This is a genomic window from Glycomyces luteolus, from assembly GCF_027622875.1.
Taxonomy (GTDB): domain Bacteria; phylum Actinomycetota; class Actinomycetes; order Mycobacteriales; family Micromonosporaceae; genus Glycomyces; species Glycomyces luteolus.
Genome location: NZ_JAPZVP010000006.1, coordinates 1 through 56496 on the forward strand (window position 1 = coordinate 1; position 56496 = coordinate 56496).

Annotated in this window: 55 protein-coding genes and 2 pseudogenes; 30 read left to right on the top strand and 27 right to left on the bottom strand. The window is 65.8% G+C overall.

All coding sequences use genetic code 11. The features are described from left to right. Positions 1-127: 127 nt before the first annotated feature. Positions 128-1333, top strand: a complete 1206-nt coding sequence (locus tag O1R50_RS08815) for an ISAs1 family transposase (protein ID WP_270109596.1) — start codon at positions 128-130, stop codon at positions 1331-1333. Between the two features lie 50 nt (positions 1334-1383). On the opposite strand, the gene O1R50_RS08820 is transcribed toward O1R50_RS08815, so the two are convergent. Further along, positions 1384-1926, bottom strand: a complete 543-nt coding sequence (locus tag O1R50_RS08820) for a GNAT family N-acetyltransferase (protein WP_270109597.1) — start codon at positions 1924-1926, stop codon at positions 1384-1386. 58 nt (positions 1927-1984) lie between these two features. On the opposite strand from O1R50_RS08820, the gene O1R50_RS08825 reads away from it, so the two are divergent. The 4 genes from O1R50_RS08825 to O1R50_RS08840 all read left to right on the top strand — a co-directional run bounded on the left by O1R50_RS08825 (position 1985) and on the right by O1R50_RS08840 (position 10349). Beyond that, entirely contained in the window at positions 1985-5191 is a 3207-nt protein-coding gene (locus tag O1R50_RS08825; RefSeq protein WP_270109599.1) for an NACHT domain-containing protein, read from the top strand. Between the two features lie 527 nt (positions 5192-5718). Then, positions 5719-6204 carry a hypothetical protein gene (locus O1R50_RS08830; RefSeq protein WP_270109600.1) on the top strand — a complete coding sequence of 162 codons (486 nt, stop codon included), beginning with the start codon at positions 5719-5721 and terminating at the stop codon, positions 6202-6204. 623 nt (positions 6205-6827) lie between these two features. After that, positions 6828-9080 (top strand): hypothetical protein, encoded by a 2253-nt coding sequence (locus tag O1R50_RS08835; RefSeq protein ID WP_270109602.1) that lies wholly within the window; start codon positions 6828-6830, stop codon positions 9078-9080. 63 nt (positions 9081-9143) lie between these two features. Then, a complete protein-coding gene (locus O1R50_RS08840) occupies positions 9144-10349 on the top strand; it encodes an ISAs1 family transposase (protein WP_270109596.1) in 1206 nt (401 codons plus the stop codon). A gap of 50 nt (positions 10350-10399) precedes the next feature. On the opposite strand, the gene O1R50_RS08845 is transcribed toward O1R50_RS08840, so the two are convergent. Further along, entirely contained in the window at positions 10400-10942 is a 543-nt protein-coding gene (locus tag O1R50_RS08845; protein ID WP_270109597.1) for a GNAT family N-acetyltransferase, read from the bottom strand. Between the two features lie 273 nt (positions 10943-11215). Next, a complete protein-coding gene (locus tag O1R50_RS08850; protein ID WP_270109603.1) occupies positions 11216-14572 on the bottom strand; it encodes a hypothetical protein in 3357 nt (1118 codons plus the stop codon). A 953-nt stretch (positions 14573-15525) separates the two neighbouring features. Here O1R50_RS08850 and O1R50_RS08855 point away from each other — a divergent pair. Then, a complete protein-coding gene (locus O1R50_RS08855; protein WP_270109605.1) occupies positions 15526-15882 on the top strand; it encodes a histone-like nucleoid-structuring protein Lsr2 in 357 nt (118 codons plus the stop codon). A 97-nt stretch (positions 15883-15979) separates the two neighbouring features. Here O1R50_RS08855 and O1R50_RS26305 read toward each other — a convergent pair. Then, positions 15980-16459: pseudogene (locus O1R50_RS26305) on the bottom strand (DUF4268 domain-containing protein); the annotation flags it as partial. On the opposite strand from O1R50_RS26305, the gene O1R50_RS08860 reads away from it, so the two are divergent. Beyond that, positions 16421-16810, top strand: a complete 390-nt coding sequence (locus O1R50_RS08860; RefSeq protein WP_270109606.1) for a hypothetical protein — start codon at positions 16421-16423, stop codon at positions 16808-16810. The pseudogene O1R50_RS26305 and the gene O1R50_RS08860 sit on opposite strands and share 39 nt — an antisense overlap. Positions 16811-16986: 176 nt before the next feature. Here O1R50_RS08860 and O1R50_RS08865 read toward each other — a convergent pair whose 3' ends face one another. From O1R50_RS08865 to O1R50_RS08925, 13 genes are all read right to left on the bottom strand, one after another. Beyond that, positions 16987-17847: a TRM11 family SAM-dependent methyltransferase gene (locus tag O1R50_RS08865; RefSeq protein ID WP_270109607.1), complete on the bottom strand. Its 861-nt coding sequence runs from the start codon at positions 17845-17847 to the stop codon at positions 16987-16989. Beyond that, positions 17840-18496, bottom strand: coding sequence for a hypothetical protein (locus O1R50_RS08870; RefSeq protein WP_270109608.1), 657 nt, complete (start codon positions 18494-18496; stop codon positions 17840-17842). Before O1R50_RS08870 ends, O1R50_RS08865 begins: the two co-directional genes overlap by 8 nt. Positions 18497-18692: 196 nt before the next feature. Next, entirely contained in the window at positions 18693-19574 is an 882-nt protein-coding gene (locus tag O1R50_RS08875; protein WP_270109609.1) for a hypothetical protein, read from the bottom strand. A gap of 66 nt (positions 19575-19640) precedes the next feature. Next, the gene (locus tag O1R50_RS08880) at positions 19641-20744 is read right to left on the bottom strand and encodes a hypothetical protein (protein WP_270109610.1); all 1104 of its coding nucleotides are present in this window, start codon (positions 20742-20744) and stop codon (positions 19641-19643) included. After that, positions 20737-21621 (bottom strand): thiopeptide-type bacteriocin biosynthesis protein, encoded by an 885-nt coding sequence (locus tag O1R50_RS08885; protein ID WP_270109611.1) that lies wholly within the window; start codon positions 21619-21621, stop codon positions 20737-20739. The genes O1R50_RS08880 and O1R50_RS08885 overlap by 8 nt, the downstream gene beginning before the upstream one ends. Then, a complete protein-coding gene (locus tag O1R50_RS08890) occupies positions 21621-22847 on the bottom strand; it encodes a lanthionine synthetase C family protein (RefSeq protein ID WP_270109612.1) in 1227 nt (408 codons plus the stop codon). Before O1R50_RS08890 ends, O1R50_RS08885 begins: the two co-directional genes overlap by 1 nt. Further along, positions 22844-25906: a lantibiotic dehydratase gene (locus tag O1R50_RS08895; RefSeq protein WP_270109613.1), complete on the bottom strand. Its 3063-nt coding sequence runs from the start codon at positions 25904-25906 to the stop codon at positions 22844-22846. Before O1R50_RS08895 ends, O1R50_RS08890 begins: the two co-directional genes overlap by 4 nt. Before the next feature lie 78 nt (positions 25907-25984). After that, complete coding sequence (locus O1R50_RS08900) at positions 25985-26137, bottom strand: FxLD family lanthipeptide (RefSeq protein ID WP_270109614.1); 153 nt, start codon at positions 26135-26137, stop codon at positions 25985-25987. 96 nt (positions 26138-26233) lie between these two features. Next, positions 26234-26386 carry an FxLD family lanthipeptide gene (locus O1R50_RS08905; RefSeq protein ID WP_270109615.1) on the bottom strand — a complete coding sequence of 51 codons (153 nt, stop codon included), beginning with the start codon at positions 26384-26386 and terminating at the stop codon, positions 26234-26236. 33 nt (positions 26387-26419) lie between these two features. Continuing rightward, a complete protein-coding gene (gene fxlM, locus O1R50_RS08910) occupies positions 26420-27691 on the bottom strand; it encodes a methyltransferase, FxLD system (RefSeq protein ID WP_270109617.1) in 1272 nt (423 codons plus the stop codon). Positions 27692-27701: 10 nt separating this feature from the next. Continuing rightward, positions 27702-28262, bottom strand: coding sequence for a hypothetical protein (locus O1R50_RS08915; protein ID WP_270109618.1), 561 nt, complete (start codon positions 28260-28262; stop codon positions 27702-27704). Then, positions 28259-28645 (bottom strand): hypothetical protein, encoded by a 387-nt coding sequence (locus O1R50_RS08920; RefSeq protein ID WP_270109619.1) that lies wholly within the window; start codon positions 28643-28645, stop codon positions 28259-28261. Before O1R50_RS08920 ends, O1R50_RS08915 begins: the two co-directional genes overlap by 4 nt. Then, positions 28642-29010 (bottom strand): hypothetical protein, encoded by a 369-nt coding sequence (locus O1R50_RS08925; protein ID WP_270109620.1) that lies wholly within the window; start codon positions 29008-29010, stop codon positions 28642-28644. Before O1R50_RS08925 ends, O1R50_RS08920 begins: the two co-directional genes overlap by 4 nt. A 191-nt stretch (positions 29011-29201) precedes the next feature. Between O1R50_RS08925 and O1R50_RS26310 the strand changes: the two are divergent. Continuing rightward, positions 29202-29675: pseudogene (locus O1R50_RS26310) on the top strand (class IV adenylate cyclase); the annotation flags it as partial. A 72-nt stretch (positions 29676-29747) separates the two neighbouring features. Here O1R50_RS26310 and O1R50_RS08930 read toward each other — a convergent pair. Genes O1R50_RS08930 through O1R50_RS08945 form a run of 4 tightly spaced genes read right to left on the bottom strand, consistent with a single transcriptional unit; the run spans position 29748 to position 32234 of the window. Continuing rightward, a complete protein-coding gene (locus O1R50_RS08930) occupies positions 29748-29873 on the bottom strand; it encodes a hypothetical protein (RefSeq protein ID WP_270109622.1) in 126 nt (41 codons plus the stop codon). A gap of 2 nt (positions 29874-29875) precedes the next feature. Next, the gene (locus O1R50_RS08935) at positions 29876-30535 is read right to left on the bottom strand and encodes an endonuclease/exonuclease/phosphatase family protein (RefSeq protein ID WP_270109623.1); all 660 of its coding nucleotides are present in this window, start codon (positions 30533-30535) and stop codon (positions 29876-29878) included. After that, on the bottom strand, positions 30523-31134 hold the full coding sequence (gene tmk, locus O1R50_RS08940; protein WP_270109624.1) for a dTMP kinase: 612 nt from the start codon (positions 31132-31134) through the stop codon (positions 30523-30525). Before tmk ends, O1R50_RS08935 begins: the two co-directional genes overlap by 13 nt. Continuing rightward, positions 31131-32234: a radical SAM protein gene (locus O1R50_RS08945; RefSeq protein ID WP_270109625.1), complete on the bottom strand. Its 1104-nt coding sequence runs from the start codon at positions 32232-32234 to the stop codon at positions 31131-31133. The genes tmk and O1R50_RS08945 overlap by 4 nt, the downstream gene beginning before the upstream one ends. A 201-nt stretch (positions 32235-32435) precedes the next feature. On the opposite strand from O1R50_RS08945, the gene O1R50_RS08950 reads away from it, so the two are divergent. Both O1R50_RS08950 and O1R50_RS08955 read left to right on the top strand, forming a co-directional pair. Continuing rightward, entirely contained in the window at positions 32436-33812 is a 1377-nt protein-coding gene (locus tag O1R50_RS08950) for a helix-turn-helix domain-containing protein (RefSeq protein ID WP_270109627.1), read from the top strand. A 72-nt stretch (positions 33813-33884) separates the two neighbouring features. Further along, positions 33885-34331, top strand: a complete 447-nt coding sequence (locus O1R50_RS08955; RefSeq protein ID WP_270109628.1) for an NADAR family protein — start codon at positions 33885-33887, stop codon at positions 34329-34331. Between the two features lie 29 nt (positions 34332-34360). Here the strand turns inward: O1R50_RS08955 and O1R50_RS08960 are convergent, their stop codons facing one another. Beyond that, on the bottom strand, positions 34361-35488 hold the full coding sequence (locus O1R50_RS08960) for a pentapeptide repeat-containing protein (protein WP_270109629.1): 1128 nt from the start codon (positions 35486-35488) through the stop codon (positions 34361-34363). Between the two features lie 418 nt (positions 35489-35906). On the opposite strand from O1R50_RS08960, the gene O1R50_RS08965 reads away from it, so the two are divergent. Then, entirely contained in the window at positions 35907-36239 is a 333-nt protein-coding gene (locus O1R50_RS08965; protein ID WP_270109632.1) for a hypothetical protein, read from the top strand. A gap of 200 nt (positions 36240-36439) precedes the next feature. On the opposite strand, the gene O1R50_RS08970 is transcribed toward O1R50_RS08965, so the two are convergent. Both O1R50_RS08970 and O1R50_RS08975 read right to left on the bottom strand, forming a co-directional pair. Further along, positions 36440-37810 carry an AbiJ-related protein gene (locus tag O1R50_RS08970; RefSeq protein WP_270109633.1) on the bottom strand — a complete coding sequence of 457 codons (1371 nt, stop codon included), beginning with the start codon at positions 37808-37810 and terminating at the stop codon, positions 36440-36442. A gap of 115 nt (positions 37811-37925) precedes the next feature. Then, positions 37926-38627, bottom strand: coding sequence for a hypothetical protein (locus tag O1R50_RS08975; protein WP_270109634.1), 702 nt, complete (start codon positions 38625-38627; stop codon positions 37926-37928). Between the two features lie 431 nt (positions 38628-39058). Between O1R50_RS08975 and O1R50_RS08980 the strand changes: the two genes are divergently transcribed. The 5 genes from O1R50_RS08980 to O1R50_RS09000 all read left to right on the top strand — a co-directional run bounded on the left by O1R50_RS08980 (position 39059) and on the right by O1R50_RS09000 (position 42231). Next, positions 39059-39526: a hypothetical protein gene (locus O1R50_RS08980; protein ID WP_270109635.1), complete on the top strand. Its 468-nt coding sequence runs from the start codon at positions 39059-39061 to the stop codon at positions 39524-39526. Between the two features lie 26 nt (positions 39527-39552). After that, the gene (locus tag O1R50_RS08985) at positions 39553-40131 is read left to right on the top strand and encodes a 2'-5' RNA ligase family protein (protein WP_270109636.1); all 579 of its coding nucleotides are present in this window, start codon (positions 39553-39555) and stop codon (positions 40129-40131) included. 108 nt (positions 40132-40239) lie between these two features. Next, positions 40240-40425: a hypothetical protein gene (locus O1R50_RS08990; protein WP_270109637.1), complete on the top strand. Its 186-nt coding sequence runs from the start codon at positions 40240-40242 to the stop codon at positions 40423-40425. Between the two features lie 430 nt (positions 40426-40855). Next, entirely contained in the window at positions 40856-41146 is a 291-nt protein-coding gene (locus O1R50_RS08995) for a hypothetical protein (protein WP_270109638.1), read from the top strand. Positions 41147-41424: 278 nt separating this feature from the next. Next, entirely contained in the window at positions 41425-42231 is an 807-nt protein-coding gene (locus O1R50_RS09000; protein WP_270109639.1) for a Tox-REase-5 domain-containing protein, read from the top strand. An 8-nt stretch (positions 42232-42239) separates the two neighbouring features. On the opposite strand, the gene O1R50_RS09005 is transcribed toward O1R50_RS09000, so the two are convergent. Next, positions 42240-42440: a hypothetical protein gene (locus O1R50_RS09005; protein WP_270109640.1), complete on the bottom strand. Its 201-nt coding sequence runs from the start codon at positions 42438-42440 to the stop codon at positions 42240-42242. 39 nt (positions 42441-42479) lie between these two features. Between O1R50_RS09005 and O1R50_RS09010 the strand changes: the two genes are divergently transcribed. Continuing rightward, complete coding sequence (locus tag O1R50_RS09010) at positions 42480-42962, top strand: hypothetical protein (protein WP_270109641.1); 483 nt, start codon at positions 42480-42482, stop codon at positions 42960-42962. A gap of 94 nt (positions 42963-43056) precedes the next feature. On the opposite strand, the gene O1R50_RS09015 is transcribed toward O1R50_RS09010, so the two are convergent. Beyond that, a complete protein-coding gene (locus O1R50_RS09015; protein WP_270109642.1) occupies positions 43057-44052 on the bottom strand; it encodes an IclR family transcriptional regulator domain-containing protein in 996 nt (331 codons plus the stop codon). Between the two features lie 167 nt (positions 44053-44219). Between O1R50_RS09015 and O1R50_RS09020 the strand changes: the two genes are divergently transcribed. Genes O1R50_RS09020 through O1R50_RS09080 form a run of 13 tightly spaced genes read left to right on the top strand, consistent with a single transcriptional unit; the run spans position 44220 to position 55054 of the window. Beyond that, positions 44220-44822 carry a hypothetical protein gene (locus tag O1R50_RS09020; RefSeq protein WP_270109643.1) on the top strand — a complete coding sequence of 201 codons (603 nt, stop codon included), beginning with the start codon at positions 44220-44222 and terminating at the stop codon, positions 44820-44822. Continuing rightward, positions 44804-45688: a hypothetical protein gene (locus tag O1R50_RS09025; protein WP_270109644.1), complete on the top strand. Its 885-nt coding sequence runs from the start codon at positions 44804-44806 to the stop codon at positions 45686-45688. The genes O1R50_RS09020 and O1R50_RS09025 overlap by 19 nt, the downstream gene beginning before the upstream one ends. A gap of 20 nt (positions 45689-45708) precedes the next feature. Next, a complete protein-coding gene (locus O1R50_RS09030; protein WP_270109645.1) occupies positions 45709-46344 on the top strand; it encodes an SAF domain-containing protein in 636 nt (211 codons plus the stop codon). A gap of 3 nt (positions 46345-46347) precedes the next feature. After that, positions 46348-47124, top strand: a complete 777-nt coding sequence (locus O1R50_RS09035; protein WP_270109647.1) for a hypothetical protein — start codon at positions 46348-46350, stop codon at positions 47122-47124. After that, on the top strand, positions 47121-48428 hold the full coding sequence (locus O1R50_RS09040) for a CpaF family protein (protein ID WP_270109648.1): 1308 nt from the start codon (positions 47121-47123) through the stop codon (positions 48426-48428). Before O1R50_RS09035 ends, O1R50_RS09040 begins: the two co-directional genes overlap by 4 nt. A gap of 2 nt (positions 48429-48430) precedes the next feature. Further along, positions 48431-49291 carry a type II secretion system F family protein gene (locus O1R50_RS09045; protein ID WP_270109649.1) on the top strand — a complete coding sequence of 287 codons (861 nt, stop codon included), beginning with the start codon at positions 48431-48433 and terminating at the stop codon, positions 49289-49291. Continuing rightward, positions 49288-50136 (top strand): type II secretion system F family protein, encoded by an 849-nt coding sequence (locus O1R50_RS09050; RefSeq protein ID WP_270109650.1) that lies wholly within the window; start codon positions 49288-49290, stop codon positions 50134-50136. The genes O1R50_RS09045 and O1R50_RS09050 overlap by 4 nt, the downstream gene beginning before the upstream one ends. Before the next feature lie 40 nt (positions 50137-50176). Then, positions 50177-50368, top strand: a complete 192-nt coding sequence (locus O1R50_RS09055; protein WP_270109651.1) for a hypothetical protein — start codon at positions 50177-50179, stop codon at positions 50366-50368. A 10-nt stretch (positions 50369-50378) separates the two neighbouring features. Then, entirely contained in the window at positions 50379-50807 is a 429-nt protein-coding gene (locus tag O1R50_RS09060) for a TadE/TadG family type IV pilus assembly protein (protein WP_270109653.1), read from the top strand. Positions 50808-50809: 2 nt separating this feature from the next. Then, on the top strand, positions 50810-51244 hold the full coding sequence (locus tag O1R50_RS09065) for a TadE family protein (protein WP_270109654.1): 435 nt from the start codon (positions 50810-50812) through the stop codon (positions 51242-51244). Continuing rightward, positions 51244-51732, top strand: a complete 489-nt coding sequence (locus O1R50_RS09070; protein WP_270109655.1) for a pilus assembly protein TadG-related protein — start codon at positions 51244-51246, stop codon at positions 51730-51732. Before O1R50_RS09065 ends, O1R50_RS09070 begins: the two co-directional genes overlap by 1 nt. Then, entirely contained in the window at positions 51729-54407 is a 2679-nt protein-coding gene (locus O1R50_RS09075) for a LysM peptidoglycan-binding domain-containing protein (RefSeq protein ID WP_270109656.1), read from the top strand. Before O1R50_RS09070 ends, O1R50_RS09075 begins: the two co-directional genes overlap by 4 nt. Then, on the top strand, positions 54404-55054 hold the full coding sequence (locus O1R50_RS09080; protein ID WP_270109657.1) for an A24 family peptidase: 651 nt from the start codon (positions 54404-54406) through the stop codon (positions 55052-55054). The genes O1R50_RS09075 and O1R50_RS09080 overlap by 4 nt, the downstream gene beginning before the upstream one ends. A gap of 63 nt (positions 55055-55117) precedes the next feature. Here O1R50_RS09080 and O1R50_RS09085 read toward each other — a convergent pair whose 3' ends face one another. Beyond that, positions 55118-56176, bottom strand: coding sequence for a hypothetical protein (locus O1R50_RS09085; protein ID WP_270109658.1), 1059 nt, complete (start codon positions 56174-56176; stop codon positions 55118-55120). Between the last annotated feature and the right edge of the window lie 320 nt (positions 56177-56496).

Here is a 56496-nt window from a genome sequence, read left to right on the forward strand (position 1 = left end):
CAGGGCGCGGGCGAAGGCCGGTGATGTCGGGTTCGCGGTGGTGAGACGGGTTGGGGTGCAATGACAGTGCAGACACGGTCCGGGCGATCATACGGGTGCTGAATCCTGTTGAACGCCAAGGAGAACCGTGCCTGCTCCGATATCCTCTCCCATCGCAGATAGCTTCGCGAAGCTGGGACCGATCGATCTTGAATCGGTCCCTGACCTGTGTCGGTACTTGTCATGGGTGCCGGACTCGCGCGGTCGGTGCGGACGCTGGTACTCCCTGTCCAGCCTGCTGGCCCTCTGCGCCGCGGCCGTGGTGGCCGGGGCGGTCACGGTTGAAGCGATCGCCGAGTGGGCTGCGGATGCTCCCTCGGAGGTGCTGGCGGGGCTGGGGGTGCGACGTCATCCGTTGGGCCGCAGGCGCTCGCCTTCGCGTCGGTGCCTGGTGAGGGTGCTATCCGGGGTCGATGCCGACGCGCTGGATCGGGCGATCTGCGCTTGGCTGGCCGCCCGGCGCGCCGCTGCGTCCTGCGAGGTCGATGCCAATGCCGCTCTGCAGGCGGTCGCGGTCGACGGGAAGACCTTGCGCGGCTCGAAGAACGCCGGTGGGAAGCGGGTCCACCTGCTCTCGGCGGTCGATCATGCCGCGGCGGTCACGCTCGCGCAGCGGAACGTCGGGGTCAAGACCAACGAGACCGGCGAGTTCACGAACCTGCTGGCCTGGATGAATCTCGAGGACGCCGTGGTCACCTTCGATGCGCTGCACACGGTCAAGGCCCAGGCGGCCTGGCTGCTCGATCAGAAGCGAGCGCACTATGTCGCGATCGTAAAAGCCAACCAGAAGACGCTGTACCGCCAGCTCAAGAGCCTGCCTTGGGGCGAAGTCGGGCGCGGCGGGCATGAGGCGGGGACCGGACACGGCCGATCTGAGTCGCGGTCGGTCAAGGTCTGCGGGATCGACCCGGCCGCGGGCGGGCTGCCGTTCCCCGGCGCGGTGAGCGCGATCAGACTGCATCGACGCCGCCAGGTCAAGGGTCGCAAGCAGTCCCGCGAGATCCTCTACGCCGTCACCACCCTCGACGCCCACCAAGCAAGCCCGGGCGATATCGCCGCCCTGGTCCGCGGGCATTGGACCATCGAGAACCGCCACCACCTGGTCAGAGATACGACGTTCGCCGAAGACGCCTCCCGGCTCAGGACCGGAAACGCGCCCCGCGCGATGGCAGGGTTCCGCAACCTCGCCATCGGCGCACTCCGCCTCGCCGGCGTCGACAACCTCGCCAAAGCGACCCGACACAACGCGCGAAACCATTACAGGCCACTGCCATTCATCGGCATCACGGCATAACCGACCAGACCGACAGTCGCCCATGCCGTGCTGGATCGTCGGGGACCGGATCAGGCGTCCTGGCCACCCGGGACGTCGAGCACGTAGAGCTGGTGCGGGTAGGTGACGCCAAGGTAGATCTCGTTCCGAGTCTTGCCACCCCAGACGAAACCGAGCCGCTTGACGAGAGACCCAGACTTGACGTTCTCAGGGTAGATACAAGCGGTTACGCGGCTGATGCCCAGGTCGCCGTGCAGGTAGCCGAGCATGGCGTTCACCGCTTCGGCCATGTAGCCCGATCCTTGGGCGGACGGGAGCAGGTCATAGCCAATTTCGGCCGAGCCCGCTGCTTGGTCCCAGCAGTGGAAGCCGCAGGTCCCGATAGGCGCTCCGTCGTCCTTCCTCACCAGCACCCAGCGGTGGCAGTCGCCAGCGTTTCGGGTGGTGTAGTCGGTGACGATCTCGTCGGCCCCGGCCAGATCGATGACAGGCTCCGCGTCGAACAGGTAGCGATTGACCTCGATGTTGGAGAACAACCGGAAGATAAAGTCGCGGTCATCGGCAGAAATGCCGTGCAGCAGCAGACGCTGCGTCTTCAGGTCGTCGAACTCCACCGAACGAGCCTACAGCGAGAGACGAGGCCGAGGCACGAAGGGTACGCACCTGGTGCCGATGGCGATGACGCTCGCGGCCACCGCAAACCCCTGCCATTCATCAGCATCCAGAAATAACCAACAAGTCAGACCTTCGCCCATGCCCTGCGTTCTGAAGCGGGCGCGGGTGCTGCATCTGCCGCACACCTCCGGGAGGGGAACCGCTACCGACCTCCTGGCAGCGCTCATGGACCGCGTTGTCGCCAACGATCAAGGCCTGCAGGCGGTACGAGTGCTCGCCGACTTCTTTCACCGCCAGGCCGGGGAGGCCTTGGGCAGCGGGATCCACGACTGGATTGCCGAGCTGCACCGGACCGGTCTTGTGGTGATCGCGAAACACGGCGGCCCCGCTAGCATGCACGCTGCCGCGAGAATGAACGCCGTCAGCGCCTATCGCGACCATCTGCGAGCCGACGCCGGCAGGATTGACCTGTCCTTGCTCGCAGAAGACCTGTCACCCATCATTGAAGATAACCTCGTCGACGGCCTGCGGATCAGCGGCGAGTACGAACGACTACCTCAACACCTCCTGCCATGCCTGCGGCGCTGGCGACGGATGCTCCTCGTCGGCCAACCAGGTTCCGGAAAATCGGTCGCACTAAGAGAAATCGCAGCACACTGTGTAGACCATCCCCATGCGCCTGTCCCCATCCGGGTTTCACTCCCGCGCTTGATGGAGCAGGAGCCCGATTCATGGTCCATCGCCAAGATCATCGACGCTGCCGCCGCCAATGCCGTCACCGCCGACCATCGCACCGCACTCGCCGAGTACCTGTCGAACGAGGTGGGCCACGGTCGAGCCATACTGCTCTGCGACGGCCTCGACGAATGCGATGCACGAGCCCCGTGGGCTGCCCAGCAGCTAAGCGAAGTCCTCAGCAAGATACATCCGAAGACCGGGTTCGTGCTGGCGACGCGGGCCAGTGCTCAGGCCACCGCCGTACGGCTGCGCCTGCCAACAGTAGAACTGGAGCCGCCCGAATTCCTATACGCAACGGTGTGCCGCGTCCTGGGCGCCTGCGCCGAGGCACGCATTCCCGAACCTGAACGGAAGCAGTGGCTCGATACCCGTCGCTCCTGGATCAGGGACGCCAGGGCCGAACACAGCGAACTGCTCAAGGTCCCGCTGCTGTCTATTCTGCTGGCGCTGGTATGCGCCGGCGCCGCAAACGATGACCTGCCCAAGGGACGTGCCGCCCTGCTCCACCGCGCCGTGAGCGAATCCGTCAACCGATGGGAACTGGACCTGCGGAAATCAGACCCGTCTCGACGATGGTCGGCGGAGCTGAGTGCCAACATGCTGTTGGACGGCTATGTCGTCCTCGGACGAATCCTCGACGGGGGAGCGACCGCTTCGCGAAACGACGCCCTGGATGCCCTCATCACGATGCTCCGCGACCCCGACCAGTGGGCCATGCCGCCGGCAAGAGCACATGAGGCAGCGAATGGGGTGCTTCGCTTCTGGGACGAGCATGTCGCCGTGTTCGTGGTGAACGGTGCTGGAGTCCTCACCGCCCGAAGCAAAGTGTTCGCCGAGATCGCTACGGCAATGTGGACAGCCACGTGCTCACAGGGCGAACTGGCCGCATGGCTAGCCGAGGCCCTCACCTACACCGATTCGGACGGCGCCATAGCGCTTGCCAGCGGCCTCAACCCCCGCATCATGGACGCACTGCTCGATGCCGGCGAGGGAGGGAACCGAGATGCCACGCTCATGGCCGCAGAATTCGCCATCCGAGGCCTCGCCACGCTCAGCCCAACCGCCACGGCGCGAACCCTCGAACAACTCGCCGACGGCGTGCACACCTCGCTGCAAGGAGAACTGCCCCTTGAACGATGGCCACGCGAGCCTTCGGAGGACTTCCCGATGTCCGAGGACCGCACCCGCAACCCTGGACCGTGGCCATTCGTCCAAGCCGCCTCCATGCTGCCAACGCCCGCTGAACACCGCGGCCGACGAAACGAAGTTCTCGCGGCCGCCCAGCTTGACAGCGGGGAGTCCAAGATCGCAGCAGCACTCTGCGAACTCACCGACGCCAGCGCTGACGCGCGCCCCTTGTCGATGCAAGGCGCAGCCCTCGTCACCTCTGTGCTGGAGCAGCCAGTGCCCGCGGACGACCCCTACCTGCCCAGGGAAGGTCAAATACGAATCCAATTGGCTGAGGCGCCGCTCCCTGATGGGCTTGCGGAAGTCGCCCTGGCGGCCGCAGGACGCCTTGATGAACTTGCCGACGGCATGGGAGAACGAGCGAAGCAGATCGCAGTCGATGCCCCGAGACACATCGCCCATCACCTTGACCTCGCTCTTGCCCTTGCTGGCATCGAGACCGTTCCCTGGTACGCGAAGCTGTCCTCCACGGAGGAAAAAACAACCATCTTCAGGCGCGCCGAAGCGACGTTCCTGGCCGATCTGGCTTCACTGGCCGAACCCGAAACTGACCAAGACGCAGGAGACCTGTGGTCCCTTTCCGAGGTATGCGATCTCGCCGAGGCCACCAGGCTCAGCGCCACCGGCATCCACGCCGTCGATCGAGCATTCGTCCACGACCCCGCAACGCTCCGCCGTGCCTGGCTGACTGCCATGGCCGACGCCCACGGCATCGACAAGGCAACCGTCGCAGCGCAAGCAAGGCACCTGCAACAGACGAGCTTGGCTGGTGACCAGCAACGCAGCTCGAGCGACGATTGGTATGTCGTGTTCGTCGAGGCCCTTGAACCACCCGCACCGCGAGTCGACATCGACGCCGCGCTCGCAGCCGAGCAGAAGACTGTACTGCTGGCCTGTCTCGAAGCAGATTCCTCGTGGATCGCCTGGGCAGCGGCCAACGTGCTCAGCGACCTCCGGAACGCCCCTTGGGATCCGCATGAGCTTCTGGCCAAGGACATGTCCAACTGGCCTCGGGAACGAGCGGCGCTGCTGTACTGCGTCGCGATCCTCTCGGCAGAGCCCGAATCCGATTCCCTTCTCCGACAAGCGGTCGCCTCCGATAATGCAAGCCACCGATACGCGGCATGGATCGCGGTTTCCTCAGTACCGCAACTCGACTCCAGCGGTGAGGTACTCAGCGCCCTGCGTTGCGATCCTGATCTTTCGGCCCGACCGGTCGATGCTTGGGTTGAGAACCCGCAACCAGAGTATTGGTCATGCAAGAAATGCAGGTCCCGCAACCAACTTCGCGACTATCGTTGCCGGACCTGCGATCGCGACACGCGGCCTGGCACATGAGGGCGGCGAAGAACAATGCAGCCGCGCCCGGTGCTCAGGATCGCCATAGTCGCGGTTGAGCGTGGAAAGCTGGCTTGGGGCAGTATGGAGCGATGAATTGGCGTGAGTTCACTGCAGCGCTCGCCGGAGACCTCGCTTGGACCTGCACGGGGTCATGTCATAGACTCGTACGCCCCCGAACTGGCCGAACACGACTCCTCTCCGAGTTTCCTTGTCCAAGTGCCGTACGACAAGGACGGCAATGATCTCACCGCAGAATTTGCCTCGGCGTGAAAGTCCAGCTTCTCCCCCAGCCAAGATCACCGCCAGGCTCACCTAGACACTCGTGTCCCTGCAGGTAGCATGTCTTCCTGCCGGTTCACAGTGCCACCTGTACTACTCCAACTGGCAGAGAGCGCGACTTCAAAACCTGCACTCTACCTGTGCGAACGTTCTCAATATCGGCTGCCGTCCCAGTCTCGTACCCGTGCACCTTCTCTCTTGCCAAAGCGACGCATCCCAGCATTTCAGTACCTACACTCTGATGCATGGTCAACCGCACGAGGGGATTCCTTACAGCCGACGGCAAAGAGGTCTGCGACGTATGGATTCACTGGCTCGACCCAACCAGCGAGCGACCCGACTTCCATACACTTCATGTCGACCCTCTCAGCCCAGTACAGGCCGACGCCATCAACAGCGGTAGCGCCGACGGCACCCTTAGACTCCTTGTCACCGCACCTGACAAGACGCCAGGCAACGTCGCGGTCGACAACCTCGAGCTCTTTCATCAAGCTGCTGCGGAGGACGAGGAGATCCATCTCAATCTCCTCGACGCTGACGCCTGGAAGTTCTTCAGGTGGTCGGCTGAAGATTACTTATTTGACTTGAGCTCTGAGCAAGCCAGATTTCGGAACGCCTCGAGGCACGACGTAATCGCCTCATCGTGTTCGGACATGGTTCCGGCCGCCGCTACGAGCGTTTCAGACTGGGCGGCAACAAGATTGCGTACCTTTTCGCTTCCGACAAGCTGAATGCGCTCTCCCAGAGCGCGAATTCGACGCTGGTCCTCCACGTCGAGCTGACGATCGAAGTGGATTGCTTCGAAGGTAGTCCATAGCCGTCGGCCGTAGCTTTCATATTCCTCTAGCCGGACTTGCCGCAACCACTTGCGGTGCTCAAGGTACTTGGTAAAGAGGTACCCCACGAGCGCGGCGAGTAGCGCGACCAGGAGAAGGCCGCCAACCTCAATCCACGCGGCCTGGATGACGTACCGTCCCGATTCTCGTGTGTGTTCATGCGCAGAGTCTCACCGACGGTTGCCGCGGTCGGCGACACGACATGCCGTACGTCTGGGAAGTGCCCATGCCTTCCCGCATCTCTGACGCCACCCTCGCCGCCGTCCTCGACGACACGGCGTCAAGAACGCGTTCACGCACGCGAACACCGTAAGCGCGGCGCGCGTGGCCGACGTGGCGTTGCGCCGCACCGCCCTCGCCGCCGGCCTCCTTGACGCCGAACGGCGCTCAGCGATGCAGGGAACGTTGCCGACCCGCAAGGATGCGCAAGCCGAAGCAGCACAACTGGAGCACTTGAGTCGCCTACGGAGTGTGCTTTGGGGCTGGCGGGTTTGGCCGAACCTACCTAACATCAGGTCGTGGCAGGAACACTCGGTTACACAGTGGCAGTGGAGCATACATACCAACGGCGGTTCAACCGGCGGGATCTCGGCGATGCGCTCGCAGGGTGCCACTGGTACATCATTTCGGCTCGGCCCGCAGTCCGCATCATCCCCGGCTCAGTAGATCTCGGCGAAGGCATCCTGACCGTCGCGTTCCGTGAATCGGGGATTGACGGCGCCGGCGAATCGGTCTCGGTCCACGGCGCAGCGTATGCCGACGACGATCACGATGCGACCTTCCATACCCACGAGGACGGCTCCTACTTCTCATTCCAGTTCCCAGGCGCGCACCTCCACGGCGACTCCTGGTCCCTGGCCGCCTTCCTTTCCGGAGGCGGACCCGCACTCGCACGCCACGAGATCCTCTACATCGGCAAGGCCTACGGCGACGGCTCACGCACCGCAGAACAACGAACCGCACAGCACGAAAAGCTACAGGTCATCTACGAAGACTTCCACGGCCAGGGCATGGACATCTTCCTCACCCCACTGCGACTGCTCAAATCGACCTGGTCAACTGACGACCACATCGACGACCTCGAGCCCGGCATCAACCTTGCCGAGTACAAGCGCGTGTTCGGCGACGACATGGGCCCCGTCCCCGCCATCTCCGTCGATCTGATCGAGCACAGTCTCATCTCACACTTCGCACCTGAGTACAACGTCAACCTCCGCAAATGGAAGGCGCCTCGGCAGACCTCACCCATGCGCAACATGCGGTCAGCCGGATTCCGGCTGCTGAGCGTACATCTCGACACCAGCGGCGGCCTCGCGCGATTCTCCACCACGACCCAGCCTGAGGCCCGCCGCAGCCACTTCATCTTCCACGATGTCCCGCCCGCACCGCGCAGACCAGTCCCGCGCGGCATCAGCGCCACGGAGATCAGCGAATGGCGTCTGGGCGCTCGCCTGATCCGAGAGGCGCCAGAGATGTTCAGCGAACTCGCCGAACAGCGAGACCTCATGTTCCGGACGTTCGGCGAAGAGGCACCGCCAGCACGAAAGCCAGAGTCGGTCTTCCTCTCGGATCGAACCGGCAGCCAGTCAGCGCCGGCACCGCTGGCTGCCGACCTCATCGAGTCTGAACGGCGCCTTCGCGCCTCGATCGTGGACGAGCGCGCACGAGAAGCCACCGAAGCGATAGCACCGGAGTACCAAGGCGAGCCCACGTACGACGCCGCAACCGGCAGCATCGCCATCGGCCGCCATGTCGAGGACGACGAGCCCACGCAGTGGGTCCTCCATGACCCTCAAGGCAACGTGCAAAGTGGGTACCTTGTCAACGAGGACGTTCAAATCACGACGTCGACGCTCGTGGTCATCAAGCATCAGGCCGAGCTGTCAGGCAGGTTCGTCACCTACCTCTGCGATCCCGCTGACCGGCTCCATCTACCCTCCGCAGTTGAGGCACCGACCTACACGGGATTCGCGACCTCGCCCGAGGCGACAGTCGCCGCCGTTCGCAAAGTCTCCGATCTGGTTACCGACCGAGCCGCAGGCCAGCGCGAGCCGGTGCCCCACGGCCTGATGCTGTTGATCAACGATGCCGAGACGATCGTGGACTCCCCATCCCTGGCCTCCTCCATCAGCAACATCCTCGCGAACGGACCCAGGGTCGGTATCGGGCTGGTCGCGGCATTCAACAGCGGCGACGGCTTCACCCTCGGAGTTGAGCGCTGGCACGGGCTCGGCACCGTCAAGAACAAGATGTACGGCCTCGAGGTGCCGCGCTCGCTCCCGGTGTGGGCAGACGCCCTCCACCGCCCCTCGCTGGAGACATTCCCACCAGGCGCCGACCTCACGTTCAGTGTGTTCCATGACCACGAACGCCTCTACCTCGCGCTCTTGGCCGTCGTTCTGCAAGCCGCAGACCCTGCGAGAGCCAAAGCTGAATCCGACGCCTTCTTGAACGACAACTTCAAGAGCCACATCGTCTGGCGCCAGGAAAAGCACAACCCCCAGCGATTCTCGGGAAGGCTGTCCTCAAACTTCACCCAATGGTGCATTCAACGAGTCGACTCTAGATGGGTCCTCTTTCACCTCGTCACGGACGACTCCTACGATGCGGCGGCACCGCAGCACAACGCGTTGGGATGGGCGAACAGCGTCATGGACGCGCGGTACCGAACAGCGGCCTACAAATGGCGCCAAGGCCCGGCTCCCGACAGGGCGCGGGCGAAGGCCGGTGATGTCGGGTTCGCGGTGGTGAGACGGGTTGGGGTGCAATGACAGTGCAGACACGGTCCGGGCGATCATACGGGTGCTGAATCCTGTTGAACGCCAAGGAGAACCGTGCCTGCTCCGATATCCTCTCCCATCGCAGATAGCTTCGCGAAGCTGGGACCGATCGATCTTGAATCGGTCCCTGACCTGTGTCGGTACTTGTCATGGGTGCCGGACTCGCGCGGTCGGTGCGGACGCTGGTACTCCCTGTCCAGCCTGCTGGCCCTCTGCGCCGCGGCCGTGGTGGCCGGGGCGGTCACGGTTGAAGCGATCGCCGAGTGGGCTGCGGATGCTCCCTCGGAGGTGCTGGCGGGGCTGGGGGTGCGACGTCATCCGTTGGGCCGCAGGCGCTCGCCTTCGCGTCGGTGCCTGGTGAGGGTGCTATCCGGGGTCGATGCCGACGCGCTGGATCGGGCGATCTGCGCTTGGCTGGCCGCCCGGCGCGCCGCTGCGTCCTGCGAGGTCGATGCCAATGCCGCTCTGCAGGCGGTCGCGGTCGACGGGAAGACCTTGCGCGGCTCGAAGAACGCCGGTGGGAAGCGGGTCCACCTGCTCTCGGCGGTCGATCATGCCGCGGCGGTCACGCTCGCGCAGCGGAACGTCGGGGTCAAGACCAACGAGACCGGCGAGTTCACGAACCTGCTGGCCTGGATGAATCTCGAGGACGCCGTGGTCACCTTCGATGCGCTGCACACGGTCAAGGCCCAGGCGGCCTGGCTGCTCGATCAGAAGCGAGCGCACTATGTCGCGATCGTAAAAGCCAACCAGAAGACGCTGTACCGCCAGCTCAAGAGCCTGCCTTGGGGCGAAGTCGGGCGCGGCGGGCATGAGGCGGGGACCGGACACGGCCGATCTGAGTCGCGGTCGGTCAAGGTCTGCGGGATCGACCCGGCCGCGGGCGGGCTGCCGTTCCCCGGCGCGGTGAGCGCGATCAGACTGCATCGACGCCGCCAGGTCAAGGGTCGCAAGCAGTCCCGCGAGATCCTCTACGCCGTCACCACCCTCGACGCCCACCAAGCAAGCCCGGGCGATATCGCCGCCCTGGTCCGCGGGCATTGGACCATCGAGAACCGCCACCACCTGGTCAGAGATACGACGTTCGCCGAAGACGCCTCCCGGCTCAGGACCGGAAACGCGCCCCGCGCGATGGCAGGGTTCCGCAACCTCGCCATCGGCGCACTCCGCCTCGCCGGCGTCGACAACCTCGCCAAAGCGACCCGACACAACGCGCGAAACCATTACAGGCCACTGCCATTCATCGGCATCACGGCATAACCGACCAGACCGACAGTCGCCCATGCCGTGCTGGATCGTCGGGGACCGGATCAGGCGTCCTGGCCACCCGGGACGTCGAGCACGTAGAGCTGGTGCGGGTAGGTGACGCCAAGGTAGATCTCGTTCCGAGTCTTGCCACCCCAGACGAAACCGAGCCGCTTGACGAGAGACCCAGACTTGACGTTCTCAGGGTAGATACAAGCGGTTACGCGGCTGATGCCCAGGTCGCCGTGCAGGTAGCCGAGCATGGCGTTCACCGCTTCGGCCATGTAGCCCGATCCTTGGGCGGACGGGAGCAGGTCATAGCCAATTTCGGCCGAGCCCGCTGCTTGGTCCCAGCAGTGGAAGCCGCAGGTCCCGATAGGCGCTCCGTCGTCCTTCCTCACCAGCACCCAGCGGTGGCAGTCGCCAGCGTTTCGGGTGGTGTAGTCGGTGACGATCTCGTCGGCCCCGGCCAGATCGATGACAGGCTCCGCGTCGAACAGGTAGCGATTGACCTCGATGTTGGAGAACAACCGGAAGATAAAGTCGCGGTCATCGGCAGAAATGCCGTGCAGCAGCAGACGCTGCGTCTTCAGGTCGTCGAACTCCACCGAACGAGCCTACAGCGAGAGACGAGGCCGAGGCACGAAGGGTACGCACCTGGTGCCGATGGCGATGACGCTCGCGGCCACCGCAAACCCCTGCCATTCATCAGCATCCAGAAATAACCAACAAGTCAGACCTTCGCCCATGCCCTGCGGCTCCCGAGGGATCAAACTTCGGTTTCTATGCGACCTTCACTGAGTCGATCGAGCTCGTGGATCAATCATCGAACCAATTTGCGCAGATCAGCAAGTACCTATACGGCTTAGACATTGTCATGCCTACCCTGGCAGCTCTTCTTGATCGACCATCTCGGTAAGGTCGTTGACCGTGCAAAACGGGACCTTCGGTTCCACTGCGAAAGCTGCAGCCTCTACGTGCCTGGTCACCATCAGGCCATGGATGCTCCAGGAGCGACCGGGGTCAGGTGCATGAAGTTTCGCTGCGACGCTGACCGCGTTTCTCTGAATGTCGGACACCTTGATCACTAGTTTGTCGACGTACTTCTTGGGCCGAAGAAAGTCGTTGATAAGTCGACGGGTCTGATAGGCCGAATAAGGCGTGTATGGGTCTTTTGCCTCGATTACCCAGATCCGTGATCGCTGTGAGTCGATGCAAAGCGCGTCGATTTCACCCGAGAGGTGGTCAATGCCGAAGTACTGTGCTTTCTCGGGTTTGATCGATCCCTGGACGATGAATCCCAGGTCGGCCAGAGCGGTGACACAGTCTTTCTCCAACGCGAGGTTGCGTTCATACCGATAGGCATCGAGTGCTTTGGAAAGAGGCTGCGGCAATATGGTGTTGGGCCAAGGGAGTCGGCCATCTTCCAGGTAGACGGTGAAGATCTTGAGCGCCGTCTCGGCGGTCCATGGCATGACCCATATGCTATCGCCGTGTTCAATAAATGGCCTGGTAGTGACTCGGTTGGACCTGCGCTCGGTCTCCCAATGCCGGATCGGCTCGGCGCTCAAGTCCGAACCTCGCAGTGTAAGCCAGTCGAGGGCTGCCGCATACTCGCCAGTGGTCGCGCCGACAGCAAGATCGGTGGCCTCGGAGATGAACGCTTCCGGGGTGGTTCTGGCGACCGGTGTGTGATCCGTGGCTTCCCATTGCGTTGCGACGTTGAGTACGCCGGCGAGGGCGTCGATACCAAATCCGAGCGAGGACTTCATAGCACTATCAATCGAGGCAAACTGCGGCAGTTGATCTAGAATCGCCCGGGCTTGATCGTCCTCAAGGTCAGAGTCAGCAATATGTTGATCTGTAGCGATGGGGACGGGTTCTGGGCGCATGGCGTTAGATCGCGCGCTCTGGTAAGCCGCCATGTCGACGTCGGTGGCTTCCTCGGAGTCGAGCACGTTGAGCTCGTGGAGATTGGAGATCTCCAACGAGGTCTTAGCAAGCTGATGGTGGAGGGCATCGCTGCGGAAGCATGAATCGATGCACAGGTCTGCGGTAGCGAGCGCTTTGCTCCACTGGAAGTCGTCGACGCGAGTTTCGCCTGCTGGCGGTGAGGCCAGTGCTTCCTCGAGGATGAACGAGATGACTCTGGTCGAGCGGGCGACCTGCTCGCGCTCCTGAGACATGCCGTCGTCCCCTCGAACTGCGAATCCTTGCCGCCATGAGAGGCGCCGATCGAGCATGGATCGTTTGCGGTTCGCGCACTCCAGTTGTGTGGCTGCGAACATAGCCAAGTCTTCGCCTTGTAGGTGCGCGATCTCGTGGTGGAATTGCTGCTTCAGCCAGGGAAAGACAGTCTCGCTTTCGAAAAATTTGGCGGCATCGCCGGTGAGGCTTCCCGGCGAGACGCCCTCGGCGAGAAGGTGCGCTGCGAGCTTGCGGCGCATGTCGTTGCGAAGTGACTCGTGGCTGGTCAATGGGTCTGGTAGGTGGCGCGCCTGTTGACGCAGGGAGTAACCGTCGGCCCGGATGCCTGGTGGTGCGGCTTCCCAGGCTCTTGTAAAGGATGTCCGTTGTCCCTGCTCGAACGCCTGCGCAATCAGCTCCCCGCACATCGTTTCGATCCCAAAGGAACTTTCGCCGAGCGCCATCTGCAGGCGGCTATCCCATCCGAAGGTGAGAATCCCGCCCTCCAGGCTTTCAAGGGAGAGCGCCGGGCCGCTGGCGCGGTCCTGGTGCTTGAACTCGATCCGCACGGAACCTAGCGCTGAAGCGCTAGCGGCAGTTTGGAACGCGTCAGCACTGTGAGTGAGCTTCCAGGCGATTCCTGTGGCGAGATCCCACAGAGTACCGCCCTCAGCAGGAGGTCCATCCGGGTCAAGCCTTGCGATGGCGACTGGGACGGACCACGGCAGAATCTGATAACACTGTCCTTGGTTCATGTCCCCCACCACGCTTCGGCGAGGGCTCTCGATCACCACGTTCGGCCATTCTCGCAGCGGCGGCAGGGCCAACCGCTGGAGCGCTCGCTCAGTTGCAGCTGATTTTGCGGCTTCCGCCCATTCAGCAGCGGCCGCGTGCGGGCTGAAAAGCATCGAATTCACGGTGACGCCACCGGTATAGAAGCTCTTGCTCGGCTTCCAAACCTCCCACATGTCAATGAGATCCCATGCGAAGACTCCCGCAATGCCAGGAGGGTTGGCGAGGTCACGCACGAAGTACCAAAAGTCCTCCCTGTTTTCCTGGGTTGAGTAGAGAATCCACTCGAGGTCTTCCATCGTGGCGAGCGCGTAGCCAGCCCCAATGGGATGGCCGGCCGTGGGACCTGCGCTCACCTGCAGATGCACAATCTCGGCATCTTGGGGGATCGTCCAGCTTCTTACAGGGCTCCGAACTTCGATGCCCGGCCGAATTTGCTCGAGCGTGCGAGCGCCGTCTTCAAGGCGGGCCTGCACCAGTTCAGGTGTCAGGCCGGTTGCAACGTCCAGCGCCAGGATCTGGCGCTCTCCAAACACGTTCAGCGAGTGGATCGGGCTGCTGGAGCCGGCGCTGATCGGGCCCAGGATCGTGTGGCCCGACCCTTCGAGGAGCCTCGCCACATGCCCAAATACGTTCCTGTGGAAGACTTCGTCAGCCCGAGTGCCCATGCCCGCCGCGTGTTCGGCAAGGTTCGCACCAATTGCTAGCAAGCTCTCAACGAGATTGCCTGCGGGGAGCCAGAGGGCGTTCCCGCGCCGCATCACACCGATCGCGGACCCGAAGACGGCAAGCGGATCTGAAGGCCTGAACTTGAGTTCCGCGGGTGGAAGGAAATACCGCTCTACCACCAGCTGCGCGCGGTCCGAATCTTCGCAAGCCTCAAGGAAGTCAGGCATCACAGGCAGTGTCCCCGCGGCGAGAAGCTCCGGCTCGGTGATCGATGGCGTGGCCCGCGCCGGTGCCATCTCTCCATTGGGCCAATGCGGCGCGAGTGCTTCTGCGACTCCACTGATCCGCCTCAGCACGACCTCGCCGACATCCCCAATGCCGAAGCCGAGGTCGCGGCGAAGGTACCCGTCAATCGACCTCGCCAGCAGGGCAAGCTGGTTCAGATTCGCGGACGGGCGCTCAAGAGAACCAGGGATAACCCGATACAGATCGGCGCCCCAGCGCGTGAGCACTTCGTCTCTGGCGTCATAGGGCTGCGCATCGTCCATCCTGGCGATTTCCGGGACCTTATCTGATGCGGCTTCAACCATCTTGGCAAGGTCCGCCGCGGTTGCGGTCCGTATTCCCTCTCCTCCTCGCGAGACAGCGGTGTGGAAGAGCGCAGCGATCGACAAGCCTCGCTGTGCAGCACGAGGGGAGACCGAGGCCGCTTCAAGCAGGGCAAGAAGGGACGGGAGCGAAAAGTGCCTGATGGGCTTCGCAAGGGGGTTGCCCCCCTTATGAACTGGTTTCTTCTGGCCTTTTGCCACCATGGTGCCTCATCTCAAAACAGCCATAAGCCGTTCAGAATACTGAACTTCGCTTCCGACTGGGGTATACCAAGAAGGGCCGGCGGGGGCCTACGAAGAGTCGTCGGAAGGCCACCCACCAGCCTGCGTTATTTGGAGTGATTTGGCCGTGGCTTAAGCCGTCTCGGTCCACTCCCAACGGATACCGCGGACGTTGAGACGGACTTCAAACACTGTGCCCACCGCGGACGCCGGAACGGCAAGGCTATTGGGATGCTGATGAGCCTGCTCGGCAGTCATACGGATGGGGTAGAAGATTTCCACGGATTTTCTGGTGAAAGTCATGACACCTCGCTCAGGTTGGGTTCCCTGGCCGGGTGAACTCTGGCTCAAGCATCCCCGATGTACCACAAAGTTTCAAGCGGGTTCACGAAACTCCTTGGGCCAATTTCGAATTCTCGCAAGCCCGCACGTACTCTCGCAGTGATTGATACGAGCAGGATCAGCCAGCGCCCCTCCGAAATACCGGCAGGGCTACATCGCGGGCTCCGACCTCGAATGCCGGGGACGTAGCGAGGTCATCAGACACTCGGGCGCAGAGATCTGCTTCGGCGGACTGCGCCTTCGCTACGATGTACGCGAATGCTGCACTAAGCTAGGCGCTCCGCCAGTCGGCACCCCATGCAACCTCGCGTCCAAACGATGACATGGCGTCGATATCGCGGACATCATTGATCCTGTTAGGAAGACATATCGTGGCGAAACAGACCGTTATCACGTTGAGCGATGACATCGATGGGGGCGAGGCCGCAGAGAGTGTCGAGTTCGGTATCGACGGCTACCTGTACAGCATCGACCTGTCGGCGGCCCATGCGGCAGAGCTGCGGGACCGGTTGACGGCCTATCGCGAGTTCGGGACTCGCCTCGGCCGCTATCACGCCCGGGCCGCCTCTCCAGCTCCAGTGAGACGTGTTCCGAACCGTGGCGGCAAGGAGCGGAACCTCGAAATTCGCCGTTGGGCCGAGCAGCAGCATCTGCCGGTGAAAGCCCGGGGGAAGATCTCGGACTCGGTGATCGCCAAGTACGACGCCGCCCACACCGAAGCGGCTTAACCGCTAAGTTCTCTGGGCTGCCTGCGGGAGGGGCTTGCTGGCCGACAAGCGGGTTGGGCTTGGACGCTAGCGCGGCGCTGAGTCCGGCGCGGAGCCGTTGTTGGGTGTTGATGAACCACTGGATGTAGTCGGGCCAGTGCTCGCGGTCCTCAATGGAGCCGTCGCGGGTTCCGGAGATCTTCGTTCGAGTCCCGGTGGCGTCGAAGGAAAGCGGGCTACCGAATACCTGTTCTAGCGTCACACGGTCCTCGATGAGGCGCGCGAAGCGGTCGTGGTCGGGGTCGAAGTAGGCGGAGACCAAGTGCTTTCGGCTGATGCGGACGTCGAAGAAAGCCCCTGAGGGGGCGCCAAAGGTGAAGTCGAGGCCCCGGTATGGGCGGCCGGCGCTGCGGCTGGTCCAGCCGAGTCCGAGTTCGTGTGTCCGGCTGATGAGCTGGGTCCAGAATTCGACGAGGAGTTCCCCGTTGAGCGTGGTCGCGGTTACGGTACGTGAGCGTGTCTTCTTGCTCCATTCGTTGGGCGTGACGACCGGCTCGAAGTGCACTACCGCAGTCGCACCGACATCCCAGGCTGTCACCTTGACGCCGAAGAAGTTGATACCCGGCGGCGTGTGCTGGTTGAGCCAGTCAAGCGCAGCCCGGTGTGGTTCTTTGAAGTCGGTGGCGATCCAGATAATTGTGGAGGCCTGGGTGCCGGCGGCATAGGTCAGTACCTGCCCGAGGTGGCGGTGATCGGTGGCTTCGAGCTGGTTCTCGATGATGACCGTTGCCCCGGTCACGAGATCGGTGCCGACCAGATCCAGGGAGAACTCACCGACCGGGTGCTCCCTACTGACGATTTCGATGCTCACACCCAGATCGATGTTGAGCTGGTCAATGTTGGCCAGCAGCCACGGGGTGAACGCGGTCGCTTCATGGCCCCAGAGTGATCGGACATCGATCTGCTGCTTGCGACTGATAGGAAGAGGGATGTTCGCACCGTCATGCATCAACTGACGGTAACGGGCGCAGCAGGAGCGGTCGATCGGCTGATCGGCCGCACCTCCTGATGCACTCTGGGCAACCGTCGACCGCGTCGGAGGCCGGGCGTGGTGCTCGGGTCGGCTCATCGTGGCGTCCGGAAGACGAGCACGTCCTCATGGGCGCGCAGGACGACTCGTTTCCCTTGCGCCCGGAGGTTCCTGGTGTTCGTCAGGTGGAAGAACGTCGCGTGGGGGCGGAGTACGGCTCCGTCCCAGCGCGACAGCAGCGCGACGCACCGGTCGGCGAGGTCGAATCCGGTCGCGAGTCCGGCTCGGACGACCAGGGACGGGAAGTCGACCAGGCGCCCGGCGTCGGTGAACGGCCGCGCGGTGACCACCATGTGCCCGCCGGGTTTGAGCGCCAGGTAGCAGCCGGCGAAGACCCGCTCCAGCCCAGAGGACAAGCGCGGGAGCGACGAGGTCGCCAGCGATTCGGCGGCCGTCTTGCCCTCGGCATAGCGGTGGTTGCGGTTGCGGATCGCTCCTCCGGTGACCCGGGCCGTATCGGGCTGGCCGTGGGTCACCGCCCCGTACGGCGGGCTCGTGAGCACCATGTCTACCGGTGCCTTCAGGCGTTTGCCGTCCAGCATTGAGGCGAGGTCGCCGGCGTCGCCTTGGAACACCTCGCCCCACTGGCCGCGCCTGGTCTTGAGTGCTGCCGCGACGTTCGCCCGGGCGTGGGCAACCCATTCGGCTTCCAGGTCGACGCCGTAGGCACAGCGGCCGGCCAGAATCGCTTCGACCAGGCTGGTGCCGACGCCGGCCATCGGGTCGAGCACGACCTCGCCGGGCCGGGAGTACCGCTCGATCGCGGTCCTGGCGATGGCCGGCCACATCTTCGCCGGGTGCCGGTTGCCCGCAACGTAGGCGCTGCTGCGCTGGCGTCGGGGTTGAAGCTGGCCGGTCGCCCACACGCTCGGAACGGAGATCTTCGGGTTACGCACGGGCGCCTCCCGACCGCTGGGCGCGCTTGCACCAGACGCCGACCGCCCAGTGCCGCTCGACCTCCACCTGCTCGCCCTCGGCGGCCTGGACGGCGGCATCGAGCGTTTCAGGTGCGGTCGCGACTAGGTACGCGGCGAAGTCGAGTGCCGAGGCTTGGCCCCCGGTGGCGTCGGTGTCGACGAGCGTGGCGATGTCGACCGCATCTTCGTCGGTGCGACCGAGGACCGCGAGTACCCCGTCAGGTCGCAGCGCGCTGATCGCGGCGTCGAGCCCTCCGGTGCAGTGGAGAAGCCAGCTCGAGGTGCACACCATGCCCAAGCCGCGCTCGGAGCGCAACTTCCCAGCGAGCGTGGTCCTGTTGACGAGATGGTGCGCTACCCGCTGACGGGCGGCATCGGACAAGGTCGCGAGCTCCCGAGCGCTAGCGGCGCGAGAGCGGCTATAGGCGCGGGTGCAGCGGCCCGAGATGGGTATCGCGGTCCACCCGGGCAGGTCGATCGCGGCCACCGGGCCCGTCGGTGCGATTTCCACCAGCAGCCCCGCCACGAGGTCGGTCGCTCCGTTGACGGTCCACACCGACAAGGGCACGTCCAGACCGCCGTAGCGGTTCACCGCCAGCGGCGGCTTCGAAGAATTTCGGTTCGGCAAGTCATCGTCTCACCGCACACCGATAGATCCAGGCTCCTTATATAGGCAGGGTGCGCGGCTCGTTCCGCGCCGGGTGCGCGGGGTGCGCGCACCCGGCTATCCACGCAAGCAGCGCGAAACGGTTTTGAAGTGGTCTCGCGGCGGCCGGTTGTTCAGCCGCGCAGTAGCTCTAGACCGGTGGCTGACCGCTGACACGTCATAGTCGCAGTCCCGAAACGCGTGCGTCGGCAAGGATGATCGGAATGGTGTTGATGACCAGTGGCGGCGCGGGGGCGGCATCGGGGATCGGGAGCAGCCGCTCGTATACGCCTTTGTCGTGGACGAGGTGGGCAGCCAGCCTCAGGCGGCCTTTTGAAGCCCGGTAGAGGGCGGCGATGCCGGGGGCGGGGCCAGGTCGGATCATCCACGACTGATCGCACAGGTCGAACCCGACCATGTCGGTTTCGCCCTCGCCGAGCGGCGGCTGGAGGTGTTCACCGGGTTGAGGCCGGCCCACCGCGAGCAAGAAGGGGACCGGTTGCGGGTCGGGGATGCCGCGGATGTCGGCCTCCAGTATCGCGGACTCCAGGTGCTGCTGGATCTGGTCGAGGTCCAGGCCCGCTCCCTGGGGCAGCAGGTGCTGCCGCGCCTTGAACGCGGCGATGGTGTCCTCGTCCCAGTCGCCGTCATTTTCGGGAACGTCGGGGCATTCCAGCAGCGCATCCAAGCGCGCGAATCCATCGGTATCGAGCGTGAACGGAGGAGGGTCGGAGGCGAGGATCTCGACGGTGTTGTAGATCGCGAACCGGTACCCGATCTCGGCGGCGACCGGCCTGCCGCCGGTGTCGAGGTAGGCGAGCCGCTCGAACACGGCTCGGGCCCAGGTGCGGGCGGACTCGGCGTCGAGTTCCGCAGTCGCGAGCGCGCCGACGATGGTGTGGACGTGACCGCGGGCCAGGACCAGAAGCGGCGTGGCGGGGTTGCCGCCGATCCTGTTGGTCTCGCGGGCGAGCGCCCGCTCTGCAAGTCGAGGGTGGCTGCGGCATTCGATCAGATTGGAGAGTGCGGCGCGGTAGCGGCTCAGATGGTGTCTGTTCACGGATTCTCCTGTCTGATGTTGTGTTGACGTCCTTGATGTGGGGGACGCATCGCATCCCCACGGTGCTCAGGCTCCCTCCGGGACCCTGCCGAGGAGGTGCTGCAGGCGGGTGAGTCCGACATCGGCGACGACTTGGAGGTGCTGGTGCTGCAGTGTCGGGTCCTGGAGCGGGGCGAGGCCAGCCAGCTCCAGTGCCGTGGTGAGGCTCAAGGTGGTCCGCTCGTCTGCCAGGGTCTGGAAGACGGGGTCGCTGAGCAGATCGCGGGCAGCGTAGGCGTCCCCGTTCCGGGCGGCGATCGTAGCGAGGGCCGCCGTCAGCTCGGGTGTGTTACCGGCGTGGAGATGAGTGAGCTCTAGGACGCTCAGGCCCAAGCGGATCTGGAAGAGCTGCTGTTCAGGTGGCAAATCCAGCTGCCGCACCATGTCGGCTAGTGAGGCGCAGGTCGCCGTGTCCGCGCAGCCGGTCGCGGCGGCGAGACAAGCTTCGAGGTAGGCGGCGAGGACCTTCTCCCACGGGTCGATGGCCGTGGTGTCGGCGATCATGGCTTTCGCGCCGTCGAGGTCTCCGGCCATGAGTCGGGCGATGATCGCGGTCTGGCGTCCGTCGAGGAGCCGGTCGCCGATGCCGCCTCGGCGTTCGCTGGCGAGTAGCGCTTCGTCCCAACGGCCGGCGCGGGTGAGCGCTCGGGTGCCGTCGGAGAGGAACGCGGTCCACAACCGCTCGTGCGCGGCACGTCGGCTTCCGGTGGAGTCGGTCAGCGCCGTGAAGTCGATCGGGTAGCCGTCGATGCTTGCGGCGCTGCCGTCAGCGGCGGCAGCCAGGGTTTGGTCAAGAATCTTGTGGGCGCGGTCGCCGTCGCCGGCGCGGATGGCGAGCCGGGCAAGGTTGATGACCGGCTCCATCGCGAGGCCAGCGTGCGTTTCGTTGAGCGGTGCGTGGTCGGCGAAGGTGCGGAGTTGCCTCCAGCAAAGATCGGCCGCGAGGTCACCGGCGCCGACGTCGCTGGCGATGAGCGCGGTCAGGTTGAGCGCTGCTGCCGTCTCGGTCGGGGTTCTTGCCTGGTGAGCCATGGCGGTGACGGCTTCGACGCGCCGGTCGAGTGGCTGACAGCTCGGTCTGGCCCTGGGCACGAGCGGGAACCAGATCGCGAGCGCTCGCAGCTCATGCATCGGATTCGTTCCCTTCGGAGTCGGTTCCTCGGCTGGCGGATTCGGTTCGGGGGCTGGTGAAGACGGCGTCGCGGGCGGCGCGGGCGAGGTCCCGTTGGCCTGCCACTCGCAGTCCGATCCGGTTCCAGCAGAACAGGAGGTGGTGGCCGAGGACTTCGCGGAGGCCGCGTTCAAGTCGCCCCTCGTCTGCGAGTTGCCGCAGTGCCGTCCCCGCGGCCCGGTACTCGCTGAGCGCATCAGCAGCGGCTGTGGCGGTGCCGGCGCCCATCCGGGCGATGGTCGCATCGATGTCCGCTGTCATGAGGTGTCGGGCGTTCTCGGCCGCTGCATCCGGGTTGGATTGCGGGTGGGGGTCGGCTCCGCGGATGGCTGCGAGGCGGGCCCAGATGTCGCCCTGCTCGTACCATTCCAGGCCGGCCGCGCGCGTCATGGCCGTGCACAGCAGCAGCGAGAGTTCGCGCCGCTTGTCGGTTTCTGGGTCGCGCCCGCAATGCGTGAGGTACTCGGCGACGAAAATTGAGTCGCGGTGGAAAGACCGGTGAGCAACGGCCATCGCGGAGGCGCCACCGAAGGCGTAGGTCTCGGGTTCGTAGATCTGATGGGTGAACTCGGCGATATACGGCTTGGCCTGTCTGCTGGTGAGGATGTCGATGAAGAGCGTGCGCGCCCGGAGAGGCGTCACGTCACCGCCGGGCAGGTATCGCAGTCGCCACTCCGGGCTCTTGCGGATGAAGAACCAGCCGTCGAGGACGCCGTCTTCCATCGCCGACCGAATCTGGGGCCACAGGACCTCCGTGAGGACGTGCTCGGCGCGGTCGGGCTCGGCCAGCTGGATGCTGGTCTGAAGCCACGGGGTCGGCGGGCAGAGGATCCTCATCAACGCAGTACTTTCGGTGCGGCCAGACCCAGGGCGGCATCCCAGGTGGCGTCGTCGGTGATGCGCGGGCCGAGGCCGTGCAGGGTCAGTGCGAGGCCAGCTTCGCCGTCGAGGAATCCGTTCTCGGGGACGGCGCTGGAGCGCAGGCGTGCTTCGAGTTCGGGGAGCGCCGCGGCGAGCCGGTCGTCTTGGGCGTCTTCGGCAGCGCGCTGGATGATCCGGTAGAGCCCGGTAGTCCCGTGGCACAGGCCGCCTTCGACCAGCCTGGATTGCTGGTCGGTGTCGGCGAGGCAGCGCAGGAGGGCGTCTTCGGCCCGGCGTTGGCGGACCGGGTCGTCGAGGGCGATGGCCGCCAGTTGCAGGGCTCGGGCGATTCCCGGGGTGCCGTAGCACCAGCTCGGCCGCCCGGGGCCGGGCTGGGTGCTGCAGCCGCGCTCGAGTTCACTTTGGGTGAGCCACTGGGGCCACCAGCCGTGTTCGTGCTGCCAGGTGTCGTAGAAGGACCAGATCCGCTCGATCGCGTCCCGCTGGCCAGGGACGCTGACGCCAGCGTTGTGGGCGGTGGCGAGGACGACGAGCGGTCCGGCGATGCCGTGTGCGGCACCGAGGTTGACGTGGCCGCCGGGGAAGTCGCTGGATTGTTTGAGGAAGGGGTCGTGGGCGGACCACCATCCGGGCAGCCAGGTATCGCCGGCGCGGATCGGTTTGGTCAGGTCGACCAGGTAGGCGAGGACTTCGCCGGTGAGCTCGCTTCCGGGTTCGGTGGCCAGGAGGTAGGTGCCCAGGCCCGACAGGCCCGAAAGCTGGCTGTATTCGGCGAATCCGGTTGGCAGTTGCTGCCGGATCCGCTCGCGGGCCAGGGCGAGCCGTACGGTGATGATGATCTTGACTCGTTCGTGGAGGCGGTCCCGAAGCTCACCGTAGGAGTCCTGGGTGTCGGTGGTGTGCAGGACGAAGCTGATGGCGGGGGCGCCGTTGAAGAGATTGGTGGCGGTGGCGCAGTTGGTTCGGGGATAGGCGGTGGCGCGCAGCCAGGCCCGGGCCGTGCCGGGGTCGCCGTGGCCGGTGCGGACGCGTTCGAAGTGGAGCAGCGCGACGCCGAGGCGTCCGGCGCCGAGCGACTGCGCGGCCACGCCCTCCCGGAGCGGCACGGTTCCCGGGTCGGCCAACTCGGCGGCGATGCGGTCGGCCGCTGCGGTGCTGGTCGTGGCGGTGCTGGTGTTCATCGGGTTCGGCTCCTTCGGTTACGGGATCGCCAGGCGAGGGCGGCGGCGCGAGCGAGCCTGAGGCAAGCCCGCTCGGACTCGGGGTCGATGTCGATCGCCCTGATGTAGTGCAGGTGCAGCAGGGATGACAACACCGCATCCAGGTCGCCGCGACCGTTGATGAGGAGTTCGAGCCGGTAGGTGGCGACCGCTCGGCTCCGGTGCTGCCAGGCGTCGAGAACGCCGCTGGCCGATGCCGATGCGGTGAGGCGGGTGGGGTCGCCGGCTTCGGTGTCCAGGAGGCTGGCGAGGGTGGCGACGGCGTCGCGGTCCAGCGGGGGGCCGGATCGGTCGACGTGGTCGAAGAGCCAGTTCATGCCCGCATCGACTGAGCCGGTGAAGGCGATGACCAGGTCGATGAGACTCGCCGCGCACAGCGCCTGGGTGATCACTGGTGCTTTGGCGGCGTGGCGGATCTGGGCGAGCGCGGCGGCCGTATCGGCGGCGAAGACCTCTTCGGCCGCTTGCATAGCCCCGCCGTGGCCGTACCGGCCGGTCTCGGGCACATAGGTGTCGAGCTGGAGGCGGCTGATGAGGCCCCGTCGGCGCAGGTCCGCGGCCCAGGCACCGAGCCGCTCAACGGCGGAGCCGTACCCGGTGGCTTCGGTCAGCCGGTATCGCAAGCGCAGGTGCGGAAGGGGGTCCTTGTAGCGGATGAACCACCATTCGGGCGTCTCGGGCCAGGTCCCGTGCAGTGCGTCCAGGTGTCCGTCGAGCAGGTCGTTGAAGCGCCCGGGGTGGCTGTAGACCTTGGCGTAGAGCCACGATCCCGCACCGGGGAGCTGCTCATCCGCCACAGTGGCCGGTTGCAGCGGCCCTTCGAGGTGGCGGGGCCGTGGTTTCGGCGGTGCGGTCGCGGCGAGCGGCAGGGTGATCTCGTGGGCTCGGCCGCTGATCCAGCCGAGTTCCGCCTCGGTCGGGGCTTCGCGCAGGATCACCGTCTGGTGCCGGTCGAGTTCGTGGCGCAGTAGGGCCAGGTGGGCGTCGTCGGCGGTGTCGATGCGGACGCGGATGTCGCTGTCGCCGAGGTACAAGGTGCTGGGGATCTGGAGGTCGCGTTGCAGCTGTCGCCATGCTGCCGTCCATTCGCTCCAGGGGCGGTCTTTGGCGGGGAGCTGCCGAGCGGTGATCTTCCACCGGGCGGCGGTCAGGATGCTGCGGCCGGAGCGTACCCGTGGGAGCACCGGCAGGGCCGCGGCGCCGCCCCAGTCGAACATCGCGTAGACCGACGACGTGGCGCGCGGGAGTTCGGCGAGGAATCGCTGCATCGGGTGCAGCCGGATCGCCGGTTCGATCGCGTTGGGGACCATCGGCTCGACGATGCCGCCGTCGGCCAGGTTGACCAGGTAGAGCCGTTCGGCGTCGGCCGTGACCGCCAGGTCGTCGAGGCGGAGTGCGCCGCGCTGCTCAGTCGGGTATTCGCCGAGGGCGAGGAGGTCGGGGAGCGCCTGCGGGACGCGGCCGACGTTCGCCGTCGAGGCCCACAGCGGCGGGCCCGAAAGCTGCACATGCGAGGCCCCGACCGCGGCAGTCGGGAGCTGGCCCCAGAGCGCCGCTATCCGGTCGCGATCGGCCTGGTCGAGCAGGTGGAGAAACCTGTCCTCGGTCGTACCGACCGCGCGTCCGGCGCCCTCGACGACGAGTGTGAAGCGGCTGGTGGCGAGCGCGTCGAGGTCGGCGGCGCGCAGATGGAAGGCGATGCCGACGTGCGGCGGCGCGGTGGGTGAAGCGACTGCGATGCGCTCGGTGTCGGCGGCGTCGAGGTCGATCTCCATGCGCCCTTGGGCGACCGCCTCGTGCGCGAGCTGCAGGAGCGCCCGGTCGCGATCGGTCGCCCACGGCTCGGACTTGGCGAACAGGGAGTCGCGGAACCCCGAGGGGAACCCGAGCCCGGCAACCGGATCGGTCAGCTCGCGCACGCGCACGACCTGGCCGAGGCCGTAGCGTTCGAGGAACTGGTGGTGGTATGCCGTCCAGGACGGGAAGCCCTCGGGGAAGCGGGTCAGCCGCTGCAGTTCAGTGGCGGCGTGCTCCGCTTCTGCCACCACGGAGGGCGGCAAACCGAGCTGGGCGTCGATGCGAAGGTCGATGGCGAACGCGGGCCGGTGGGATTCGGCGCCGAGGACTTCGGCGGCCTCTCGCAGCGGTAGCTGAGCCGGGCCGCGACCCGTGAGGTCCTGTATGGAGGAAAGGAGCCGGTGCGCCGTCCTTGTCGCTTCTACCAAAGGGTGTGGGCTCGCCAGGTCGGCCGCATCCAACTCGTCCAGGAAGAGTTCGAGCGGGTCCGCTTCGGCCATCGGCGTCCTGAGCGCGGTGATAAGTGCCCCTTGGGCGACCATGGACCGGAGCATCGCGGTGATCGCGTCCTGCAAGGTTCGCGGGAACTCGGCGGTGAGCTTGACGGCGAGGTCGGCGAAGCGGATCGGGTCCTCGGCCCACCGCATGGCCGTCTCAACCGCTCGGGTCCATCGAAGTGAGACCACCCCAGGGCCGGGCTCGTCGCTGTCGGCTTGCGAGAGCAGCACCAGCCGTTCTCCTTGGACTGCGGCGAGGTTGTTGGCCATGACCGCCAGGTCGGGAAGCAGGTCGTGTTCGAGCTCGGTGATGATCTGGTGGAGCAGCCTCGCGTCGGGCCGGACGATCGCCCAGTGCGCGGCACCGATGTTCGCGATCGGCTGCGGAGCAAAATGGACCGGTGCGATGCCGGCGAAGAGCCCGAACGGGGTGGCGCGGGATTCGCTGCGAAGCCGATAGCGCAGCAGGGCCAGCGCGGCCCGGCGGATCTGTTGGGGTTCGGTGACCTTGTCCGCGCAGATCGCCTCGATGCGGCCTGCCAGCGCGGGCGCGGCGGCCTCGATCGCGGTAGCCAGGTGGCCGTGGCCCCAGACCGTCCGGATCCATTCGCGTTGCGCGGCGGCGGCTTCGGGACCGGTGCGTTCGGCGTCGGGGAGGCGGGGCTGTGATGCGATTGGCGTGTGGGCGCTCAGACGGACCAGTCCTGCTTCGACGGCTCGGAACATGCCGGGTTCTCCTTGGACGGGGTGCTGGGGCAGGGGGCCGGTACCGGCCTGGGGACCGGTACCGGCTAAAGGGGGGCTCTAGGAGCAGCTGGCGCAAGAGCTTTGGCAGGTCGCGCCGCAGCCGCCACTGCTGTCGTAGAGGATCTTCCCGAGGTCGGGGCCCGACTCGACGAACTGGATGTCCAGTTCGAAGGCGTCCTCGTCCACCTTGTCGAGCTGCTGAGTGTCCATGTCGCTCCTTGTTCTTCTCGGCTACGGATCAATGCACTTGTCCGGGAGCAGGATGTGGCCGGTACTGGTCTGGGAACCAGTACCGGCGAAGGGGGCCTAGCTGCAGCTGGTGCAGGCGCTGGCGCAGGTGGACCCGCAGCCGTCGCTGGTGTCGTAGAGGATCTTCCCGAGGTCGGGGCCCGACTCGACGAACTGGATGTCCAGTTCGAAGGCGTCCTCGTCCACCTTGTCGAGCTGCTGAGTGTCCATGTCAATCACTCCTTGTGATTCTCGGTTTGCGGATCAGTTCGCCTGGCTGGTAAGACCGGGAGCCTTGGGCCAGGAGACGGTGACGCGGCTGTGGCGTTTCTCGACGACCAGGCCGCGCGGGAGGTCGCCGTCGAGGGCGTCCTTGGGGTGGACTTCGAAGTGCGGGCCGGTGCCGCGGCGCTGGTCGCGGTCCCAGCTGCGGATGTGCGCGACCATCTGGCTGGCGAGTTCAGTCGCGTTGGGCCCGTGGGCGTAGGCGCCGAATTCGAACTCGGTGCGGTCCTCGGTGACCGGACGAAGCGTCAGGTAGGCGAGCGAGTCATGGTCCCAGACCGCGGACATGCCCCAGCGCAGCGTGAGCGTCACGAGCCCGGTGGCCATGCCCTGGTCGGTGGCAGTGAGGTAGCCGTAGGTGGGTGAGACGGTCGCGAGCCACATGTCCAGGTCGTCCCACGGTTCCATCCCGCCGACCAGGATCCCCGACCACGACTCGTGTTGCGGCCCTTCCAGTGCGAGCCGCAGCGGCTCGGCTTCGACCGGCTGGCGGTCGTCGACGCGGAGCACAATGTCATCGTCGTGCAGGCCGACCAGGCGCTGGCGGTTTTCGGCGGCACCCTGCATCGGCACGAACCCGGCCAACTCGAACTCAGTGCAGACGAGGTGATCGCCCTCGGGCTGGAACACGAAGGAGCGTTCCAGGCCGTGTACGCGCAGCGGAACGACGAGGCGGCCGTCTTCGGCGAGTTGATCGGTCCATGCAGGCGGGATGTCGGGGGCGCTGACGGTGACGAGGATGCGGTCGAACGGCGCGAACTGCTCGGCGCCGAATTCACCGTCGGCGCAGACGACAGAGACCACATCGTCGTAGCCGGCGCCGGCTAGGCCTTGCTCTGCCCGCTCGCACACCTCCGGGTCGATGTCGAGGCTCACGACCCTGCCTTTCGGGCCGACGAGCTCGGCGATGAGCGCCGCGTTGTAGCCGCCGCTGCCGATCTCGAGCACGGTCATGCCTGACGTGATTTGGGCCTGCTGGAGCATGGTCGCCTGAAGCCACGGGGCCGAGACCGAGCTGATCGCCACCCCGTCGCCGTCGCGCTTCATGATCGGCACCGCGTCGGCGTACGCCTCCTCCAGGCTCACGCCAGGCGTGAACAGATGCCGCGGCACCGTGCGCACGGCAGCCAGGATCGCCTCGTCGACTGACTTGCCGATGTCGGCGCGGTTCTTCACGATCGCCTCGGCCAGTTCGAGGCGAAGACGCGCGGCGGTCTGCTCCTCGTCGGTCTGTGTGGTTTCTCGGGTCACCTGTTCCTCCTCATTCACGGTGTGCCTGTACTTGCTGGGTTCCCGGTGGTGAAGGGAACCCGGTCCTTTGCCTGGGGACGTCCATATGCGGGTGATCACCACTGCCCCGATAGACGACGAACGGGGCGAAAACCGGGTGGATCGCCACTTTCAACCTAGGGTCGAGGACCTGCTGGTCTACGACGCACCACCACACCGCCATCGCTTGGCCGACCATGGCGAGCACTTCGCTGGAGTCCGGATGGTCGAAGCGGGCATCATTCGGGTCGAGCAGCAGCTGCGGGCTCTTGCCGAAATCCCAGCGGATGATGCCGACCGTGGAGCGGAAGTCGCTGTTGCGGCACAACCACATCGCCCGGGCGTTGTGGTAGTGGACGCTGAGCCACTCGCCGCCGGAGAGGATGCGCCCGATCTCCGCGGCGGCGAGCAGGTCCGGGCGCCGCCGCTCGCGAGCCGGTGTGATGCCGTCGAGACTTTGGGGGAACTGGTCATGGGAGGGGGCCGACCGCTCAGTGTTAGCGTGCGCGGTCGGCCCGGCCGGTTGGAGGCTGCGCTGCCAGGTATCCATCACGCTGCACTCCCGGCGTCGTGCTGACACCGCGGGCACCAGACTCGTGCGCGATCGCAGCGAGCGGGCCGATAGCGCCAGCCGGCCGCCTCTGCCCGGCGCACCAAATCCCCATAGCCCATACAGGGGACCTTCAACTGAGCCTGGCAGAGACAGCAAGACACCAATCCGATTCGCGGAGCACCCACCCGCTCTGCAAGATCGTCGGCGTCAGTCTGATAATCACGGATGTCGACAGCCCGGTAGACGCGGCCGCCTTCGGCGACAGAGGCGTCCTCCGGAGGAAGCTGCCTTTTGAAGTTGGAGAAGCCGTCGACTATTGACGGGCCCTGTTCGGAGTTCGCATCGATGCACGCCCATGCCTCGGCGCTCTTGGTGCCGTTCATTGGTTCGCTCCCTTGTCGAGGATGCTGTGAACCCGTTCGCTAGGGAGTGGCTGCGCCAGCCGGACGGCGGAACTGCCAGGCAGTGGTTCCCCATGGGCAACTGCCGCTCGGAGTTGACGGACGCTGCGCAGCAGGTGCATTGCGAGCAGCGAGTCCGGCTCGATCCGCGGGAAGGCTTCGGGATTCCATTCGGCAGCGAAGGCATCTTGGGCCGCGTCCCAGGTCAGCTGGCCGGTCGCATGGGTCTGGCCGTGCGTGCTCATCCTGGTGAGCACCATCGAGTCGGGCTCGCCCGTGGCGGCGAACTCGTACCCGTACCCGGAGATCGTGCCGAGCGGGGTGCCGGGCGGTGTCGGTGTCGTCATCGGGTCCTGCACCTCCTTGGAACCGTGTTCTCGCGCTGTGTGATTCCCATTTCACTGGTGTCGGTTGGTGTCGGCAAGGCGCTGATCAGGGAACCGACAATCCATTGACAACCGTGTGCTGCGCCGGTTCCGGCCGAGGCCCCGGTAGGCTCGGCTCCCGGTCACCGGTCCGAGCGAGGCAAGGAGTGAGGGTGCGCCGCGAAGTAGAGGTCAAGTTCCGTATCGCCGATGCAGCGGAGGTGATGGCCAGATTCAAGACCGAAGGCGTGGCATGGTCATCTCCCGTCTTCCAGGACGACCAGGCGTACGCGCCCAGCACCTGGTCCTACGGGATGGACAAGACCGGTGTGCCGTTCGCTCGCCTCCGCACCGAGGACGACCGGCACGTGTTCACCGTGAAGACGCCGCAGTCGAATGAGATGGACTGCCTCGAACATGAGACGACCGTCGCCGACCGTGCCGCGATGCACGCCGCCGTGGTCGCGATGGGATTCGCGCCGACGGTTCGCATCGTCAAGACACGTCGGAGCGGGTCGTGGGGCGAAGTGTCGCTGTGCCTCGATGAGGTCGAGCACGCCGGAACCTTCCTTGAACTGGAACTACTCACCGAAGACGACCCCGCTCGGGTGCAGCAGCAACTCGCCGAGCAGGTTCGGGCACTCGGTATCGAGGGCGTACGGGTCACCGACACCTACGACACGCTGGTGCGTGAGGCGTTGGGCGTTGGGCGTTGGGCGTTAGAACAGCGTCGGTTCCGCAGTAGGAACGGCGACGGCGATCCGCTCGGCATCGCCTTCGAACCGGACCCGAAACGCGCTGTGGTCGGTCAGTCCGAGCGAACGGGTCTCGTGCAGGAACTCCACACCTACGACACGCTCCGCCAACGCGGCACCGGCGCAGACATAGTCGTATCGGTACGGTCCCCGGTACGCCCGACCCAGGTGGCTTCCTCGGCGAAGCCCGCTGCCGCAGCGAGGTCGACCAGGCCGGCGTCGGCCAGGCGCGGCAGGACTTCGAGCTCGAACGGCAGCATGGTCCGCGCCTGCGGACTGCCGGCGGCGACGATGTTGAAATCCCCGGCCAGGATCAGCCGCTCGCGCATCGACGGATCACACTTCTCGATCGCGGTGAGCAGCTCGGACAGAAAGGCCCGCTTCCGCTCGACTTTCAACTGGCTGCGATCGCGGCTGGGCACGTACACACCCAGGACGATCGCCTCCGGGTTGGTCGACAGCGGTAGCGTGGCGAGTCGGTGTGCGAGCGTCACTGGCATGCCCTGCGCGACAACGCGGCCGGGAGCCAGCCGAGCGGCGACTGCCGCACCCCGGTCGCCGCCCATGTCGGTGAGTTCGGTGCAGTTCCACCCGGCGCGTGCGTAGCGGTCCATGAGCGTCGCGGTGCCCTTGCCGGCGCTGGTCTCGGTCAAGACCACCACGTCATCGTCGGCTGCGGCAAGCCAGTCGCCGATCCGTGCCGCACGGTCAGGGGCAGCGGCACCGATATTGACCGTCGTCAGGGAGAACATGCAACTTCCGGGGCGTTGAACTCGGAGAGAACCGCGGAGGCGACCTCGGCCGGCGTGCGGCCACGGCAGTCGATGACGGCTTGGCGCCAGCCCTCCTGGTCGAGGAACTCGCGGGCCTGACGGTACAGGTCGAGTTCCTCGGCCGGCCCGCCCACGCTCTCCAACCGCGAGCGCGCCCGCCGCTGATCGAGGCGTTCGGCGATGACCTCGGCATCGTCCTCGAGGTAGACCGTCAGGGTGGGCGGGATCGTGTACTCGTTGTACGCCCAAATCTCATCGACGGCAAGTCCGTCGAGGCGTTGCAGGACCAGCGAAGAGGGCACGTAGCGGTCGCACACGACAGTGAAACCGGCGTTCAAGTGCGGGATGATCTCCTCTTCGACATGGTGGGCGCGGTCGGCGGCGATCGCCAGGCCGAGCGCCCTGCCGGTGACCGTGGCTTCGGCGGCGCGCAGGAGCCTGCCCAGCGGGGACTGGCTCGGCTCGGTCGTGGCATGGACGCGAGGGTCGTTGCGGCGCAGCGCCGCGGCCAAGTGAGCACACACCGTGGTCTTCCCGACCCCGTTGGGCCCCTCCACAACGAGGAACCGCCCGCTCATCGCTTCACCGCCAGAGGAATCGAACGCTTCGGAGAGGAGACGATAGAGCACTGCTCGCTGTCGACTTCGCCGATGCGCTCGCCGCGGGCGACCACCGCCGCCGGGCAGCCCTTCCCGCAGACAGCGTCCATCGCGCAGGAACGACACGTCGCATTGGCCCCGACCCGGAACCGGCGGTGAAAGCGATAATCGTCGAGAGCGCCAGCGACGTCCGCCTCGAGAATGTTGCCGACCATGAACTCCTGATCGAGGTAGCGCGAGACCGGGTTGCGGGCGGCGAACACGAGGTAGGGGCAGACCGCGACCTGCCCGCGAGTGAAGACGTAGATGATCTTGCCGGCGTCGCAGCCACCGAGCGGCTTGTCCTCGTTGGGGAAGCGGATGCGGACCGTCTGCATGTCAGGGCGGTCGAAGCGCGCCGTGACCGCTGCGATCGCTCGCATCTTGTCCTCGTCCGCCGCCAGGCGCCCTTGCGATGCGATCCCGCGTCCGAACGGCGAGAGCGGGTTCATCAGCACGTACTGCGCGCCGATGTCGCTGGCGAAGGCACACAGATCGGCGAACTCCTCGGGCTCCGACAGCGCGTTCGGCGTGGACAGTAGCCCCTGCAGCAGACCCGCTTCGGCGAACTTCCGCGTCGTCTCCACGGTGGTCGCGAAGCTGGAGCGATCGCCGCGGAACTTGCCGTGGGACTCGGGCCGGAACCCGTCGAACGAGACGTTGACGTGCACGTCGCCGAGCCCGACGAGCTCGGCGATCTGGTCATCAGAGGTCGAGGTCGCGTTCGTGCAGATGCCCAGTGGCAAACCGGCCGACCTGACGGCCCGGCAGATCGCCATGATGTTCGGGTGGACGAAGGGTTCCCCGCCGGTGAGCGTCAGGCGTTGAACTCCGGCTGCCTTCAGGCGCGGTATCACCCTGTCGACGATCAGTTCGAGGGGCATGTGATCGCCCCAGTCACCAGATGACACAAAGCAATGTCCGCAATGGAGATTGCAGCGCTCGGTGATCTGTACCAGCGCCTTGCGGCCCTCGCCCGCGATCGAGGTTCGGAAGTAGCAGCTTGACGCGTGGGTGTCGACGATCAGGGACCTCTTCATGAGCCCTCCTGGCAGGTGTTGGCGTGCTCGGAGCGGAGCGCGATACAGTTGCGACCACCGACAGTGACGACCGCCACGACCCGCTGACTCGATTCCACCTGTCGGACGAGATGTCGGCAAGCACTGGCAGCGATGATTGACAAACCATTGACAGCGGCCCCATAGTCGTTACCCACAGGACCGGACCCCTGGAGGATCGTCTTGGAACCCAGAGACATCGCCCGCATGAAGGCCGACCTCGGCCTCATGCTGGCCGACCTCCGGGATGCGAAAGGCTGGACACAACAGCAGCTCATCGTCGAAGGCCGAGTTCGCACCTCGCGGTCCACGGTCGCCAACACAGAGACTGGAAGGCAGTTCCCCGACGAAAATTTTTGGTCCGAATGCGACGACGCTCTCGACGCCGAGGGTAGCCTTCTCGCCGCATACCGCCAGGTATTCGAGGCGGTCCAGGATCAAAAACGATCCGAGGCCACCGCGGCCCGTCAACGACTTGAGGAACAACGACAGTCGTGGAGCGAACCCACCAAGACCGCAATCAGGCTCGACTTGACCGGTGGTGACATTGCAGGAGGAGCCGCAGCCTCCACAAGCCACACCGTACCTAGGGACGCATGGGATCAGCCCTCGCGCAATCAGCTGAAGATTGGGAGTCTTCGACCACCCCACAGATTGCAGGGCTCCCAGTTGGACGCTGCAATCGAGCACCTGGCAGACCTGTGGCACACCTTGGTCAGAACTGACAATCTTTTCGGCCCTCGCCATGCTCTAGAATCAGTTCATCAGCAACTGTCGATTCTAGATTCGCTTTTGGAGTATGCCCAAGGTGTGCAGCGGCAGGAAGTCCTGAAGCTCGGCTCACGGTATGCCGAATCCGCAGCTTGGCTTCATGAAGATACCGCCAATATGCGGAGAGCTGAGAATTGGACACGACAAGCACTGGAATGGGCTACTGAGGCGGGAGACCAAGCCATGGTCTCCTGGGCGATGTTCCGCAGGAGCCAGCAGGCCACGACGCGGAGGAACGCTGCCCAGACGATCAGCCTGTCCAAGGCGGCCCAGAGGAATGAAGAGCGGCTTGCGGACCCTGCGCGCGCTGCCATCCAACAGCAGGAAGCCCAAGGGTATGCGCTGGAAGGAAACGAACGCGAATGCCATAAGCGGCTCGACGACGCTCACGAATTCGCAGCTTCCCCTGACACTAAGAGGGATGGCCGTACCGGTCACGGAGATTTTTGCACGCCAACCTACATCGAAGTTCAACGAGCAAAATGCTGGCTTACATTGGGGCGACCAGAGCTGGCGGTCCCGATATTCGAACACGCAGTGGCTCAGGTTCCAGACGTTTACCACCGGGACCGCGGCCAGGCGCAAGTGTTGCTAGCTAGGGCGTATGCAGGAGTCGGACAGTATGACGCTGCTGCTGCCCGGGTCGCCTCTGCGCTTCAAATTGCGCGTGGTTCCGGCTCATCTCGAATGCTCATCGATGCCGTAGCCCTTGCAAGAGTGATCGCGGCTGAATGTGACTCGCCAGCTGTGAGTGGCCTGCTCACTGCCGTTGACGAATTGAATGAATAGTAGAACCGACAGAGAATTTCTCCGTTGGAACGCTCTGACGCTCACATTCTCTTCGAATAGATTGGCAACCTGATGGCGATAAATTTCTATACACCGAAGTACTACGTATTCAACAACTTCTCGGCGCATTCCATCGAGTACCGAGGGAAGCTTTACCCAACCTCGGAGCACGCCTACCAGGCCACGAAATGCACAGATCCCGTCGGCCAGGAGACAATTCGCAGGGCCCGTAGTCCACTCCAGGCCAAAACACTGGCTAACGAGACCTATCGCGCCGCGAAGGACCCTGACTGGGGCCGTAAGAAAGTAGGCGTTCTTGAGGAGATCCTGCGCGCCAAGCTTGAGCAACACGCAGAAGCCCGGGAAGCCTTGAAGGACAGCGGCCGCGAGGACATTGTTGAGGATTCGCCGACCGACTACTTCTGGGGCGAAGGCGCAGACGGATCAGGCCAAAACATGCTGGGCAAGCTCTGGATGAAGCTGCGCGACGACTTCCGTGCGAATCAAGTTGATTCCTAACCATCTGACGCGCGGGTTAAATCGCATGCTTAAAGTTCTCCTTCAGGATTTACCAGCCTACCCCAGCCAGTGTTTTGCGCATCTACCCCAACGCGAAGATTTGCAGGTATTTTGCTAGGCTCTATCTTGAATCGGATATCATCATCAAACTTGAATCGAGTAACGTCAATTCCTTCAAGATTGACACCGTCATCGAATGACAAGTTCCTTATCCAAAATTTCTGCTGCACCTTCAAGTTCTTGAAACTGCCAGCACCCTTGTACTTCATATTTGATAGACCGACCTCGCTGAAATCAGCATCCTCAAGAACAATATTTCCAACGTTTTCCATCATGTATATATACAATCTGGCAGGGCCCCTGGCCTTTGAGAAGTTGACTTCATGGCTGGCTTTAATGTGGTAGAAATCGGCATTAGTCATAAATGTTGCTTCAGTAAAGTCCACAGGACCTTTGAAGTGCGCAAAATTGAACTTCGGCTCAGTCTCAAATATTGCATCTTTAAAGGAGGCCCCTATCTCGAATGTAGCGTAATGGAAGTTGCTATTCGTTAGTTTCGCTCCAGTGAAATCATTGTCCGCCAGGTATGCGCCAGTCAAATTGAGACGTTCATGTCTCCAATAATTTCCTTGATTTCCTTTCCATCGCACATGGCGCTGCAAGATTTCATTGGCTGTCATTCGAACAAAGAACTCCTGCTTTATTTCGTCAGTTATAGGCGTAGGCAAAGGTCCCATTGGTTCAAATAGGTGGGTTGAGTCCTCGTTTGAAAATCTCTCTGAAAGCTCACTAAAATTTGGAGCCGGCAGTCGGAGATACGCACAAATCTCATCGAGGATGATCTGACGGAGCTCCTTATGCTGCTCCCCGAGACGCTCAAGGTTGTGCAGTCCACCAATCCGAACCACCGGATTGGTAGATCCAAGTTGCTCCACAGCCTTGATTCGAAGTTCCGTAATCCGTTCTTGGGTCGCATGGAATTCAGAGTGCTGCTGGCGTCGTATTCCGATTATCAGAGTGGCAAGAGCACCAACTCCAGCCCCCACAAGCAGTGCATTCCGGATAACCTCTGCACGGAGCGTGGTTATCGTGACATCGCGTTCCGTTGTTCCTTGACCGTCCAGATCAGTGACGTAGTGAATTTGGAACTGGTACATCAGCCATGCACCAAGTATCACTGTGACAGGAGTTAATAGGAGCGCCAAGAGCCATGGGCTAATCCCTCGAGGTCGGCGCACATGAAGCGAGTTTTTGCTAGCGGGCATGAACCAATGATAGTCGTCCGTAGCATGTCACGCTGCATGGCCCGCAGGCACTTCCGGCTATCGCGGGAAGGCCACTTCTAAGTCGGCGCGGTGGCAGCAGTGTCCCGGGGTCGAGCCACATCGCCTTGTCGAACCCCGTCGTCAAGTAGCCCAATATCCCATGCCGCGCAACCAGTCCAATCACCGGACGACTTGAATCCAGTTTTTGGGCGGAGGGCCCCGGCCGTGAGCGGCAGCAGTAGCGATCGCCGCGTTCGAGCAACCCACCGACTGCCGTCTCGACGCAGGCCACCGCCGCTTCCTCCTGCACGTGAACGGATGGCCCCCGTTCTGGCCTGTCGGCTTCTTCGGCCTACCTGAACTCAGCGACCGGCTCCGCATGGCGAGCATGGCGGTCGACCTGACAGCTACGAGAGACCTTGCCGACGCGGCACTCGAGGCCGACGACGTGTACCTGGTTGCATGGGCGCGTGAGGGAGGCACCGCAGTCGTCATCCGTCCCGGCCGCCCTCGCACGGGTGAGCCCGTGTGGTTCGAAGGCGTCCAGACAACGGTGTACGGCAACTTCGAGTGCTTCCTCCACGCCGCCATCGCACGGCTCCTCGCGATCACAGGTTCACTCGCAGGCGGCGCAGAAGGCTGAAGTTCTACACCCGCGATTGTCGATTCCCTCGGCCGCCTATATTCGCCAACAACCTCATCGAGCAGTCGATCCTGGTCGGCATTGCGTTTGTATACGAATGCTGCCGGCGGGCCAAGCATTGCCCACCGACGTCGGCAAGACCCGTACTCCGGAAGCGCCGACGACCGGTCATGAGCAGCTGCGATCCGGCCAGTCCGTAATCATTGGCCGTATGGGGTGACATCGAAGCGGCCGAACAGCTCCATGAAGAACTCCTGCAGGACTTTCTCAGCCCGCGACTCCCGCTTGAGTTCTTCGTGGCCGAAACGGAAGACCTCGTATCCGCTGAGTTTGAGTTCTCGATCGGCCCGCATGTCAGCCGCATACTTGGCCTTGTCGGTGAAGTGCTGTGAGCCGTCGACCTCCAGAACCACGCGCTGACCATGCGGCAGCAACAGAAGGAAGTCCATCCGGAAGCGGAGCAGGGCCTCGCGTCCGCGCTGTTTTACGGTCTTGGGATCCCAGTGCAGCCACACCTCGGGCAACAGTGCCGGGAGCTCGGGAACAGCGGCACCGAAAATCCGGTGGTAGAGGACAAAGAGGTTGTGCTGGCCCGGTGAGTTGTCGGGCAGACTCTCGCACAGCCTCTGGTAGAGGCCCCGCTTAGCTTCCTCGGCATCGGTGACATCTCGGGTCTGTTGCCACCAGTCCTGCAGGTCCCGCCACCGGACGCCACCGGATCCGATCGGCCTGTCGTAGACCAAGACATGGTCCTGGTTGCCGACGACCTCGATGTCGTTGTCAACGGCATTGCGAAACCGCAGGTCGGGTTTCTCCTTGGACGCGAAGATCAAGTTCTTGGGCCGTCGACTTCGCGGCAGACCTGAAGGCACGAGAGCGAAGACCGGGTAGCCCTCGGAGATGCCAGTCTCGCGTACTTCCACGCCGGCGGCCCGCAGACAGGGGTCGATGGCGGCGACCAGGCGGCGCTGGATCAGCTCGTCAGGGACCAGATCCGCTGAGACCAGCGCTTCCATGAATCGGACGAATCGGGGGTGCGGAGCGGCGAAAGCACCGAGCTGCTCGAATAGATCCTCAGCGGACCAGTCGCCCGGGTTACGCAGCACATGCCGCTCGACATCGGCTCGCAGACCCGGCAAGGTCTGCACGGCGAGCAGGCTGAAGAAGTCCTCGTCGGGAAGCCAGAACCAGGTGAGAACGTCCATAAACCGACCGGAGTGCTGCGTCAGGTCGTCCAAGTCCAACGCTCGGGCGATCTCGCGCCGTACTCGCTGGGGAACCTCTACCGTTCCCTGCTGCGCCCGCAAGATGTCTTCGAGCGCTCGGCGTTGGGACGCCGACAGAATCTCCTGACCCAGGAGGCCAACAATGACCGAACCCAAGCCGGCATCGGGAAGTGCGTCAAGACTGGCTTCGAGCCGCTCGGCCTTCGTGCCATCCTGAGCTGGCGTGGGCAGGCCGAGCCGTTGACACGCTTCGGGAAGATCTTTGTGCCTGTAGTAATCCTTGAGACCAAGGACGATGGGGCGGATCAGCGCCCGTAGCTCTGCGTGTTCCACCGTGTCCACCATCTGTCGATTGTCCCCGCCACCACCGACAGGCGGCAGAACGTGTTCAGATCGGGGCAGCCGAAGGTAGCGAAGGCACGTCGAGCCGAACGTCGCCGATCTCTAAGATCAGACACGCTTACGGCAGCCTCCCCAACAACCCCGCCACGGTTCCCACGATCATGATTGCATCGTCCCGACTCCAGGCAAAGTCGCTCGTCACCTCGTCGTCATGGCTTGCGCCGCTCGCCAAGCTGTAGAGATCATCGATCAGGACACGCCAGCGTTGCGCTTGCGTCCGTTGTCTCGCAACAGCGTTCTGTGCTTCGGGCGCCACTACTTCCCGCACGTATTCGAGTGCGGCCCGCGCCTTGATGACCGCTTCCTCGAACTTGCCGTCCGTGATGTGGCCCTTGGCCTCCCGGATACGGCCGACCGCTCTTCGCAGCTCGCTGCCGTCGAGCGGGAGCGGAACGAGGACTTCCATCGCGACGGCCGCGCCCAGGCTCTCAAGCTGTCGCGCCCATGATTCTGCCGGTACGAAAGCCACCTCCTGCGCCTCAACGACCGGATGCAGATCGCGTACCGGGTAGAGGAGTACGGCACTCAGATGAAGCTGGAGCTGCAAGTCCCTGCCATCTCGCAGTGTCTCGATGGACCAAAGCTGGTTATCGCTCAGGCCGCACGACAACTGCTCCGTGCAGTCGAATTGACGTGTCGTCACCAGCTTGAGATGCAAGGGCCCGAGCCAACTGGTCGCTCCGTTGGGAAAGTTGGTGTACACCTCGCCGCCGAGCTGAATCGGTAGTCCCTCCGCCAGCCCAACCGAGGCGACGGTCACCGTGACAGCCAATCGGTGAGCTCCGGTACCAGGCGTCAGGTTTACCGTAGTCGCTCCGGACCCGACGCTTACTCGTAGCGCCTTGCCATGGGTGAAGTTCAAGTCGACCATCGTATCCTCTTCGGTTTCTCTTGTGAGCACTGTCAATGGAATGTCGGCTTTCGAAGGATCGACTTGCCGACGCACTCCGACACGGATGCAATGGCGATGGATGCTCCCATCCGATCGAGAACTAGCAGCGCTCCACGGGGCCCCCACTCCCCCTGTGAAAGACGGAGTTCAGCGCACTCGCGTCCTGGACGGAGTCGGCGTAGATGTGGACCGGAACGCGAAACCCCTGGCGAAAGGAATCAACCGAACGCTCATTAGGCACCGCAACCACGGTCCCGGATGGCACCCGGCGAGGTTGCGGCTTCGAGAACGGAGTCTCGATGCAGCAGATCATATCCAAAATCCTGGTGCCGCCGCTGCCCGCGAGGGCCAACCGCGATGTCCGTCTGGCGCTCCGGGCGGCAGCTCAAGTCGAGGCCGCGTTCGGCACACGACTGCTGCTTCCGGGCCTGGCAACGTGCCGGGACTGCGCGGTGGTGATGGTGCCGTGGCCGTGGCTGAATCAGGGGCCTGTGTACGCCTGCCACAACCAGCGGTGCGACGCGAGCCGCGTCTATGCCCGTGATGCCGATGCGGCCGCATGGCGGCTGCTGCAAGCAGAACCTGTGATGCGCCAGGCGCTCGCGCCGCTCAAGCAAGCGACCGACATCCTGCGCGTCCTGCGCGGCCGCCTCGAACAAGTACTAATCGACACGCGACCCGGCGGGCCGTTGCCGGTCGAGCTGCGCTGGTCGCAGTTCCCTCCACAGGATGGCGGTGTTCCAAAATGGAGCGAAGGACGAGGGTAAGCCAGAGCGCGGCGGATAACCGCATCATGGAGCACCGTTGCTTCCACACAGAGGTCTCGGAGATCACGGTCGGTGCGATCATCGCGATCCCCGAGTCCTGGTCCGGTGCGCTCCAACAGGCTCGCAAGGACTCCGGCGACCCGCTAGCCGCCACCGTGCCTCCGCACCTGACCCTGCTCGCCCCAACTACGCTCGCTTCCGATCAGTTGGAGACGTTGGCGGAGCACCTCGCGATAGTGGCTGACTCGATGGCCGCTTTCACCATCGCCCTGCATGGGGTGTCTTCGTTCCTGCCGATTTCCCCGGTGGCCTTCGTACCGGTTATCGACGGCGGCAAGGATCTTGCGGCGCTCGCAGCGGGGATCCGCTCAGGTCCAGTTCCGCTGCCGCAGCAGTTCCCCTTCCACCCGCACGTGACCGTAGCTCATCGAGTCGAACCGGATGGGATGGAGCGCGTCTGCCGATCGCTCATGACATTCGACGCCACCGTGCCGGTCGATAGGTTCACGCTCTCGATCTCCAACTGCCCGCCAACCTGCCCAGCCGCGTCATGGATGCCGTGGCGCGAGTTCCACCTTGCGAAATCCTTCGCACACCGCGTCTAGCTCCGCGCGACACACCACCTCAACTCAACTCGATGGAAACGAGGACCTATGGATCTTCCTGAACCCGATGCACCCGTCACGGACGACTTCCACAGACTGCAGTAGCGGTTGGACGCAACGATTGAGAAGCTCCGGTCCGATCAAATGCTCCCGTCCGAACCGGTTCCGCGCTTCGCGGTCATCGCCGGAGTTCTCGACGAGCTTTGCCGCCAGAACCCCGAAATCGCTCGATTCATCGCCGCGGCCGCGCTCGAGCGCCTTGTCAGCGGCGAAGCCGACGCAGTTCACCGCTGACCACCCGTCACATCCATATCCGGTGAGTGGTCCACCGCTGCCGGAAACCCTTCGCCGAGAGAGGACTCACATCTTGAGCCTGCGACTGCGGACGCAGCCCCGCCGAACCGAAATCCGCCTATTGCAGCCCGACGAGCAAGATGCTGAGTCGGAGCCAAAGGAATCCACTGACCCATCGCCCGTTTTCTCCATTAACGGATCCGCCCAGCTGCAAGAGTTCGACGAGTCGGCCCCGGAGATCCCCCAAGAACCAAAGCCAGTGGAGGGAAGCGGCACCGGCAAGCCGAAACACGGCGCAGCTCCCGTCGCTACTGTCTCGAAGCCTTCACCGAAGGCACGAGCGGTATCCCGGCGGAAAGGCCGAGATAGAACCTCCCGTCCAAGGACGCACCGGAAGGTCCTGCTGGTCTGCATTCCGCTCAGCGTTGCCGTGACCGCCTTCTCGATCGTGACGACCCTGCTGGGGGCCACGGGCGGCATCGTGGTCTCGACACTCGCGCTCGCAGTCGTCGTGTGGGGCATGACCGTCGGGTATTCGCGTCGCACCTGGCCCTACCTCGGCTGCAAGACCTGCGGAGGCACCGGCCGGGACTACGAGCCCCTCCTTCTGGCACTGCTGTGCCTGCGGCGCAAGCGAGCGTGGAGGGACTGTGCCGTGTGCAACGGCAAGGCCCGTTACGACAGAAGAGACCGATCGAGCAGGCGCACTCGTCGCGGCTAGCCTCGCGGAAACGTGCAACGCTCTTGCTGCCGGATCCGCCAGCGCCCCTGTTGCGGAAAACCTTCCTCGCCGACCAGGGTTTCGCCCCGATTCGCTGGAGCCAGCGAGTTCTCTAACGCTGGGGAACTCCTTCAAGCTCGCCGAGGCCGAGAGTATCGAGTAGACACATTCTGCGGGTGCCCACATCGAACCGTCGACAGCCCCAATAAAGACCGAGAGCACTTCTCAGACATGGATCGAATACGCTACATCGGTTCCACGTCTGAGAGGCCACCCCCATGTCGATTGACGAGTTCAGCGCCGCCGTCGGCACCGCCGCGGACAGCGTCGAAACCGCCCTCACCGCGATCCACGCCGCGAAAGACACCGGCGAAGGGCTCGCCGGACAGCTCGCCGGCCTCGGCCTGGAAACGAAGACCGCGCAGACCCACAGCATCGCCGAGCGCCTCGAGAGCGAAGCCGCCGCGGCCGCGGCCGCACTCAAGACGAAGCTGGAGGAGCTCCGGCAGGAAGTCGAGGGGCTCAAGCAGAGCGGTTTACAGGGCGGCGGCACCAGTCCCCGCACCGCCACCGTCCCGGCCACTGGCTCCGGCGCACCGCCCGCCGCGCCGACTGCCCCCACGTTCACTCCTGCCGGCACTTGGGCGACCCCGCCGAAGCGAAGCTTCGGCAACCCTTTCAACGCTGAATACGAAGAATGGGTCAAAACCGCGAATGGCGGCCCCGCAGGCGACTTGGAGTACCAGGTCATCGGCCCCACCGGCAAAGCGGTCTGGTTCGACGCCCAGCGGATCGAGGACACCGGCACCGGCAAGGTCGAGTACTTGATCGATGCGAAAGGGAACTACGGCCAGTTCGTACAGCCGGACGGCACCTTCAAGTGGTTCTTCCGCGAACGTGGCGGCCTCGAACACACGCGGCAACAGGCCGAACGCCAGGTGCGAGCCGCCGGAGGCCGACCTGTTGAATGGTGGTGTGCTGACGAGGAGTTCGCCGACGCACTCAACGACTACCTCGACCGCGACGTCTACCTGCGTGGCAAGATCGAGGCATTCCACAAGCCCTACCCGGAGGAACAGTCATGAGCTGGGCGCTAGTCACAAGCTCCACCCGGCAGGCCGAGAAAGGCCTTGAAGGCGAAGCCGCCCGACTGATCGGGCAGCTCGAGATCGTCTCCGACTTCCTCCACGAGCAGTACGGATTCCGACCCGAATGGCGGAACCGATTTGCCGACGCGTCGCAATGGCGAGAGGTCTCCGCTGTCGCCGCGCTCATCGAGCAGGGCGTCGCCCATGATGAGAGCGTGCCGCCACAGCCATGGCCCGAGCTCGGCATGTCCGGGTCGGTCCAGGCATACCACCCCGACTCCGGCGAAGGCGTCGCTGACTGCACCTGGCACGTCGGAGGCGACGATACCTTCAAGTTCCACACCAGCTATTCATTCGAACCGAGCCCGGCACCGTTCCCCGCCGGCGCCGCAGAACCGCTTACTGAACTGCTGACCACCGCTGCGGCGGCAGTCGAGGCCGACGAAGCACGGATCACGGTGCGAATGGTCCAACGGGCCCTCAGAAAGGCCCGACGCGAGGTGGCGGGTCGACTTGGCCCGATCATGCTGGTGCCCGACATCCGCCGCATCGAGCAATGGCCCGCAGGCATCACCGCGACTCCGGCACCGGAGGGATACCCGGACGGGGCCGTCGTGTCCGTCGATCCCGAAAGGGTCGAGTCCCCGAACGAGCTGGTTCCGGTGCTGCTCGAACTCGATGACCTCTTGAGGGAAGATGTTGCGCCCGAGGCACCGACTCAGGAATGAGTTGACCGCTGGCTACTGCCACATCCGTCCAGCAAGCCGTCCCGCAGCTTCGAGGCGTCTTCCGACTCCTCGGAGTGCACGCCTTGTCTGTATCTCAGGTTGAAACTGGTGGGAGTGGCCCGTCGATGAGGTTGCTTAGCGCGACAGCCGCGTCTCGTAGGTCGCTCTTGAGTCGATCGCGGGCCCGTTCAAGCTGGTCGAGGCGCACTGAGGTGGTGAGGACGATCCGGTCGTCAGTGCGGGGGCCGTTGCGGACGAGGACTGCCAGACAGGCTCCCTCTGCACAGTATTGTCCCTCGGCCGTATAGATCCGGCCTGGTTCTCGAATCAGTTGCGGGGCAAGGGCCTCGATGGTTGTCGGCGTCCGCTTGGTGAAGGCCCTCATGCCGTGGGTCTGGAGGTACCTGTGGCGTTGCGCGTCGTCAACCCAACTGAGCGCAGCCTGACCGCTGGCGGTGGCGTGAGCAGCGTCGGCTCCGATATCGACTAGCAGCGAGGTGCCGTCAGGCGCAGGTTGCAGGTGCGAAAGGATCAGGCCGTCGGCTTGGGATAGGCGGACCAAGGCCGCGTCATGTCCGGAGACGCTGGAGAAGTCTTTCAACACCGTTACAAGGTCTTCTTCGCTGACGGTGCACGGCGGCAGGAGCAGGCCATCGGCGTTAAGCCGGAACCGGTCGTCCCCTACCGGAGTGATGCAGTCAAATTCGATGCCGATGGTCATGGCAGCGCTGACCGCACGGGGCGTCAGGCCGGTTTCGGCGGCCAGTTCCTGGGTCGTCATGCCGTCTACCGACGCCTGTCGCAGGCGGGCGAGAAGCATTTGGAAGTCGCTAATGGCCTTGGCTCCGGCGACGAGGGTCGGGCCCACGACGATCTGGTTCAGGAAGGTGCGGCGGACCCAGCCGCCGGCGACGAGCAGCTCGAGATGGTCGCGAAGGCTCTGATCGGAGGGCCGGTCCCCGGCGATATGCGGGCGGAGCTGCTTGACGGTGTTGCCGGGATGGTCGAGGACCGCCCGGAGGATCGCCAGGGTGCGCTCGGAAGCCTGCACCTGGTGCTTCCTCCGATTGGGATCGGCGCGTGTTTCCATGACCAGACACCTCCTGGTGCGGCGGTTCCGGACGCGGATGACAGACCGCCCAAGGTGCGGGCGTCGGGCGGCGAAGTCCCGGTTTCCGGGTCCTCCCCGAATCAAAGTGTCAGCTATCCGACTCTCAGGACTGCGCTTACTTTCCGTGTTGTGGAACCATCGATTGCGTGAGTCACTATGGTACGCACCACACCGCAGCAAGCGGACTTTCTTTCGTGTTCGCACTCGCCAGCGCACTGTTTGCATTCTCGGCCTGCACTACCGCAGGAGACGCTGGACCAGCAGAAACATCCGAAGACGCCGCCTCCCCGAGCACCTCCGCATCCCCCGCCCTCATTCCCGAGCAGATCGAGGACCCTGAGGACGCGGCCATCGCCGCGTACGCCCGTTACTGGGACACGCTCACCGCCTCGGCCGCTGCGCCGGATGGCGACTACAGCGAGTTCGATGCCATCAGCGCCGATCAGGCACTGGAGTATGCGGTCTCGATCGAATCCGAAGCCTTCGACAACGGGACCCGCATGACCGGCACGATCAGCCGCAGCCCTTCGGTCAAGGACTCCGTCGTGACTGACGACGCCAGCCAGATAGTCGTGCTCGACTGCGCGGACTCCAGCGACATGGAAACGATCGACCAGAACGGCAACACCGTGGCTGGCGAGTCCTATGGACCCCAAGAGGTCCAGGCCCGAGTCGAACTGCTCGAAGGCATGTGGGTTGTCACGGTGATGGCAATCCAGGAGGTCGGATCATGCGTACCCGACGACTAGCGATCCTGACCTCCACGGCGACCGCTCTGGCCTTCGTCGCCATCGCCGCTCATCCGGCCTCGGCGGACTTGAATCCGTCGTGTTCAGATGCCGACGACTGGTGCGAGGTCGAGGTCGAGATCCCCGGAGGTGAGGGCGGCGGTAGCGGGACCGATCCGGGAACAGGAGACGGTGCCGAGCCGCCCGCGGGGGGCGGCTCGGGTACCGAGACCGACGCCCTCACCGACTGCACGTCCTCGATGCTCCCGGACGCCGATGCTCATCCGCAAGCCGGCCCGCGCCCGAATGACCGCTCGGTGTTGGTCATCGAGACCTGCACGACGGAGACGGGCTCCAGCATCCAGTCGGCCGAATGGGTCGAGCTCGGCGCCGACGGCCAGATGCAACTCTCTCCCGAACTGCTCGCCCAGCGAGCGGTTGACCGCCTCGTCCTGCTGCAGCCCGGAATCGAGGCCAGCCCCGAGACCGTGCAGCTGGTGCAGCTGCCCACCTGGCTGTGGGTCAGCGCGACCACCTGGTCCGTGCGCACCGCCCAGGCCGCTGCCGGCGGCCTGACCGCGACCGCCACAGCGACTCCGGTCGCAGTCTCCTGGGACATGGGCGACGGCTCCACGGTCGAGTGCGACGGTCGCGGGACCGAATGGGAACGGGGCACCGACCCTGAGGCGGCCTCGGACTGCTCTCACACCTACACCCGGCCCAGTTCGGAGGAGCTGCCGGTGTCCGCGACGGTCACCTGGCAGGTGACGTGGGTCGTGACCGACACCGGCGGCGCCGAAGTCGCCTCCGGGGCTGAGCCGGACATGTCCACGACCGGGCAGACCGCCTGGCCCGTCCTCGAGTCGCAAGCGCTCGTCGAACGATGAACGGAATCCACGGGGGAACTGTGAACGCCAAGACCACGATGAAGAGCAAACCGGAGCGGCGGCGCCCGCCGAGACGGACCGTCGCGCTGATCGCCTGCATCCTGGCCGCGCTCGGCTCCGCAGCAGTGTTCAGCCTGGTCGCCTTCACCAACGCTGAGGAGCGCACGACGGTCCTCGTGGCCCGCCAGGCCCTGGCGGCCGGCCACGTCGTCACCAACGCCGATCTGGACGAGCGGGAAGTTGCCGCGGCCGATGTGGCCGATCTGGAGGCGATGGACGCCGACCATGCCAGCTCGGTCGTCGGCAAGGTCGTGGCGGTGCCGGTCACCGAAGGCGCGCTGCTCACCGAGCGGATGCTGGGCGACGCGGCGCTGCCGGAGCCCGGCCGGGTGACGGCGACGGTACTGCTGGCCGATGGGCGCTGGCCGACCGCGCTGGAGGCGGGCCTGCCGGTGACCGTGATGGGCGTGAACGCCGCCGGCGCTGCCTGGCAGACCGGGGCGGTAGCGCTCGGCATCGCCGTGCCCGAAGGCGGTGGCGGCGCTCTGGTGTCGCTCTCGCTGACCGCGGCCGACGCGCCGGCGCTCGCCGGGGCCGACCCGGCCTCGCTCATGGTCGTCATCAGCGCCCCCACCGCACCAACAGGAGGGAACTGAATCATGGGACTCATCGCCGTCGCCAGCATGGCCGGAGCCCAGGGCGTCACGACGACCGCGCTGGGATTGGCCGCCTGCTGGCCTGAGGGCGAGGCGGTGCCGGTCCTGGTCGAGTGCGACCCGTCCGGAGGCGACCTGGCCGCCCGCTGGAACCTCGAAGTCCGCCCGGGCCTTGCCGAAACCGGCCAGGCCGCAGCAGCGACCGACCAGCCCGGCCCCGAAGTCCTCACGGCAGGGGCCCAGCAGATCGAGGTCGCCGGCCGAGACGTGACGGTCGTGTGCGCCTCTCTGGGCGGAGCCGAGGTGGCACCGGCGCTCGCGGTCCTGGCCGCCCCCGGGTCGAAGGCGATGCACGACCCGGACGGGTGGATCGTGGCCGACCTTGGCCGCCTGGACGAGCACTCACCGACGTGGCCGCTGGTTGCCGCTGCGGATTGCACGGTGCTCGTGGCCCGGTCGCACCTGGAGGGCCTGGCGCATCTGCGCGGCCGATTCGAGACGCTCGCGCGCCGGTTCCGGGGGCGGTTCACCGTGGCACTGACGCCAGGCGCCTACCGGCCGAACCAGGCGCAGGACCTGCTGCGCGCTGCGGGTTTGACGGTCCCGGTGGCGGGGCTTGCGGGCCCGGCCCGGCCGATCGGCCCGGACCCGATCGGGTGGCGGGGACGCCGGGCCCTGGGCACCTGGCACGACCTCGCCGCCGCCGTCCGCGACCGCGCGCTCGCCCAGCCGCCCTTGGCCATCGAAGCGGGAACTCGCTCCGGGGAGGAGCGGTCATGACCACCTCGACGGCGCGACTCCCATTGGGAGGCACGGACATGGCCGATGAGGCCGCCGTGGTGGAGCGCCTGTGCATCGCCGCCAGGGGGATCCTGGCCGAGCGTGAGGCCCCCGACGCGGCCGAGCGGCCCGCGGCGATCGCAGCCGCAGCGGAGCGGGCGGTCGCCGAGCACAGCCAAGAGCTGCTGCGCGCCGGCTCGGCCCCGGTCGATGCCGCCGGGCAGCGGCGCCTGCGCGGCGCCATCGAGGCCCGCCTGTCAGGACTCGGGGCCTTCGCGCCCCTCCTCGCCGATGAATCCATCGAGGACATCTGGTGCATCGGATTCGACAACGTCCACATCGTCCGCGCCGGCGACGTCAGGGAGCGCTCCGCACCGATCGCCGGGTCCGATGCCGAACTGGAGGACCTGGTCCGCGGCATCGTCTCGGCAGGCGGAGCCGATACCGAGCGGCGCTTCGACGCGGCCAACCCGATGGTGAACGCCCAGTTGCCCGACGGGTCCCGCCTGCACGCGACCATGGGCGTCTCCGACCGCATCACGGTCTCGATCCGGCGCCACCGCATGGTCGAGGCCAGCATCGACGACCTCCAAGCCACTGGCATGTTCGATCCCGATATCGCCGCGTTCTTCCGTGCGGCGGTCGCGGCCCGGTTCAACATGATCATCTCCGGGCCGTTCCGCTCGGGCAAGACCACCCTGCTCGGCGCACTCGCCGGGCTCCTGCCGCCCGAAGAGCGGCTCATCACCATAGAGGACGCCCGAGAGCTGGGCCTGCACCGCGACTCCCGGCACAGCCAGGTCGTCTCGTTCGAGACGCGGGAGGCCAACATCGAAGGCGCCGGCGAGATCAGCGCCTCCCGCCTGTTTCGCGAGGCACTGCGCATGAGCCCGGACCGGATCATCGTCGGCGAAGTCCGCGGCGGCGAGGTCCGGGTCATGCTCGAGGCGATGTCGACCGGCACCGACGGGAGCCTGTGCACGATGCACACCAGCTCCAGCCAAGGCGTGTTCTCGAAAATCAAGAGCTTCGCACGCGACGGCGGCCTCGACCCCGAAGCCTCAGCTGAGAAGATCGCCGAGGGCCTGGACTTCGTCGTCCAGATCCGCCACACCAAAGCCCGCGGCCGCTACATCGCCTCGATCCGCGAAGTCCGCGGCGCCGACGGCATCCAAGTGGCCAGCAACGAACTGTGGGAGCCGACCAACGACGGCCGCGCACTGTTTCGGACCATGCCCAGCGCCGAACGGGCCGAGCGGCTCGCAGATCACGGCTGGACCCAACCCGAACTGGCGGGGTGGTGACGATGCACTGGACCATTGCCGCCGTGCTCGGCGGAGCGTTCGGGCTCGCTGTCGCCGGCGCGGTGCTGGCCGCCCGACCACCGAAGCCCGCCGACGTCACCGCACCCGTGACGAGCCGGGCCGCAACGGTTCCGGTGCTGCGCGTGGCGCTAGTGGTGTTGGCGGCGGGGGCGGTATTCGCGGCCACCCGCTGGCCGGTCGCTGCCGCAGCCGCCGGCCTCCTCGCTTGGTTCGCGCCCAGGATCTTCGGCGGCGCCAAGGAGTTCGAGACGGCCATGGAGCGCATCGATGCCGCCGCCGCGTGGGTCGAGTCCTTGCGCGACAACCTGATCGCCGCCGCCGGCTTGGAGGCGACCATCGTCGCCTCGGCCCGCCGCGTCCCACCGGGCCTGCGGACAGAGATCGAAGCGCTCGCAGGCGCCCTACGCGCTGGGACGCCGCTGCGGGCCGCGCTGCTCGACTTCGCCGCCGCGGCCAACGACCCGACCATCGACGACGCCGTGATCGCACTTCTGGAGGCGTCCTCCAGCGCCGGGAACCTCGCTGCGGTTCTCACCCGCTTGGCCGAGGAAGCCCGCGAGGAAGCGGGGAGGCGGATGCGCATCCGCGCCGCGCGCGCCCGCATCCATACCGCCGCGCGGGTGATCACCATCGTCATCGTCGCCATGGCCGCGCTGCTGATCGCCTTCGGCGGCTCCTATCTGGAGCCGTACGACGGCCTTGCCGGGCAGGTCGTGCTGGCGTTCGTGTTCGGCCTCGGTGCGCTTGGACTGTGGTCGTTGTATCGGCTCGCCGCCGAGCCCGAACCGCCGAGCCTGCTGCGCCCGGCCGATGGCGCGAACCTGGAAGGAGCCCGGACGTGAACGTGCTCATCCCGATCGTCCTCGGCGGCGTCTTCGGCACCGCCGTCACCGCTGGTGTCTTCGTGCTGCGTCCCGCCCGGCCCGCGCCGGCCGCGACGCTCCAGACCCTCACCGGCACTGCCCCGACAGGCCGAACGGAGACGGCCGACCGTGCGGGGTTCCCGTCGGACCGGGTGCGGCAGGACCTGGCCGCGATCGGCCAGACCCCGGCCGCCTACCAGCGCCGGCTGTTCCGGATCGTCGCGACCGCAGCCAGCGCGCCGCTGCTCCTCGCCGGGCTCTTGGCGCTGTCCGGGACCGGGATCGGGCTCTTCGTGCCGCTCGGCCTGTCGGTGTTCGCCGCGCTCATCGCCTACCAGTTCGCCACCGCGCAGGTGCGCGTCGCCGCTACCGAAGCGCGGGATGAGTACCGGCGGGCCCTGGCCGCCTATCTCGGTCTGGCCGCGATGCGCCTGTCCGCGGGCGCCGGGATCGAGTCGGCGCTGCGCAAGGCCGCCGCCGCAGGCCACGGCCCGGCATTCGAGGCCATCCGCGCTGCCCTCGACCGGGCCGCCGTCCTCGGCCAGACCCCGTGGGACGCCCTGGCCGACCTCGGCGAGCGCATCGGCGTCGCCGCGTTCGAGCAGCTCGGCGCGACCGCTGGCCTCGCCGGTGAATCCGGGGCGCGCATCGGCAAGTCCGTGGCCGACCGCGCCCGGGCCTTGCGCCTGGCACGCCTGGCTGAGCTCGAGACGAAGGCGAACATCGCCACCGAGCGGATGAGCCTGCCCATCGTCGCGCTCGCCTCCAGCTTCCTGCTGCTGATCGGCTACCCGTCGATCACCGCCGTCCTGACAGGACTTTGAACTACCGACCGCAACTACTGGAATCGATTACGGGGGAATCATGTACAGCACCTATCTTGACTGGATCCGCTGCCAGACCTGGCACCTGCGGCAAGCCGTCCGCGAGGACGGCGGCAGGGGCGGGATGTCTGACGAAGTCTCGTGGATGGCCATCATCGTTGGTGCCGCGATCACGGCCGCCGGGCTCATCGCCGCGGCCGTCGTCGCCAAAGCCGGCGGGATCGCCTTCTAGGTGGTCTGCCATGGTCAGCACACCGCTCCCGCTGCTGGGCTCGCCGGTTCGAGGCCGCGATCGCGGGGCCGGCGTCGTCGAATCGGTGATCGCCGCGCCCGTGCTCATGTTGATGCTGCTCCTGGTCATCCAGGTCGGCATCTGGGCGCACGCCCACCACGTCGCGGCGGCGGCCGCGCAGACCGCACTCGCCACCGCACGCGCCGAGGAGGGCTCGGCCGGGACCGGTTCGGCTGCGGGCGCTGAAGCCCTCGGCGTCAACGCCGGCGGCGCGCTCGAAGGGGTCGCCGTCGAGGTCGACCGGGGTGCCGAGACCGTCACGGTCACCATCACCGGGCAAGCGCCCTCGATCGTGCCGATCCCCGGTCTGGACTGGGACGTCGAGGCATCGGCGACCGGCCCGGTCGAACGGTTCATCCCCTCGGGAAGCGGAGGCTGACCATGCGCGAAAGGGATCCATTCCTCACAGCGCCCCCCGGCCTCGCGCCCCGGCGGCGGTCCGACGCGGGCTCGGCCGCGGTAGAGCTGGTGCTCATGGCCCCGATTCTGATCGCCTTGACGCTGCTCATCGTCGCCGCCGGTCAGATCGTCCAGGGCCGGATCGACACCGACGGCGCCGCGCACGCCGCGGCCCGGGCCGCCAGCCTCGAACACACCATGGCGGCGGCCCAGTCCGCCGCCGAAACGGCGGCCACTGCGAGCATGGGCGACCAGTGCGGCAGCGCGACGGTTGGCCTAGCCGGGGATCTGGAACCCGGAGGGACGGTGACCGCGACGCTCTCGTGCACCATCAGCGTCGACTCCCCGGTCTGGTCCTCCTACGAGGTCACCTCAACTGCCTCCTCCCCTGTCGACGCCTGGCGGGGTGAACCCTGATGCGCGCCCAGACCCTGCCGTTCCCCGGCATCCGCGACCATCAAGCGGAGCGCGATGCGGGATATGCGACCGCGCTCATCCTGGTCATGTTCGCCGCGCTCATCGCCGTCCTCGGCTTGGTCGTCGACGCCGGCGGCGCTGCGGCAGCCGATGCCCGCGCCCAAACCGCCGCTGCCGAGGCAGCCCGCGCGGGCGCGAGCGAGATCGACCTGGACTTCCTACGCACCAACAACGTCATCCGGCTCGACCCCTCCGCCGCCCAGGCCGCCGCCAGCGCCTGGCTGAGCGCCACCGGCCACACCGGGACCGCCTCGGCCACCGTCGCCGAGGTCACCGTCACCGTCGAAGCCTCCCACCCCACCCAGATCCTCACCGCCGTCGGCATCGGCGCCATCCCCGTCACCGCGACCGCGACCGCTGGCCCCGATCAGGGCACCGACCTCGCCGCGCCACCAGCCGCACCGTCAACCGAAGGGAACGGGCCATGACTCGTCTTGCCGCGCACCACGACACCCCGTCCGCGAAGGCTTCGATGGCCGCCAGGGCGCTGTGGGGCACCGCCGCCGGGATCGGCCTCGCCGTGCTGCTCGTCGGCGTCCCGGTCGTACTGACCACCGCATTCGGCTGGCCGCCCGCGCTGCCCACCGGCGACGAGATCACCTACTGGCAACTCCACGAAGCCGACCTCGCGTGGAAGCTCCTGGGCCTGGCCGGCTGGGCGGTGTGGGCCTGGATGGCGGCCGTGCTCATCGGCCAGATCGTCCACGCCCTGCGCTGGGGCCTCAGCCCCCAGACCCTGCGCGACACGGCCAGTCCGGCACGGTGGCTCGCCGGCGCCCTCATCGGAGCCGTCGCGGCCGCAATCCCGACCGCAGGCGCCAGCGCCGCGACCCCCACCGTCCCCGCGGCTACCAGCCTCGACACCGGCGAGGCCGCAGCCGATACCGACCGGACCACCGCTCCCCGGCCGCTGGTGTGGGCAAGCCCGAACGCTGCCACCACGGCGTCGACCACCGCAAGCGACACCGAAGTCGAGGCAGCCGATGCTGAAGGGACCGTCCACACCGTGCAGCGGGGAGAGAACCCGTGGACGCTCGCCGAGCACTATTACGGCGAGGGCGCGCAGTGGCAGGCGATCTGGAACGCCAACAAGGACACGGTCCAACCCGACGGGCGAACCTACACCGATCCCGGCGAGATTCACCCAGGCTGGCACCTGGTCATCCCCGACCACACCGATACCGGGGAGGAAGCGGACGAGGACGGCTTCATCCGCGAGACCGTCGAAGACGGCGAGAGCCTCTGGGGCTACGCCGAGCAGTATCTCGGCGACGGCTCCCGCTACGACGAGATCGCCGACCTCAACGACGACCGTGTCCAGGCCGATGGCAGCACGCTCACCGACCCCGCTGTCATCCTCAACGGCTGGGACATCCTGATCCCGACCGACCAGGCCCACAGCCCTGAAGCACCGGCTGAAGAACCTCCCGGGCCCGGGCCCGAGGACGATCCGGCCGAAGGCGACGACGGTCCCGTCCCTGACACGCCAGCGCCGACACCGGCAGAACCCACCGCTCCCGCACCGGAGACGACCGATCAACCAGCCGGTCCCGAACCCAGCAGAAACAACGACGCGGCGTCGGAAGCCGACAGCGATCAGTCGTCCTCGAACCCGTTCGACGCCGTCCCCTTCGGGATCTGGCTGACCGGCGGCACCTGCCTGGCCGCCGCGACCGTCGCCGCCCTCGCCGCACGCCTGCGCCGCAAACACAGCAGCAACCTCCACGACGCCGCATCGGCGAGCCCGGACGACCCGATGACCGGGCGGCTCTCGGACTTGGAAACCATCATTGAGGCCGAGAACCGCAAACTCACCACACCTACAGACGACCAAGTTGACGTGGCATCGGTGACGGTGGCCGTCGGCGCCGACCGCGCCCCAGTCGACCTGCGCCACCTGACCGGAGCCGGCATCGGCCTGCTCGGACCCGGCCAGCACGGGGTCGCCCGCGCCGCCATCATCGCCGCCGCCACCGCAGGGGTCCATGTACGCCTGACCGAGGCCGCGAACCTGCGCCTCGACCTCGACGCCGACCAGCTACCCGAGCAGGTGCGGCTGGTCGACGACCTCGAAGCCGCCACCGATATCCAGACCGGTGGCGAGGCCGTGGTCGTGTGCGCCGATACCGAGGTCGACGAGAGCACTCGAACAGGGCTCGATGGATTCCTCGCCGCCGACGGGCACGGGGCGATCATCCTCGGCGAATGGGCGCCGGCCACCGTCCACGCAGCCGGCGACGGCACCGTCGAAGCGACCACCGGAATCCCCGACAACCTCGGCATGCTCCACATCGCCGACCGTGACACCACTACCGCGCTCCTGAAAGGACTTCAGGAGGACAACCAGCCCGAGATCCCCGAGCCCGACGAGGCCGAAACGCCGAACACCAAGCTCTCCGCCGACGACGCGACGCAGGAGCCCGAGCCGCTAATGGAGGTCGCTGACGACAGCGCCGACGAGCCCGCACCAGAGGCCACGCCGCCAACCACCGCCGATACCGCCTCGTCGGCTCCGCACCTGTGCCTGTTCGGCACGCCCGAAGTCTACGTCGGGGAACAGCCGGTCGTGTTCAAGAAAGGCAAGCGTGCCAAGGCATTCCTGGCCGCGCTCGCCCTCGCCGACGAGCCCTTGAGCCGCGCCGATCTGATGACCGCGGTCCTGCCCGGCTACGACGACCCGACCCGGGCCCGCACCAACCTCAACACCATCGGTTCCTCGCTCCGAGCGAACCTCCAAGACGCAACCGGCACCAAGACGACCGTCTATCACTGGGACAAGGCCACCGACCGGTACGAACTCGAGCCCGGCGCCTTCACGACCGATCGCGACGCCTTCGACGCCGCCGAACAATCCGCCGCGCTCGCCACCGACCCGGCCGAGGCCGCCGCACACCTCGAGGAAGCGGCCCGCCTCTACACCGGTGACCTCGCCCCGGACCTCCACACCCCGCAAGCGGAAGAGCTCCGCGCCCAGTACCGCGCCGCGGCCGCTCGTGCACTGCGGAAACTCGCCGGCTACTGGGTTGAGAATGGCGACGCTGCACGGGCCGAGCACTACCGATCCCGCGCCGGCGCCCTTGCCCCCGAACCGGACACGAGGTGATCACCGCCGCCGTGCTCAGCGGCACCCTCGCCGCAGTGCTCGGGCAGTACGCATTTCGGCTCGAACCCGCTTACGCCGGACGCTTCGCACCCGACCTCACCGGGCCCCAGCGCCGCCATACGACCGTGGCGATCGCGATCTTCGGCGCCGCGGCTGGGGGGACAGCGGCCCTCCTTGCCCCTGCCAGGCCGGCGTCGGCCGCCCTGATTCTTGCCGCTGGCACCGCTCCTGCTCTGGCGTTCATCGACGTCCGCGCCATGCGTCTCCCGCTGGTCCTCTCCGGGCTGCTCGCCGCGGCGGCGGCCTGCGCGTTCGGCACCGATGCCCTCGTCCACGGCACCTGGTCGCAGTTCCGGTCGGCTCTCGGCGCGGCATGCGCGATTGGGATCCTCGCACTGGCCTGGTGGTATGCCGCCAATGGACGGATCGGGCTCGGCGACGTCGCCCTCATCGCCGTCATCGCCTTCTACCTGGGCTGGCACGGATGGGCCCTCGCCTGGCTCGGCATTCTTGCCGCCCTGCTCATCGCCGCCGCGATCGCCGCCATCCACAAGCTCCGCCGTCGCACGCGCGGCGACTTGATTCCGGCCGGCCCTGCACTCCTGGGCGGCTGGTGGCTGACCGCCCTGCTTGCGGTGACAGGCTAACGGCCGAACCGCTCGATGAGCCTCGCATACGATCCGAGACGCAAGAGAACGGGCAGTCTTTCCTCAGCTCGCCTCTCCGTGTGTCTCTTCAAAGTCAGTGCCGCGCCATACTTCGGCCGGTTCGGGCAAATCGCCTTCAAGCAGGGACGGGTCCCGGTAAGCGATGTAGCCGCGACGGAGGAGATCACCGGTAGCGGGGTCGAGGACCGGTCGGACCGGCCAGCACTTGATGCGAAAGTGGGCGTCAGTACGCTCTACCGGATCGGCTGGGCCGCCCCGGGCGCCGATCGCGGCGGCCAAGCGCGGGCGCAGGTCGTGGACGACAACCTCGGTGGGGATCTCGGCCTCGGGCATGGCGCGCTCGGCCCTCTTACGCAGCGACCTGGGGACCGGCTCACTTCGTCGGGTCGCGATGTCCGTCTGTGTGGCGAGGTCGAACGCGATCTTGAACGCCCGCGCCAGCGCGGTGCTGCCATCCTCCGTACGCGGCACCGGCCAAGGGTCCATCAGACCCGGTACCCCCAGATCGAGGTAGAAGTCGGTCTCGTTGACCAGTGGCCCCATGCCGTTGACCCGCTCGGACTCCAGCGTCGTCGTCCACACCGACACCAGCCATGACGCCTTCAACGGACCGAAGTTGCGTGAACGGATCGGGCGACCATTGTTGGAGTAGCTGGCAGGGAGGCACAGCTGCATCTCGCCCGACCAGTTGGCTCCGGGTCCGTAGGTGAACGCCGATATGGGAAGGTCGTTGACCTTGACCGGGCGTTCGAAGACCACCATTCCGTAGGGCGTCGGGAAATCGTGCCTGGTAGGAATCCATTCGGGGAAGTCGGTCTCGCAATCAAGCGCGTGCGCCCACAGCTGTGCCGAGAAATGGTAAAGCCGACAGCGCCGAAGCACTTGCCGGTGCCAGTCGATGACCGCGCCGGCTGCCTGCCGGAGGTTTCCTGAGCCGAAAAACATCTGGCTCCCGGCCTCGATCGCAGCCGCCGTCAACCTCAGCGGAGTCGGCGACTCGATCCCGTTCACGAGTCCCGCCCACAACTGCGGCACCGACCGGGGCGAGAAGGTGCGCACCGGCCGATCCCAATACTCGCCTACTTCAGTCAGCTCGGCCATCTGCCTATTGTTCCGCAAATGAAGCATTACTAGAATAATTCACTCAAATTTTAGGTCTTCGTCGGACATGTCGCCCGGGCAGTGCGCTTCCCGCACTCGACCAGCGACCGACTAGCCATAGTGGACCCTATAGATACAGAAAGAGGCCTCGTATGCGTGCGGTGACGCTTCAGCCGGTACTACCGCGCCATCCCGCCGATCAGGGCAGCGGTCCACATGTGGCGGGAGCGCCCGGGGCAAGCGCGATGCCTGCCCCGGGTCGATCAGATTGGTCAGCGGTTGCTGCCGCGAATGGCGTCGGCGATTGCCGTACGCAGCGC

What these genes read in the sequence shown, in the direction of transcription:
- O1R50_RS08825 (WP_270109599.1), top strand. Translation starts at nt 1,985, where the DNA reads ATGGCGATGACGCTCGCGGCCACCGCAAACCCCTGCCATTCATCAGCA.
- O1R50_RS08830 (WP_270109600.1), top strand. Translation starts at nt 5,719, where the DNA reads ATGGTCAACCGCACGAGGGGATTCCTTACAGCCGACGGCAAAGAGGTC.
- O1R50_RS08850 (WP_270109603.1), bottom strand. Translation starts at nt 14,572, where the DNA reads ATGGTTGAAGCCGCATCAGATAAGGTCCCGGAAATCGCCAGGATGGAC.
- O1R50_RS08880 (WP_270109610.1), bottom strand. Translation starts at nt 20,744, where the DNA reads ATGCATGAGCTGCGAGCGCTCGCGATCTGGTTCCCGCTCGTGCCCAGG.
- O1R50_RS08885 (WP_270109611.1), bottom strand. Translation starts at nt 21,621, where the DNA reads ATGAGGATCCTCTGCCCGCCGACCCCGTGGCTTCAGACCAGCATCCAG.
- O1R50_RS08890 (WP_270109612.1), bottom strand. Translation starts at nt 22,847, where the DNA reads ATGAACACCAGCACCGCCACGACCAGCACCGCAGCGGCCGACCGCATC.
- O1R50_RS08895 (WP_270109613.1), bottom strand. Translation starts at nt 25,906, where the DNA reads ATGTTCCGAGCCGTCGAAGCAGGACTGGTCCGTCTGAGCGCCCACACG.
- O1R50_RS08900 (WP_270109614.1), bottom strand. Translation starts at nt 26,137, where the DNA reads ATGGACACTCAGCAGCTCGACAAGGTGGACGAGGACGCCTTCGAACTG.
- O1R50_RS08905 (WP_270109615.1), bottom strand. Translation starts at nt 26,386, where the DNA reads ATGGACACTCAGCAGCTCGACAAGGTGGACGAGGACGCCTTCGAACTG.
- O1R50_RS08920 (WP_270109619.1), bottom strand. Translation starts at nt 28,645, where the DNA reads ATGAACGGCACCAAGAGCGCCGAGGCATGGGCGTGCATCGATGCGAAC.
- O1R50_RS08925 (WP_270109620.1), bottom strand. Translation starts at nt 29,010, where the DNA reads ATGACGACACCGACACCGCCCGGCACCCCGCTCGGCACGATCTCCGGG.
- O1R50_RS08935 (WP_270109623.1), bottom strand. Translation starts at nt 30,535, where the DNA reads ATGTTCTCCCTGACGACGGTCAATATCGGTGCCGCTGCCCCTGACCGT.
- tmk (WP_270109624.1), bottom strand. Translation starts at nt 31,134, where the DNA reads ATGAGCGGGCGGTTCCTCGTTGTGGAGGGGCCCAACGGGGTCGGGAAG.
- O1R50_RS08945 (WP_270109625.1), bottom strand. Translation starts at nt 32,234, where the DNA reads ATGAAGAGGTCCCTGATCGTCGACACCCACGCGTCAAGCTGCTACTTC.
- O1R50_RS08955 (WP_270109628.1), top strand. Translation starts at nt 33,885, where the DNA reads ATGGCGATAAATTTCTATACACCGAAGTACTACGTATTCAACAACTTC.
- O1R50_RS08960 (WP_270109629.1), bottom strand. Translation starts at nt 35,488, where the DNA reads ATGTACCAGTTCCAAATTCACTACGTCACTGATCTGGACGGTCAAGGA.
- O1R50_RS08970 (WP_270109633.1), bottom strand. Translation starts at nt 37,810, where the DNA reads ATGGTGGACACGGTGGAACACGCAGAGCTACGGGCGCTGATCCGCCCC.
- O1R50_RS08980 (WP_270109635.1), top strand. Translation starts at nt 39,059, where the DNA reads ATGCAGCAGATCATATCCAAAATCCTGGTGCCGCCGCTGCCCGCGAGG.
- O1R50_RS08985 (WP_270109636.1), top strand. Translation starts at nt 39,553, where the DNA reads ATGGAGCACCGTTGCTTCCACACAGAGGTCTCGGAGATCACGGTCGGT.
- O1R50_RS09000 (WP_270109639.1), top strand. Translation starts at nt 41,425, where the DNA reads ATGTCGATTGACGAGTTCAGCGCCGCCGTCGGCACCGCCGCGGACAGC.
- O1R50_RS09005 (WP_270109640.1), bottom strand. Translation starts at nt 42,440, where the DNA reads ATGGGCGACGCCCTGCTCGATGAGCGCGGCGACAGCGGAGACCTCTCG.
- O1R50_RS09010 (WP_270109641.1), top strand. Translation starts at nt 42,480, where the DNA reads ATGTCCGGGTCGGTCCAGGCATACCACCCCGACTCCGGCGAAGGCGTC.
- O1R50_RS09015 (WP_270109642.1), bottom strand. Translation starts at nt 44,052, where the DNA reads ATGGAAACACGCGCCGATCCCAATCGGAGGAAGCACCAGGTGCAGGCT.
- O1R50_RS09025 (WP_270109644.1), top strand. Translation starts at nt 44,804, where the DNA reads ATGCGTACCCGACGACTAGCGATCCTGACCTCCACGGCGACCGCTCTG.
- O1R50_RS09035 (WP_270109647.1), top strand. Translation starts at nt 46,348, where the DNA reads ATGGGACTCATCGCCGTCGCCAGCATGGCCGGAGCCCAGGGCGTCACG.
- O1R50_RS09040 (WP_270109648.1), top strand. Translation starts at nt 47,121, where the DNA reads ATGACCACCTCGACGGCGCGACTCCCATTGGGAGGCACGGACATGGCC.
- O1R50_RS09045 (WP_270109649.1), top strand. Translation starts at nt 48,431, where the DNA reads ATGCACTGGACCATTGCCGCCGTGCTCGGCGGAGCGTTCGGGCTCGCT.
- O1R50_RS09055 (WP_270109651.1), top strand. Translation starts at nt 50,177, where the DNA reads ATGTACAGCACCTATCTTGACTGGATCCGCTGCCAGACCTGGCACCTG.
- O1R50_RS09060 (WP_270109653.1), top strand. Translation starts at nt 50,379, where the DNA reads ATGGTCAGCACACCGCTCCCGCTGCTGGGCTCGCCGGTTCGAGGCCGC.
- O1R50_RS09065 (WP_270109654.1), top strand. Translation starts at nt 50,810, where the DNA reads ATGCGCGAAAGGGATCCATTCCTCACAGCGCCCCCCGGCCTCGCGCCC.
- O1R50_RS09070 (WP_270109655.1), top strand. Translation starts at nt 51,244, where the DNA reads ATGCGCGCCCAGACCCTGCCGTTCCCCGGCATCCGCGACCATCAAGCG.
- O1R50_RS09075 (WP_270109656.1), top strand. Translation starts at nt 51,729, where the DNA reads ATGACTCGTCTTGCCGCGCACCACGACACCCCGTCCGCGAAGGCTTCG.
- O1R50_RS09085 (WP_270109658.1), bottom strand. Translation starts at nt 56,176, where the DNA reads ATGGCCGAGCTGACTGAAGTAGGCGAGTATTGGGATCGGCCGGTGCGC.